Raw genomic sequence first — 57,671 nt, 5'->3', positions numbered from 1 at the left:
CGGTCATATCTTTACGCCGTTCTATGCTCTCAACTACGCCTGAGACAACTTCATCAATAGATATATATTTCCAAATACCCGAGTTACCTTTCCATACAGCTTTACCTGCTGCGTCATTTTGAATACTGTCCATCATTGGGGTCTTAAAGAAGGTCGGATGAAGGCTACCAACATCTATATTTGAATGTTTTAATTCCAGACGAAGACTATCGCATAAAGCCCAAACGCCTGCTTTACTCGAAGTGTAGTGCGTGTTTAACGGGGAGTGGACGAAAGCCGCCATTGAAGATACAGCCAGTAAGTATCCCTGAGTTTGTTTTACATACGGTATAGCTGCGCGGAAAGTACGAAATACCCCTGTAAGATTAATATCGATGGTTCGCTCAAAGGTTTCAGGGGCCATATGTTTTAGTGCTTCTGTTGTAGCTATGCCAGCATTTGCAATTACCACATCAATTTTACCGAAGTGTTGAGCTGCTTTTACCATAGCCGTTTCTAGGCTTTCCAAAGAGCGTACATCAGCTACCCAACCTGCGGCAATGCTTTGCCCACCTAGCTTTTTTGCCTGACTTTCGAGTTTGTTAAGGTCTAAATCTAGGAGTGCTAGTTTTGCGCCTTTGGCTTGTAATGCTTGAGCAATCGCAAGTCCTAGTCCACCTGTTGAACCTGTGATGACCACAACTTTATCTTTTAATTTGTACTTAGACATATCAGATTTCCAGACATTTTTATAAATGAGCTTTAAGGCAATGGATTATTTCTGAATAGGTTTTGATTCACTTTCAAGTTGTTGAAGTAAACCCTGTAATTTCTTATGGCGTACTACCATTGCATCACTACCTGCACTAAACATTCCGCGTAATATCGAGAACGGAACCCAACGCACTGGAGCAAAAATGCGTGGCTGGCGATGCTGCACACCTTTTACAATTGCTTGCGCCATGTATTCCGGAGTAATAGGTTTGCGTAACCATGCCGGAAATGCTGCTTCAATCATCTCCGTTACAGTTGCATTACCCCCAAAGGCAACCTTGGCGATTGGTGTTGCTGTCCAGCCTGGATAGACAACACTAGCTGTTGCGCCGGTATATGCAATCTCTGTACGGAGACAGCGTCCGAGCATTTCTACTGCCGCCTTTGAAGCGGCATATGGAGCGTTTGCCATTCCATTGACGAAGCAATAAACAGAAGAGGTTATGAGGATTTGTCCTTTATTACGGGTTACCTCAGGTAATGCAGCACGGACTGTGCGCCAGACACCCAGTAAATCAACTTCAACAATTTTATCGAACTCAGCTTCATCACAGCTAGCAATTGTCGAAGCACCATCACGCCATGAGATACCTGCATTGGCAAAAGCTATATCTAGGTGTCCAAAGTGTTTTATTGTTTTCTGGACGACATCTTTTGTAGCTACTGCATCAGTAACGTCTAGCGCTAATGGTAAAACACGAGATGCCTCAAATTCAGATGCAAGTTTATCTACAGCTTCCTGTTGCATATCGGTGAGTACCAAGTTTGCACCTAATGCATAAAATTCACGGGCTGTTGCTGCACCAATTCCTCCAGCGGCTCCTGTAATTAAAACAACTTTTTTGTTAAGGTCATATTTCATGGTCTTTCTCCAAATATTTTAAATTTACTGTTACTTGACTGGAACGATGCGTTTAAGAAAGTCGATCTGATCACGGACAACACGCTCAAAAGCTTCTCCAACGTAAATTTCAAAATGACCATCGGTGTAGTGCTTAATTTCATGATTGGGTGTATGGCTCGCATGACGCAATGTTGTTTTTGAGGGTGCAACAGAGTCGGTATCACAGATACAAAACAACACGGGCGCTTGAATACGTGATGTCTTACGGCCCGGGTAATAGCGTATGATGTCGAGTACAAAACGTGCAGCGACATAGTTTGGAATATTTGATCCAGAAGGCATAAGTGCGAGATAGCCTGAATAAGCGTCAGGTGCATTCATTAATGCTGTATGTCCTGTTGGAGCTGCAAGAGGCACCATGACTGGCTTTGTGCCGAGCATTGATCCGATCTTGTCTTTTAAAGCGAGTCCCGTGAGCTTAAGGGTTGTTATTGGGTTCATTGCCATGCTGGATGAGAAACCATCAGTGAAGGGGCATTGTGATATAACAGCAGCAAGCCGATTATCGTTAGCCGCTGTTGCCAATACATGGCCTCCACCGAAAGAAGTCCCCCATATAATCACGCGGTTTGGGTCAATTTTTTCTAGGCTACGTGCATAGGCAATAGCGGCTTTCCAGTCTTCAAGCTGACTTTTTATGTCTAGTAATTGTCGAGGTTGTCCTTCGCTATCACCAAAATAGCGATAATCAAACACTAAACAAGCATAACCCTCTGCCACAAAACGTTCGGCAAAAGCGGTTAAACGCATTCTACGAGTACCACCCAGACCGTGCGCCATCACAATAATTGGTGTAGTGGCCTCGGTCGCTGGACGATATAAATAGGCACTGCATTTCATGCCATTTGAATTAAACTGAACATCAAGTGGAGCTTGGGTCACATTATTTAAACTTTTAACCATCGTATTTTTCTCAATATTGGCAATAACGCTATCTTCTGAAAAATAATGAGATTAGGCTTGATGAAAGCTGCCATATTGCTTGACACTTTGCGCCAAAATTTGGATTGAGTAGGTGTGTTTAGTCATTTGCTTTTGTTTAAAAGCTTTAAGTACACTAATTGATAATTGGCGCCAAATTAGAACTATACGGAATGAATGGATTGAATAAGCCGTTGTATAGAAGAAGGATTTCTGAAATCTATGTTCAGTTATTATTTGAATATCTCGAAAAACTAGGTCATGACCCAGAAAAGGTGCTAGGTGAACCGTGGCCTAAAGCAGATTCAAATCATTTAGAAGGCGTAGATATCGACCATTGGGAAAATCTTCTTATTATTGCTAAAGATTATTTAAATGACCCTTTTATTGGTTTGCATGTGGGGCAAACCATTACAGCTCAGCATCTAGGTGTTTTAGGATCTGTATTCCTTGCCTGTGAAAATCTGGGGGCAGTTTTAGATAGGTTTGAACGATATCAGCGGCTTGTCTATGATGTTTATCCTGCCACTGTTCACATTCATACTGAATATGTAGAACTTTCATGGGATACAAAAGGTGAGCAAGTCGGCCCTTTATCGGATGAAACTGGCCGTACCGTTATAGTTCAGTTTTGCCGTAGTCTTATTAGAGGAAAAGTAAAACTAAAAGAAATACATTTTATTCATGAACAGCCTGAAAATGTTAAGCCTTATGAAGAATATTTCGGCTGTCCTGTACTTTTTGACCAACCCGTGGCACTTATGCGTTTTGATAAGGAAGTCTTAAGTCTACCGCTTAAAAACTCCGACACCGTCTTAGTTGCCATACTAGAAAAACATGCCGACAAGTTACTGGCAAGCCTGCCACATATTGATGAAATTACAGATCAAGTCCGTAAACAGATTGCTTACTTGCTTCATCAAGGCGAACCAACTATTGAACAACTTGCAGAGCGATTAAATTATTCACGCAGAACCTTGCAACGCCGTTTAACCGAGGCAGGAACAAATTTTCGAAAAGAATTAAATACTGTCCGTTACGAATTGGCAAAATCGTATTTAAAAGATCCAAGACTACAAATTGTAGAAATAGCCTTACTGTTAGGTTATGCCGAGCACAGCCCATTTACACGGGCTTATAAAGAGTGGTCGGGTAAAACGCCACAACAAGCTAGAGAAGAAATGAATGAGTTAAGGTAGAACTTTTATACTATAGGTTCTACCTTTTAGCTCTATACAAATGCTTTAAAAAGATAAGCAGATGTTTTGAGTGTTCATTCATCGTTTAATGCACATTCAAAATTACTTGGGTTTTCTTTACATCTTACTTTTTTCAAAAAATTCATCATTTTAGGGTCGTAAATACCTGCTTTTGTTAGCTGTATACGTGCCTCGCGCATCATTTTCATATAATTTACTTGTTCATTTTTAGGAATTTCCATCCAATATTTTGAAGGAATATCACTTTCATATTTAGCAATAATGCTAAACGTTCTATTGAGTTGGCTGGCTACCCAAGTTCGAGACTTTTGCCCAAAACCTGCTGGAAACTGATCTTTACGAATAATAAAATTTGCCGAAATTTGAGTTAAAGGAAAACGAACAATTGCTCCTTTCTCACCTAAACCTTTGTGTAGTTCAAAAGGTTTAAATGCCACAATAGGAGCGGGCACAATATCAATTTCATGGTTATTAAATTTTGCACCGGCATTGGTAACGTCTACCGATACAGCCTGACCACCGACATGTTGCACAAGCTTTGGTTGGGCTTCATCATATTTGAATACCCCAATTTTTTTACCGGCAGCCTTCGCGAGAGTATTTATACTTCTATCATTTACAAATAAATAGGCAGGACCAATTGTGCCTAAACCTGCAATTTCGTAAGGACCGACCACCATGTTTTTTGCGGCCATGGGTGAGGACAATAGCTTATAGGCATTAATCGCCGTTTTGATATTTGTTAATGCGCCAACTGCATCTAAAGATCCTGTGTATTTATTAAACTGGCGGCCACGTAAACCGCTAATAATAGCGCCATCACATTTTCCAACTTTTAAATCTTCAGCTGCAACGCGTTCATCAACATATGCTTTTAAAGATAGATCAGCTCCCCAATTCTTGGCTTCAAGTGCATAATCTTTGGCTAAAGCGAAAGCATCTCCCGATTTACCAATTGGGTCATACACACAGACAACTTGTTGTTTTGCATAAAGAGTTGTTGTTAAACATGTGCTTGTAATCAATAAAATAGTTTTAAAACGATCCATATTTAATTATCCATTATTTAAATTATAAAAATTATTTTATGAATCTTGCTTAGATTAGATATGACATTTCAATAAGAATTTAAAGAGAAAAGGTCAAAAGATGGCTTTATTACTACTTAATGAAGTAGAAAATTGTGCAAGAGAAAATGAAAAATATGACGGAATAGCTATTTATTATAAATACTAATACTTGGTTTCTTGAACAAGTTCTAACTTAATGGGAATGGAGATACATTTCTTGTTGAGTAATCTTAGAAAAATTAATCCGTTCGTCAAATAGTGCTTCATATACAGACAAATCTGTATAAAAAATGCTTCCACTTTGTTAAGGTTTTGTTAAAATAAAATTAAGTTGATATTTATCACGGATTGCCTAGTTTATGGTGAACTATAACAAATTTAATAAAAGTGTCTTATTTATCTGTTTATCGATTATGGGAGGATTAAGTTACGCTGCAGATCCTGATGACCCGATTCGACAGCGAATTCAGGCTGATCAGTCTACTCGTCAACAACAACGTGATACAGCGCTAGAAAAACAAATCCAGCCCAATGTGAATGTCAATCTGGGGCAAGAACAAAATAAAAATTTAGCTCAACAATTACAATATTTACGCTCTAATAGTGAAACTCCTTGTTTTGAAATTAAAAAAATACTTTTAGAAGGTGATTTAGCTTATCAATTCATATCAGATTTTAATGTGATTACGACTGGCAAGAATAATATTATTGGACGTTGCTTGGGTGTAAATGGTCTCAATCAGGCACTTGATCTTGTTCAAAACAAAATTATTGCAGATGGTTATGTCACAACACGAGTTTTGCTTCCTCAGCAAAATATCGCATCTGGCACTGTTCGAGTTCGTGTTATTCCTGGCCGAGTTGATCAGATTAAGTTTGCTGAAGGTACTTCTAAACGTGCTCATTTATGGAACTCTTTACCGATGAAATCGGGTGAGCTTTTAAATATTCGTGATATGGAGCAAGGCTTAGAAAACTTTAAAAGAGTACCTACGGTTGAGGCTGATTTTAAAATTCAGCCAGCAGAACAAAAAAATGAACCGGGCTATAGTGATGTGATTCTTGCATGGCAACAGGCTAAACCTTATCGCTTACATGTGGGAATTGATGATTCAGGTTCTGATGCTACTGGAAAATACCAAGGTACAGCGACCTTGTCACTTGACCATGTGTTGACTTTAAATGATTTGTTTTATGTTAGTTATAATCATGACTTAGGGGGTAGTGGTTCTGGTAAGCATGGTACAGATGGTTTTTATGCAAGTTATACCATTCCATTTGATTATTGGTTATTTTCAACCAGTTATAGCCGTTCTAACTATTTACAAACAGTCGCCGGAAGCAGTGAGACCTATCAATATAGCGGTAAAAGCGAACTTATTAATGCAGATTTGTCCCGAATTATTTATCGCGATGCACACCGTAAAACTGTCGTAGGTTTTGGTGGCTGGTATCGTGAATCACAAAACTATATCAATGATGTTGAAGTAGAAGTACAACGCCGAAAAACGGCGGGATGGAAAGCAAGTCTCGATCATACCGAATATTTTTCTAATGCCACTTTAAGCGGTAATGTGACTTATAAGCGTGGTACAGGCTGGCTTAATGCAATGAGAGCACCAGAAGAAGATTTTGGTGAGGCTTATACACATGTAGGGATTTTACAGGCCAATGCCAGTTTACAAGTTCCTTTTAAAGTAGGGCAACAGAACCTGCAATATCTTGCAGAATGGCGTACCCAGCACAGTAATAAACCTTTAACACCGCAAGACCGCTTCTCGATTGGAAACCGTTATACCGTAAGAGGTTTTGACGGTGAGCAAACGTTGTTGGCAGATAATGGCTTTTTAGTTCGCAATGAACTGAGTGGCTCAATCATGAATAAACCACATTCATGGTATGCCGGTATTGATTATGGAGAGGTGGGTGGAAAAACCGCGCATTATCCAAACCCTTTACCGGGTACCAGTTTATTAGGTGCAGTTGTTGGATTGCGTGGACAAATTGTCCCTCTGCATTTGAATTATGACGCTTTTGTCGGAGCACCGTTGAAAAAGCCAGATCACTTTGAAACGGATGATTACACGACTGGATTTAGCGTGAACTGGACCTATTAATTTAAGTTCAAAGGTCTAGAACGCAATTAATTGTATTAAAAAAAGATTTAGTGAGATTTTAAAATGAATAAGAACCGTTATCGTATTATCTTTAGCCATGCTCGCGGTATGTTTATTGCTGTTGCCGAGATTGTAAAAAGTAAAACTAAGCAAGCAGGACAAAGTCAGGGAACAATGGAAACAGGTTCAATAACGTCTTCTGTTTCACCTATTCATTATAAAAAACTAAATCCGCTTAACTTTGCCGTTATTGGTTGTTTAGGGGCATTGGTGATCAGCTTACCAATGAGTAGTGTTGCTGGAACGCAGATCATTGCAGACAAAGGTGCTCCGACATCACAGCAGCCAACTATTTTAAATAGTGCTAATGGAACAACTCAAGTCAATATTCAGACTCCAAGTGCAGGTGGTGTTTCGCGTAATACCTATACGCAGTTTGATGTTGGTCAAGAAGGTGCGATTTTAAATAACTCGCGTAATAACACTCAAACCCAGATTGGTGGATGGGTACAAGGCAACCCATGGCTTGCAACAGGTGAAGCCAAAGTTATTTTGAATGAGGTAAATAGCAGTAACCCAAGTCAACTTAAAGGTTATATCGAAGTTGCCGGAAAACAGGCTCAAGTCGTGATCGCAAACCCTTCAGGTCTAATTTGTGATGGCTGTGGTGTGATTAATGCAGACCGTTTTACTTTAACCACCGGCCAAGCGGTAATGAATCAAGGTTATCTTGAATCATTCCGTGTCCGTGAAGGGCAAGTTACGATTGAAGGTAAAGGCTTAAATGGAAGCTTAACACCTTATACAGATATTTATGCGCGTGCCTTAAAAGTCAATGCTGGCTTGTATGCCAATGAACTGGGCACGGTACTTGGACAAAATGATATTCAAGTCAAAGACCAAGTTACTCCTCAAATTAAAGCAACTACAGGGTCAACATCTACACCTCAGCCGAACTTTGCCTTAGATGTGGGTCAACTTGGTGGAATGTATGGTGGTAAAATCTTTCTAGTAGGAACAGAGCAAGGATTAGGTGTTCGTAATGCTGGCTCGATTAACAGTACCCAAAGCAGCCTTACCCTGAATACAAATGGTGATCTGGTCAATAGTGGTAATTTGATTGCAAATAAAGATCAGGTGCAACTTAAAGCTCAAAACATTCAGAATACAGGTAATATCAGTAGTGCAACTTCACAAATTTCAGTTGAGAGCCAAAATTTAAATAACTCTGGTCTAATCAGTAGTGCAGATGAGTTACATCTCCAAAACCAGAGTATTGTTACCAATAGTGGTACGTTAAATGCTGCTCGAATAGCGATTAATTCTAAAAATCTAAAAAATAGTGGTTCTATCGAACAAACAGGCATACAAGGGCTTGATTTAAAATCAGGCTCAATGACAAATCTTGGCGGTAAAATTGGAATTGCTAAGAGCAATACTGGTGGCGGTACGGGGGGATCTACAGGTGGAAGTGTTCCGACGGTCCCAACAGATCCATCTAAAGATGGTGGAAGTTTAGGTGTTGTAACTCCAGTAGATACAACTCCAAAAACTTACGATACTGGTTTTATCCATGTGTCAGATGTGCTGAATAATGATCAAGGTGCAATTGTTGCTAATGGTGGTGTAGATTTAGACAGCCAAAATGGTTTAGATAACCAAGGCGGCCAACTTAATTTAGGTGCTATCAATATTAAAGGAAATAGCTTTAATAATAACCAAGGTCAGCTTACTGTTAAAAGTGCCAGTATTCAAACCTCAAGTTTTACTAACCAGCAAGGCCAGCTTGCTTCTAATAGTACTCTTAATATTCAAACTCAGTCTGCCAACAATAAAAGCGGAAAAATCCAGTCAATTGGACAGCTTGATTTAGCTGTAAGTGGTGAGTTGAATAATGTTGATGGACAAATTGCTAGTGGAGCAACTGTCAACGTTAATGCAAGTGATTTGAAGAACCAGTCAGGTGTTGTGTATTCAGAAAACCAAGCTGTAGATATTAAAGCGAATAAAGCGATTGATAATACTGAGGGGCTCATTCAGGCTAAAACCAATTTAAATTTAGATAGCCAATCACTTAATAATACATCAGGGCAAATTGTTGCAGATCAAATTAATCAGAAACATGTGACGGTTAATAACAATCAGGGATCTATCGCAGCTCAGCAAAATTTAAACAGTATTGCTCAGCAGTTTGATAATACTCAAGGTCAGATTCAAGCTAAATCAATAAAGTTACAGCATGATCAACTTAAAAACACTGGTAGTGTTTATGCAGATCAAGATTTAACGATTACAGGACAAAATACTCAGAATGCTGGTACTTTGGCGGCTGGAAAAAATGTCCAGATTACCAGTTCAACTTTAGAACATAGTGTAGGTGGATTGATTGCAGCGGGCCTAGATCGTGAAGGCAAATTAGCTAATGCTGGTGATGTTTCAATTAGTTCAGATCAAGTCGGTTTACATGGACAAACCTTAGCTGGCGGTAATTTAAAAGTACAAGCACAAAGCAATATTGATGCGGCAAAAGGGCAATTGCAGGCACAAAATATTGAACTAGGGAGTGTAACTGGCAACATTTCCACACAAGCTGGAAGCGTAGTTGCCAAAGATCAACTCAACCTAGTTAGCCAGAACCTGATTAATAATCAACAAGGGCAATTAAGTGCTCAAAATATAGTGCTGAACGCCAAACAACTTGATAACAGTCAAGGTAAAATTCAGCATATTGGGAACAATGAATTTACCCTAGATTTTGTAAACGGTTTAAATAATAAATCAGGTGAAATTAGTAGTAATGCATCTTCAATTAACCTGAACACGTCTGCTCTGAATAATGAAGCTGGAAAGATTATCCATGCAGGGAGTCAGCAACTGAATATCACTGCCGATCAATTGCAAGGAGCACAAGGCCAGATTCTCAGTAATGGACAGCTATTATTGAAGGGTGGACAAGTTGTATTAGATGGTGCAACTACTTCTGTGAATCAGATCAATATCTCTGCGGATAGTTTGAGTCATCAAAAAGGTCAAATGGTTCAGCGCGGTACATTAAAACCGCTTACCTTAGCGATTAAAGATCAATTGAATAACCAATTAGGTTTTATTCAGAGCCAATCGGGTTTACAGCTAAAAACAACTACGCTTAATAATCAGGGTGGTCAGTTAAGTTCTGCTCTTAATTATGATGTACAACTTGATGTGGCAGCCTTACTCGATAATAGTCAATCAGGCAAAATTTACGCAGGTCAGAATGGCGTTATTCAAGCTGGTTCTATTGATAATAGTTTAAGTGGACTCATTTCTGCACAAAATGCATTAACTCTGACCAGCTTGGGAATCATTAATAACCAGTCTGGTAAAATTGTGGCGAATCAAGATGTCACTCTTACTTCTAATGGCCTAGACAATAGCAGTGGCCAAATTGGTAGTAGCCAAGGCATTGTAGCGATTAATGCAGGATCTGGTGTAGTTAATAATACTTCTGGAACTCTACAAGCTGAAAAAGATTTAACTGTAACTGCTGACCAGATTAATAACCAATCTGGTCTTATGAACAGCCAAAGTTCACTTAGTTTAAGTAGTCGTAAAGATGTTAATAATGCATCTGGACAAATCATTGCTAAACAAGATGTGACTACACACAGTCAAGGTTTGACCAATAATTCAGGACAGATTGGTAGCGTTCAAGGCAATGTCTCATTAGATGTTGGTTTAGGCGATTTGAATAATCAAGCAGGTAAAATACTTGCTGCTCAAGATCTGACTTTAAGCGCTCAAAATTTAGATAATCAGTCTGGTCTTATCTCAGCTCAAAAAAAATTGGCATTAAAAGTTCAGAAATTAAACAACCTTAAAGGTCAAATTCAAAGTGGCGATGCCATAGAAATTACGGGACAAAGTCTGAATAACCAAGGTGGTTCAATTGAGACAAATGCTGATCTTACTTTAAATATCAAAGGTGCATTAGATAACAGTCAGTCAGGCAAATTGACGGGCAACACTACAGAAATTACAGCAGGCTCAATAAATAACAGTAATAAAGGCCAAATTAATGCTACAGATACCTTAACTGTTTTATCGCAACAAGGAATTAATAACCAAACTGGGGTGATGGCCGCGAATCAGAACGTTTCTATTCAAAGTCAGGGCTTGGATAATACGTCGGGGCAAATTGGTAGTGTTCAGGGTTCATTAACCATTGATGCTCAAAAAGAAAAATTATTAAATACTTCGGGTTCACTTCAAGCAGGAACGAGTCTGAAAATCACGAGTGGTGGCTTGAATAATGATTCGGGCACTATTCTTGCGCTTACCGATAATACAATTACAAGCACGGGTGACATCAGCAATAAAGCAGGGAAAATTGCATCGAATGCTCATACCACAATTACAAGTCAGAATTTAACTAATCAGGCTGGAACGATTCAGTCAGGTAGTGGTTCAGCTTTAGATCTGGTAATTAATGGAGCATTAGATAATAGTCAAGCAGGCCAATTACTGAGTGGTGCTGGTTTGAATCTGAAAGTGAATACTTTAGATAATAGCCAGCAAGGGCAAATCAGTGCGCAAGATGCACTAAATATCATCAGTACAGGACTCATCAATAACCAAGCAGGTACTTTGGTTGCAAACCAAAATGTAACTTTGAGCAGTAAAGGTTTAAATAATAATCAGGGACAGATTGGCAGTATCCAAGGCGGATTAGTTATTGATGTTGGAGATCAAGCTCTCACCAATCAGTCTGGCGTATTACAGGCAAAAACTGATTTAACAGCAAAAGCCTTATCTGTAGATAATACAGCTGGACACTTCAGCGCTCAGGGTAAAATTGATTTAACTAGCCAAAAAAATATTAATAATACCCAAGGTTCAATTGTTGCTGATCAAAACCTCAATATCCATAGTCAAGGTTTGATTAACAATCAAGGGAAGCTGGCAACCCAAGGTAATTTAACTGTTCAAGCGGGTACGCAAGCGTTACAAAACCAAGCCGGTATTATTCAATCTGGACAAGATATGTCCGTGATAGCTGCCTCAATTGATAACTCATTATCAGGACAGATTAATGCACAAGGTAGTGCAACCTTACAAAGCACAGGTCTTTTGAATAATGAAACAGGTGTTTTAGCAGCGGGACAGGATCTTACGCTTAACGGTAATGGTTTAAATAACGCCAACGGTAAAATTGGAAGTGTGAATGGTGCATTAAATATTAATGTAGGTTCTTCACTTTTAAATAATCAATCTGGATCATTGCAGTCGTCTGGCGTAATTGATCTTAAAGCGGGTGGTGTAAATAACAAATTAGGCAAAATTACATCATTAACGGCAATAAATATAGATAGCCAGAAACAGGCATTCACGAACCAACAAGGTACGATCAGCTCAGATCAGATTTCAATTTTATCTGGTCCATTTAATAATGATCAGGGCCTTGTGCAGGCGAAAACGTCACTTGTGCTTGATACCAACGGGCAGAATCTGGTGAATACCAATAGTGGTACACAAGGTGGATTACTTAGCCAAGGTAATCTCACTTTAAAAAATCTTAGTGCTCTCGACAATACGCAAGGTTACATTGCAAGTGGGCAAAATTTAGATTTAAGCGCGAATCAGGTTATTAACAACAAAGGAACCTTGCTTGCAACCCAAAACCTGAAATTACAAGGGACAGGTCAAAAACAACTGCTAAATAACCAGTCTGGACAGATTTTGTCGATGGGGGATATGCAGCTGACCATTGAGCAGATCAATAACCAAGGTAAATTAGTTGCAACAGACCCAGATAGCCATATCATGGCCACAGGGCAGCTAGATCTTGTCACTCAGCAGTTAGATAACCAAAATACCTTTACTGATAGTACGTCTGTTCAAGGTATTGATGCTGGTAATCTAAACTTGAGCGCCCAAACCTTGAATAACAAGTCTGGTGCAATCCGTAGTAACCAAAATGCTGTACTTAATATTAGCGGGCAGTTGAGTAACCAATCTGGTGAAATCAGCGCCGTTAAACAGCTTAATTTACAAGGCAATCAGCTTGTTATTAATAACCAAAAAGGCAAGTTGCTATCAGGCGAAAATTTAAATATTACAGCTCAATCGCTTACAGGTGATGGTCAGATTGCAAGTTTGGGCGATGCGAATATTACTCTAAAAGAAAGCTTTAAGCAGACTCAAGAAGGTCAATTACAGGCAAATAACAATCTTAGTTTAAGTACTGCTGCGGATATTACCAATGATGGCAAAATCAATGCAGGCAATATTTTAAAACTAAATGCAGCCAATATAACCAACAATAGCAATGCTCAGATTGAAAGTCACGATACCCAGATTGAAGCTCAAGACCAGATTAATAACACTGGGCTGATCAATGGTGATTACACCACACTAAAAGCAAATACTGTAAATAACCAAGGTACAGGTCGTATCTATGGTACAGATCTTGCGATTAGCGCTAACACTTTAAATAACTTGCCAGATGTTCAAGGTAAGGCTCCTGTTATCGCTTCACGAGGTGATATGAACCTTGGTGTGGGAGTGTTAAATAATCTGGCAAATACACAAGATTATGCGAGCCAGGCACTTATATTCAGTGCTGCAAATTTATATTTAGGTGGTGCTTTAGATGAGAACAGTAAAGCGACTGGTCAAGCCAGTGTGGTTAACAATGAGAGCGCGACCATTGAATCTTTAGGTAACATGCGCTTATCTGCTGCACAGATTAACAATATGAATAAGCATCTTGTGACTGGGTTAGTCGAAACTAGTCGTCAAGATGGATTAGAAAAATTCTGTAATGCTTGGTGTAACTTCGATGGAACTTACTATGACGGTAACTGGTATGAAGACTGGACCAAATATCACTATAGTGAAATTACTTATGAAACCAAAGCCATTGAATCCGCTCCAAGCCAAATTAAAGCTGGAGGTGATCTGGATTTAACCAATGCTAAAGTGGTGAATGATAGTAGCCAGATTCTGGCTGGGGGGGAACTTAAAAATGATGGTGGATCAATTACATCAAAGAGTTTTGAAGGTATAAAAAGAGTTGTCGACACGGGCACCAAAGAAATTTTCTGGAAATATGAAGGGCAATGGACTGAACCATTTGAAGTTTCAAGTGAAACAACAACTAATGTGTCGATAGGTCAAGTCGCCGATCATTATGAGTTGAACCAAACTAATCAAGATATTGCAGCTGTTTCTAAGAGTAATAGCGACCCAATCACGAATGCACAGACCAAAACAACTCATGTTAATGATTTAACAGCTACATCTAATACAACTTTTGTTGAGCAAGCAGGTGTTGCACAAAATAAAAATTTACAAGCAGCAGGTCAGACTTCTGTAAAAACAGATGTGCAAACTTCAGGGTTAAATGGAAACTCGTCTAACCTTCAACAAAAAGACAATACCACTCAAATCTCTGTTTTGGACCAATTACAAGGTCAAAAAGCTTCTCAAGTTTCAGGTGCCTCGACTTCGGGTCAGGCCACTGCACCAGATCAAGCTGGTACTGGGGAGCAACTCGAAATTCGAACCATTAATAATAACAATATTAAAGTTGCCAACAATGCCTTGTATAGAACAGGAGCAGATAGTAAAGCAGGTTATCTCATTGAGACCGACCCGAACTTTACCAATTACAACCAATGGTTGTCTTCAAACTACATGCTCAGTGCTTTAGGCCTTGACCCTGCACTACAACAAAAACGTTTAGGAGATGGTTTTTATGAGCAGCGCATGGTCCAAGACCAGATAGCTAACTTAACTGGTTATCGTTTCTTGGAAGGTTATGCATCTGATGAGGAACAATATAAAGCCTTAATGAATAACGGGGTGACTTTTGCCAAACAATATGGCTTACGTCCGGGTATTGCTTTAAGTGCTGCACAAATTGCGCAATTGACCAGTGATATTGTCTGGTTAGTTGAAAAAGACGTGACTCTACAAGATGGAACGAAAACCAAAGCGCTTGTTCCGCAAGTGTATGTAAAAGCTCGTGTAGGAGACTTAAAAGGAGACGGTTCTTTACTTACGGGTAATAGTGTTAACTTTAAGTTAAACGGCGACTTACTGAATGGTTCAACCATTGCTGGACGAGAAGCTGTTCAGATTACTGCAAATAATATTAATAACCTGATGGGCCGTATTCAGGGCAATACCGTTGATATCACTACGAAAAAAGACCTTAATAATATTGGTGGTCAAATCAGTGCCCAAGATGCAATGGCTGTTAAAGTCGGTGGTAATCTTAAAATTGAGACGACGACAAAAACCTCGGAAAGTCAGATTGGCGGTTTAGGTTCAAGCACAACAGGAGTGGATCGTGTTGCTGGGCTTTATGTAGGTAGTGGTAATAAGATTCAGCCGAATAAGGCAACGCTGGTTGTTGATGTTGCTGGAAATACGGTTCTTAAAGCTGCGGAACTCAATAACAACAATGGCGCAGCGGTGATCAATACGGTAGGTAATGTTGACATTGGTACCGTACAAACAGGTTATAAACTTAGCACTTACCGTGATGCGCAGAATCATTCTACCAGTCAGAAAACTCAAGATGTCGGTAGTCAGGTTAATAGCAATGGCTCATTACTGTTAAATGGACAAAATATAAAAGTACAAGGTTCGGGTTTAAATAGCGAACAAGGTACAACTCAACTTTCTGCAGTTAATCAGTTGGATATAGTAGAAGGTCGTAAGACAAGCGAACTGGATAGTCAGTGGTACAACAAACATAAAGGTACATTAAGTAGTAAAACAACAAGTGGCTTTATCCATGATCAGCGTGATGAGTCAATTGCGAGTACGGTCGAAGGTAATAAAGTCATTCTAGATGCCAAGAATGTTAATATTCGTGGTAGCCAAGTCGTGTCGAATGAATTGACTCAAATTCAGGCCAAAGAAAATGTGAACATTACTGCTGCACAAAATCAATATTCCAACCAACAAGAGCAGACTGTCAAAAAATCAGGATTTAAAGCGAGCCTTTCTGATGGCGTGGCAAGTGTAGGTTATGGAAAATCGAGCTTAAATACAAAAGAGGATGGAAAATCTACAACCTTAACTCAAAGTGTAGTTCGTAGCCAAAAAGGTGATACGACCATTATTGCTGGTAAAGATTTGACCACTGAAGCAGCTATTTTAGATGCAGGAAAAGACCTCAATCTAAAAGGTGCAAATGTTAATTTAAATTCAGCATATGCAACCGATGAGCAACATTCAGAAGTTCATAGTAAACAGTCTGGTATTTCGGTTGGTGTGACCTACTCTCCAGCGATGGCCGCTGCCTCTGCTTACAAAAACAGTATGAACAATGGTCAATTCTCTGATAGCGCCGTTGGTCAGGTAATGGCCCAAGGTGAAGCAGTTCGTAAGGCTTCTATGGCTGCAATGACACCAGTTACTATCCAAGCTGGTAGCAATAAAACAAATCAGGTCAGTAATACATCCAGCACTCAAGCTGTAGTCACTCAAGCTACCGCTAAAGGCAATTTAAATATTATTGCAACAGAAGGAAGTATTAATAGCCAAGGTGCCGAGCTTTCTGCCGAAGGCAATGCATTATTGCATGCCAAGGAAAATATTAATCTGGGTATTGCCGAGAGTCATTCAGAGCAAACTGCTGACCGTAAACAAAGTGGTTTTAGTATTGATAACCGTGATTGGGCTGCACCTGCTGGAACATTCAAAAACAAAAACCAAGGTGATGGTCGTAGTACTCAAACGACAGGAACCCAGCTTTCGGTGGGTGGAAAAACAACCCTACAAACTGGGCAAGGCGATATTAATATTATCGGTAGTTCAGTTGCCTCAAAAGGTTATGTGAACCTTAATGCTGCTCGTGATATCAATATCAAATCGAGCCAGAACAGCCAAAGCCAAAGTGAGCAGAGTTCAAACAAAGGTATTGGTAGTGCGCAGATTTCGGATACGGAGCAGTTCTATGGCTATATGAATGGTCAGAGCCAAAGCAATAGTAAAGGTGTTGAACAGCAACGCAGTCAAGTGGGCAGTTTAGAAGGCAATGTCAATATTCAGGCAGGCCGTCAATATACCCAACAAGTTGCTGACGTTGTTGCTGCGAAAGATTTAAATATTAATGCGCAAGACATTCAGGTTTTAGAAGGCCATGACACAGGTAGCTCATCTGAAAATAGCAAAGACCTAAAAATTGGACAATTCAGTCGTGTGAGTTCACCACTCATTGATTTGTTGAATGCAGCAGATAAAGCGAAAAACAGTAAAGCAGATGACCGTACCCAAGCATTACAAGCTGTTGCAGCAGGTGCTCAGGGTTACCAAACCTATAGTGATATAAAAGGTGGCGCACTATTTAAAGCTGAATCTGGTATTGGCTTTAGTACCAATAAAAATCAGCAAAATAGCAGCTATGCCACTTCGCAACAAAACAACTTAAAAGCTGGTGGCAATGTCAACTTAACCAGTACTCATGGCGATATTCACCTTCAAAATACGCAGGTGAAGGCAGAAGACAAAATCAATCTAGATTCTTCAAAAAATATTATTCTGGAGTCAGGTCAAAGCCAAAATAAAGCTGATGGTAAAAACAGTAATGCGGGCTTAAGTGTTGGTGTTGGTGTTTCTGTTGGTGCGCAAACAGGTGCTTACATTTATGGTGAGGCTGGTTTTGGTAAAGGTAGTAATCATTTAGACAGTAATACACATAGCCAAACAACTTTAGATGCAAAAAATATCAGCTTAACGAGTAAAGGTGACACCACACTACGTGGAGCACAGGCAAAAGCAGATCGGATTGATGCAAATGTAGGTGGTCAGCTTAAAGTTGAAAGTTTACAAGACACTGTTGAGCAAAATACCAAACAAACTGGAGCGGGTGGTCGCTTGCAAGCTTCGTTTGGTACAGCTTGGCAGGCATCTGGTAATTTTAATAGTAGCAAGGCTTCGGGTGATTCGAATAGTGTTAACCAACAGTCTGGTTTATTTGCTGGAGACGGTGGTTATCATGTAAAAGCAGATAGTGTTGATTTAAAAGGTGGTGCAATTGTTTCAACTGCAACTAAAGATAAGAATGATCTGACCACGAACCGTTTAACTTTTAGCAATATCGAAAACCAAAGCCAGTACGATGCGACTACAGTCAGCTTATCTGGAGGTACAAGTTTAGGTAAAGGTAAATCAACTGGAGATAGCAAAGCATCAACACCAACCAATAATGACAACTGGCGTAATGCAACCAGCTTTAGCCCAAGCCTGCCACAGCATGATTCTGACAAAGACAGCAGTACCACTTATGCGACTTTAAGTGCAGGTAATATTACGGTAGGTGGAAAGTCGACTACGGTTGAGCAATTGGGTATTCATAGCGATGCAGCAACAGCCAACAGAGCGGTTGAGACTTTGCCGAACTTACAAACTATTTTAGATAAGCAAAAGACAGTAGCAGATGCGACGTCAACAATTGCAGCGGCATCACGTACCTATGCCCAAGACCAGATCAAGAATGCAGCAGCAGAAAAAGAAACGATTGGAAAGCAGATTGCCAGTCAATTAAGTCCAGAAGAACAAATTAAACTCAAAGAGATGTCTGCGTCCGATAAGGATGCATATTTAGCGCAATACGGTGTTTATGATGCTGCGCTCGCAAATGAAAAAGCAGTAACCCAACAATGGGGTATGGGAGGTAATAAAGGACGTGCCTTGAATGCTGTTACAACAGTGATTACAGGCGCACTTGGTGGGCAAACTGATATTCAGGTTGCAGCCAATGCACTTGCACCGTATGCAGCACAGCAGATTGGCGAGAAGTTTGGTCATGGTGAGGACAAGAATAAAGCTGCACAATTAGCAAGTCATGCAATATTGGGTGCAACACTAGCTTACTTAAATGGAGGCAATCCAGCTGCTGGCGGTAGTGTCGCAGTTGCGAGTGAGGCAGCGGCAGATTACTTTGCGAATCAATACAACGATGGCAAAACCGCTATTAACCCTGAAACAGGGAAGTTTGATGCAAACTTATTACCGGAAAATGTTAAATCAGGTATTCGAGATTTAACGGCAGCGATTGGCGCAGTTGTTGGTGGTACAGTTGGAGATTCAGCATCGAATGCACAGTTGGCGGGTGTGATTGGGCAGAATGCGGTTGAGAATAATGAATTTTCGATCATTACTAAGGGAGTCGAAAAGAAATTAGCTGATAATAAAAAGGAAAAAGAAGCGCAAGCTCACTTAAGTTGTCCAAAGGGGCAAAGCTGTATGATTCCAATACCTGAAAAGAGCTTGGGTGATAAGGCTTTAAATGTCATCAATAATATGACACTTCGTCAACTTGCCGCAGTGGCAGGTGCAAAATATGATCCTTTGACAGGTGAGGAAATTACACCAAATGAAAGGCAGTTAGCTAAAGCCTCAATGTTAGGATTAGGATTGACCAGAACTGTTTCGGGAGTTACACGATTAACTGATGATGCATTGATTGGGATTGAAAAGCAATATGGTAAAAGTATTGCTGAAAAAATTAGTAATAATTTTTACAGAGATGACGATCTTATTTCGAGGACTAAGGTGCGGGATGAAGGTCTTAAAAATGCTGAGAAAATTTCGACTGCAACAAATCCTAAAAATATTGCTAAAGGACAAGTGAATCAACCTAGAAATGTACAGGAACAAATTGTGTGGAATGATGTTGTAGAAAATCCAAAATCTGGGGTTGAATTAAGAAGTCTTAATAAAGATCAAAGGTTTCCACAAGATGCTGGATTTGTAAAAATGAGTAGAACAGTTAAAACCAAAGAAGGGAAAACTGTTGAAGTACATTATCAGTATAATGATGTAACTAAAAAAGTTTATGATATGAAGATAGTTACTAAACCATTCCATGAACAATAGGGAGTATCTGAAATGATTGGTGTAAATGATGATTGGGATGATGATATATATATATATGGTATATATCATAGTAATGGTGATGTATATTTTTATGGAATCTCTGGGGAAAAAGATAATGCTTTGATAGCATTTAGGCAAAGAGATATAAAAATAAAAGATCCTAAACTAACTTATGATATGGTTTATTTCGGTAATGATGGTCGTAGTCATTTTATGATGCTTCATTGGGCTTTAGCTGAAGATGGTTTGTTAGATAAATTGTTAGAACGTGACCCAGATTCTTTAGCATTATTTTCTAAATTGAGGTGGCTTGATCGTAAGCAAGAATTTGCATGATTTAATGATATTTATTGTTTTAAGATTTTTATAAAGGCTTATTCATTTAGATGTATAAGCCTACAAGGTAAAAAAATTTCAAAAGTAGCATCAAATTTTAATTAGATGGAATGTGCGGGTTCTCTAATCTTTACTGAATAGTAAGTTAGAGAACCGCGAAGAATAAGTTACACATCGAAAGCATCGAAATGATAGTTAAATATAGTGATGATTTTTTTATACAGTGGGATGTTGTTTATCCATTAAAAAATGATTTAAATCTTGGAGTGTTTAATTTTTGGATTAATGATACATGTTATCCAGCAAAAGGGATAAATATTACATTAAATTCTCTTTTTAATATTTTAAGTAGTAATATTGAAGAGATTAAAGCACTTAATAGTGATATAGGTGATATACCAATTGAGAGAATAGATTTTTGTTCTTTTGATAGTTAGGATTTAATATGGTTAGATACTGGCGAATTATTCCAATTTGGCTTTGGTATGGTTTTAGGTTTTAACAAGGAAAGCGAAAGATTGTTTTATACTTTTGATTATGAAAAAAGCTATTCTGAAATTATTTTGCCAAAAGGAACAGTAGTATCTACTTTACAAGCTTTGACTAAGTTGTAAACTTTATTGGTTTGAATGTTTTACTAGTGTCTCCTAGATAAATATTATTGACTCACAATTCGGCCGTTTACTTATGCAAACTCTTAGACTTGAGAGTTTGCATTTTTTGTCGTAAAAGAACCTTTATCACAAGCTTTTTCACCTAATTATATTGAAGATATTATTAAGAATGCATCGCCAATCAAGCAGAAAAATGGAAACTGGTCATATAAATCTGGTGATTTAAATGTGATTTTAAGTCCAGATAGGAAGCTTGTAATTACTATTATGACAGAAAAAGAGTAGTTAAAATGTGTAACAGTATATTGAATGAATTAGAAGAATTAGTCTCAAAATATATTCATGATAAAATCAACTTTTATGATTTTAAAGGTTTTATAATTGGTAAAAGTAATACTTTAAATAATTATATAAACTTTAAATATGATTTAGTCATGATAATAGAAAATTGGTTTGAATATGTAGAGTTCTGCTATTTTGAGAAAAATTGGAAGGAGTATTTATTAGAGTTAGGATTTTTTTTAATTAAGGGAGTTAAAAGTTATCCTGAAGAGGTTTCTTTACCATCAGATTCTATAATAGTAAAGGAGCAATTTTCTCGTTATTTATCCTGATTTGAAAGTTGAGAGATGAGGTTATCTATGAAAGTTAAGATATCTTAGAAAGATGCTATAAATCAACCCAAGTGCATGATTTTTATAGGTTTGATTATTTTTTAAAAGTGCTTACACATTTGAGTATAAGCATAATTTCCATTCTATTGAAAAACAATAGATTCTATATGCTACATGTTTAACTAACCACAATCCATTTTCAGCTTGGAAAAACTCAAATCCACTCTTATATAGTTTTAAAGAATGAATCTTTAAATACCAATAAAAAAGCGGTGACCAAGCAAGGAGATCAGAGCCGCGCTTTAAATGCAGTAACTACGGCAATTACTAGCGCACTTGGTGGACAAACTGATATTCAGGTTGCAGCCAATGTAATTGGCGAGAAGTTTGGACATGGAGAAGACAAGAACAAGGCAGCACAATTAGCAAGTCATGCAATTCTGGGTGCAACGCTAGCTTAACAACGATAGTAAGACAGCAATTAATCCTGATACTAGTGAGTTTGATGCAAATTTATTAGCAGAGAACATCAAATCAGATATTCAAGATTTAACAGCACAAGCCATAGAGAATTGCTTAAACTTCTTATGAAGCAAAAAATAAAGATCTGATGCACACTTAAGACTGAACATAAGTCTAATCAAACTGTGGTGAATTACAGTAAAGGTCAAAGCTTGCTATAGCAACACCACAGAGAGGCAGAGCTTTATATATGGCAGGTTTCCAAATCTTTTACTCCATTTAACATAATATACATTATACGAACAGTTGTATAATTCAATATTGCCCCATAGCTTGGTAGCTATCTTTCATTTGTTTGTAGTGCTTATTTCTTTCTAGCTATTGCGGTACTTTTAGCTATGTGGAATGAATTTTTATTCTAATTAAATTCAGCACTAGCATCTTCTGACGTTGCTATTGATAGATAATAAATAGGATTTATAAAATCTAATTAAATAGAAATTATGATTAGGTTTGGCTAATAATCGCTTGTTTGATTTTTATTGAGCTTTCTCTCTACCTAGCGCTCCTAGAAATTAAAACTATATTTCGATAGACCATTTTCCTAAAATCTTTAAAGTCTATGCTAAATTCTAATTTATTAACTCTGATATGCTCCAATCCGCAATATAAAGCAAATTTAATTACAGATTGGTTGAATAATGTATATTTAGTCACATTTTTATTGAAATCTATATTTTATTTCTCAGTAATAATTTTGAAATATAAATTATAAATTAAAAAATGAATTATATTTTTATTAAATATTTTAATGTATATCATGCTGTTTTAATTTGGAGTCTGTTTTTTTATTAATCATTATTTTATAAATTTTTATAAATAACAATAACTTAATATTGTTTTGGTGGTTTTATTATTAATAAATTTTTAGAAATTATAACTATTACATTATTTAAAGTATTTAATGTGATTTATATCACGTATAAATTAATGATTTTTTATTATTTAAAGTTTAATGATTGTTTTTAAATTAAAAATAAGGTATCACATATATATAAACTATTTTATAAATAGGTATATAAAATGAAAAATAATATATTTAAACTTCTTGTTTTGATGGTGCTTTCCTCTTCCCCACTATTTTGTTATGCAAGTAACACAATAATGATAAGAGGAAATATTGTTGAAGATACGTGTTCAAGAGAACATAGCGAGATAGAATGTGTTGAGGTAAATAATTTAAATATTAAACTTGATAGTGAATATTTAAATAAAGATAGTCTTTTTAAATTAGCTCAACATACTGAGAAAATGGACACAAGCATTGAGAGCATAAGTTCTAACCACAAAGTCGTGCTTATTAATTACCATTAATATCCAAACTTATTTTTGCAGTAAGTTTGATGAAAGAGTGATTTGTCGAATCCATCTCATGTTTTGATGAATTGATTGATGAGTCACTCTTTTTTTATAAAAAATGACTATTTGTATATTTTTTCTGTATACATATGCATAATTTATTCTATATAATTGTATTCTATGAATTTAAGCTTATTTTTCACATAATTTGTTTAATTCTTTTTTATTTACATCGTGTTCTTATGTAATTTTCTTCTCTTTATAGCTTTTCTTTTTTATAAAATAAAAAAACTTTCATAAACAATGATATAGACCATTGATGGTCGGCCTGAACTTCAAATACAAAGCGTGATTTAATTAAAATTATGAAAAAATAATGTGATATAGTTTGCATTTTGTTTAAGAAGTGTTAAGATCGCCGCATTACTTTTCAAGATGTCAAACACTGGAAAAGTAAGGAAATAAACTTTTATCCAGACTTTTGAGAAAACACTATGAAAAAACTTGCTTTGATCGCTGCTCTTTCGGTTGTAGGGATTGCTAATGCTCAAGCTGCTGATGGTACAATTACAATTAATGGTTTAGTTACAGACAAAACTTGTGACATCGTTACCCCTGCTGGTAAAGACTTCACAGTTACTCTTCCAACTGTTTCTAAACAAACTTTAGCTGTTGCTGGGGATGTTGCTGGTCGTACTCCTTTCCAAATCAACTTAGCTAACTGTTCACAAGGTAAAGTAGCTACTTACTTCGAACCAGGTGCAACTGTTGACTTTAATACTGGTCGTTTACTTAACCAAGACGCTACTGGTGCTAAAAACGTTAACGTTCAACTTTTAGGTAGCAACAACAACTTCATCCCAGTACTTGCTGCGGGTGCAAACGGTGCTCAAGCTAACTCTCAATGGGTTGACGTAGCTGATGGCGCAGGTGCTGACCTTAACTACTACGCTGAATACTATGCAACTGGCGCTTCTACTGCTGGTAAAGTAACTACTTCTGTTCAATACACAATTATCTATCAATAATTAATTGATAGCGGGGTTTCTATGTCCGCATGGAAACCCTGTTTTGTGTAACGCTTTCCTGAATCTTTCTTGGTTGAGAACTCGAAAATGAAATTGAACAGTTATAATTTTTTGTTAGGTTTAGCATTTGCTTCAGCAGTTAGTGCACCTGCTACTCAAGCAGAAATTGTAATTCATGGCACTCGTGTAATTTACCCGTCAGATGCTAGAGAAGTTACGCTACAAGTTAGCAATAACGGTTCAAAACCAGCACTTGTCCAAGCTTGGATTGACGAAGGTGACCCAAAAAGTACACCGGACCAATCAAAAGTTCCTTTTATGATTGCTCCTCCTATTTCTCGTGTTGAAGCAACGAAAAGTCAGACTCTTCGTATTACAGCTTTACCAAATGCTTCTCAGTTAAATCAGAAGCAAGAAACAGTTCTGTGGTTGAATATTTTAGATATTCCACCAAGACCTACTTCAAAAAGTGAAGATACGACACCTGATAATTTCTTACAACTTGCAATTCGTTCACGCATTAAATTCTTCTATCGTCCTTCATCGATTAAAGAAGATGCGAATTTAGCATCAGATAAGCTTCAATGGATTAAATCTGGTCAAAATTTAACGGTAAAAAATCCTACCCCTTTTCATATCACAATGACTTCTGTTTACCAAAAGGCAGGTGATAAAAAGGTTGATTTATTACCTCAGGGGCTAATGATTAAGCCTTTCTCTGAAGCGTCAGTTCAGCTTAAGAATGGCAACCTTCAAGATATGAGTTTTATTAACGTCAATGACTACGGTGGTCGCGTTGAGCACCCGATAAAACTTCAGTAATCAGATTTATCTTTTTAATAAATTTAAGCACCTATATGTGTAGGCGGACTTAGCTATGCCAAAAAAAAGGCAAGAATCTTATAAATTATTAAAACGCCATATTTGTTACTACTTGGCTTCTGGTGTTGTCACAATGACAATGCCTGTATTCGTGCATGCTGAAGAAACAACTACGAGTGCTCCAGTAGAGGCTGAATTTGATTCTGCTTTTTTAATTGGGGATGCTCAGAAAGTTGATATTTCTCGTTTTAAATATGGAAACCCTGTTTTACCAGGCGAATATAACGTTGACGTATATGTAAATGGTCAATGGTTTGGTAAACGTCGTATGGTCTTTAAAGCATTAGACCCTAATAAAAATGCAGTAACCTGTTTCACAGGAACAAACCTGATTGAATACGGCGTTAAACAAGACGTTTTGACTAAACACACTACCCTTCAAAAAGAAAATAATAGTTGTTATAAAATTGAAGAGTGGGTTGAAAATGCATTCTATGAGTTTGATACCTCTCGTTTACGTGTAGACATTTCTATTCCGCAAGTTGCTTTGCAGAAAAATGCGCAAGGTTATGTCGACCCAAGCGTATGGGATCGTGGTATCAATGCTGGTTTTCTGTCTTATAGTGGTAGTGCTTATAAAACATTTAATCAGTCGAATGATCAAAGTGAAACAACAAACGCATTTATGGGCGTTACGGCTGGTTTAAATATTGCTGGTTGGCAATTACGTCATAATGGCCAGTGGCAGTGGCAAGATACACCTGCTGAAAATCAATCTAAATCAGATTATCAAGAAACAAGTACATACTTACAAAGAGCCTTCCCTAAATACCGTGGTGTTTTAACGCTTGGTGATAGTTTTACCAACGGCGAAGTATTTGACTCTATTGGTTATCGTGGTATCGATTTCTCAAGTGATGACCGAATGCTACCAAATAGTATGTTAGGTTACGCCCCGCGTATTCGTGGTAACGCAAAAACCAATGCAAAAGTTGAAGTTCGTCAACAAGGCCAACTTATCTATCAAACAACTGTTGCACCAGGTAATTTTGAGATTAATGACCTTTACCCTACTGGTTTTGGTGGGGAAATTGAAGTTTCTATTATTGAAGCAAATGGTCAAGTACAAAAATTTTCGGTTCCATATGCTTCAGTTGTACAAATGTTGCGTCCAGGTGTAAACCGTTATTCTTTAACTGTAGGTCAGTTCCGAGATCAAGATATTGACCTTAACCCTTGGGTAGTTCAGGGTAAATACCAACAAGGTATTAACAACTACCTAACAGGTTATACAGGCATACAAGCTACAGAAAATTATGCTGCTGTATTGTTAGGTGCTGCTTTTGCTACACCAATTGGTGCTGTTGCGTTAGATGTGACCCACTCTGAAGCTGATTTTGAAAAACAGTCATCACAATCTGGGCAAAGTTTCCGTTTAAGTTATAGTAAGTTAATTTCTCCGACTAACACAAACTTAACCCTTGCTGCCTATCGTTACTCGACAGAAAACTTCTATAAATTACGTGATGCTCTACTTATTCGCGATTTAGAAGAAAAAGGTGTAAACACTTATGCGGCTGCGGGCCACCAGCGTAGTGAATTCCAAATTACTTTAAACCAAGGCCTTCCTGAAGGTTGGGGTAACTTCTATGTAGTGGGTTCGTGGGTTGACTATTGGAACCGTAGCGAAAGTACTAAACAGTACCAAATTGGTTATAGCAATAATTACCATGGTTTAACTTATGGTTTATCTGCCATTAACCGTAAGGTTGAGTACGGTTCAAATGATGCGACGCATGATACTGAATATCTAATGACGCTTTCATTCCCAATTAACTTTAAGAAGAATTCAGTCAACGTCAACGTTACTGCTTCTGAAGACAGCCGTACTGTTGGCGCAAGCGGAATGGTTGGCGATCGCTTTAGTTATGGTGCCTCTGTTTCGCATCAAGACTATGCAAACCCAACGTTTAATGCTAATGGTCGTTATCGTACGAACTATGCAACTGTTGGTGGTTCTTATAGTATTGCTGACTCTTACCAACAAGCAATGGTTAGCTTAAGTGGTAGTGTGGTTGCACATTCAGCTGGTATTTTATTTGGACCTGAGCAAGGCCAAACGATGGTACTTGTACATGCACCTGATGCAGCTGGAGCAAAAGTGAATAATACCGTTGGTTTAAGCGTAAATAAGGCTGGTTATGCGGTTATCCCGTATGTTACACCTTATCGCCTAAACGATATTACGCTTGACCCACAAGAAATGTCGAGCCAAGTAGAGCTTGAAGAAACAAGTCAACGTATCGCACCTTTTGCTGGCGCAATTGCAAAAGTGGATTTTGCGACTAAGACAGGTTATGCAGTCTACATTAATAGTAAAACTGCTGATGGCAACAGTTTACCGTTTGGCGCTCAAGTCTTTAATCAAAAAGATGAAGCTGTAGGTATTGTTGCGCAAGGTAGTATGATTTACTTACGTACCCCACTTGCTCAAGATAGTCTCTATGTGAAATGGGGCGACGAAAGCAATGAGCGTTGTTCGGTTGAGTACAACATCAGTAATCAGTTGCAAAATAAGCAACAAAGCATGGTAATGACTGAGGCTGTCTGCAAATGAAAAGAATATTATTAACAGGTTTTTTATTTACGGCCGGCCTTGGTGTATATGGTGAAGCTAATGCTGCATGCCGTATATATAATTATCAACCAAATGACGTTCGTATGGCAGTAGGCCGTGTTGTTGTGCGCCCTAGTGATCCAGTAGGTGCAGTTTTAAGGAAAGCAACTTTTCCTATCTCTAGTAGCGGTACACAAGCGATGTATTGTGATAGTAGAGACACTGTAGTTGCTCAATTAACTCAAGCTTATCCTTTAAGTTCTTTAGGGAATAGTATTTATACAACCAATATTCCTGGTATTGGTATTCGTCTATATCGTGAAGCTGAGAATAGTACCAATTTTTCTGGTTATTATCCTTATGAACGTGGTGGCATTTCTGGTACTCGTTATTTAGCATCTGGCTATTTTGTTGTAGAAATTATTAAAATTGCTCCACAAACTGGTTCTGGCACATTAGTACCGGGCAGATATAGTAGTTATTACGTCCGTGGTTTCCCAAATCAGCCGTTTTTAACAAGTACTGTTGATGCTAATGCAATTACCATTGCCTCTTCTTCATGTGAAATTCAAGGTAACATCAATAAAGTTGTACAGCTCCCGACCGTTACAAAGGCTGGTTTCAAAGGCGTTGGCTCAACTCAAGGCGAACAAACCTTTGATATGAATATTCTCTGTAATGGGGGGATCAACCCTACTGGCTACGAAGAGAAAAATCTCATTAGTTTAACTTATGATTTTACTCAAGACGGAACAAATACTCAGGTACTCGCCAATACTGCTCCGACATCTGAAAAAGCAAACGGCGTAGGTGTACAGTTACTCTGGAATTATCAAAATAAAAATCAGGTCATCAAAAAAGGTGACAAATTAGCATTAGGTACATTGTCTTCTAACCAGACAATTCAATATAACGTACCGATGACTGCCCGCTACTATCAAACTGCAACAAATGTGACTGCTGGTAAGGTTCGTGCAATGGCTACTGTAACTATTGAATATGATTAATCATATTCAATAGTTTTTAAACCTAATAATTTCAAATATTTAAATATTAATAATAAATTTTACTTTAACACTACTTTCTAAGAATTTTATACTTAACTTAATAGGAATGTTTATGAAAAAAATAGGTATAGTTGCTGTTAGTGCAGTGACATTATGTTGGGCAATGTATCAAGTATCTTCTGATAATACAAATACAGTACCGCGTAGCGAATCTAACCAAAAAGTCGCATCTAAAAGCATTTCATCAGCTACAAAGAATGAAAAATTAGCGTCTCAAACCCTCTTGGTTCAAACTACCTCCCTTAATTCTTCTGCGCCAGTCTGTAAATATAATTTTGATGCGACTCAAGAAGATTATGATCTTTGGAATAATGAACACCCTGAATATTTTCCTAGGGATGTATTTCCATTCATAAATGAGCAAAAATTTGGTTTTAAAGTGGAGCCTAGGTCAGAAAGTGAATATAGCGATTTGAATTATGTAGCTCTAAGTAAAGTTGGTCTTAATTTGGCTAATGACACTGGAGATTTCACATTACCTCATACAGGTATTGTTGCATTTGAAATGGAGCTTAAGCTTCCAACATCAGCCCTTGGGAATTCATCACTTGGTAATTCTACTTATTACTCCTCTGGCATTGGATTTAGGGGGGTAACAAATAATGGTTATACCGTTAGATCCAGCTTTTGGTTTGATATGGGGGGGTATGATCCAGATTTTGGTGAAAATCCTGCTAGATTAAGCTATTCTGTAGCTTACCGAATTAGTGATAATAGCGGCCCTGACAATCCATATTATAAAGGTCAAAACATGACAAATAGTTCAAATGGATACCAGAGATTAGGGATGTATATTAATCAGAACACTAAGCGAGTTGGCTTTATTTTAAATGGTGTTGATCAGGGGTATCAATCTACTTTACCTGCTCCACTTGAAAATATACGTTTTTCTGTCTCAAGTGGTATATCAATATATTCTAATCAGTTATTTGGACAAGAATTGTCAAATGAACTGATTACTGACCGTAATGCACTACAGTTTAACTACCCTCAAGGCACAACAGACATGTGTGGTAATGCCATCTAAGATATAAAATTATAAGTGGAAAAAAAGGGCTGAATCACAGCCCTTTTTTCTTTCATTTAGAAATGAATGACAGTACGAATTGATTTACCTTCATGCATTAAATCAAAAGCAGTATTAATATCTTGTAAAGGCATGGTATGTGTTACAAAAGGCTCAAGTTGAATCTCACCTTTCATAGCATCTTCGACCATTTTAGGAAGTTGTGTACGACCTTTTACTCCACCAAACGCAGTACCTAACCATTTACGGCCCGTCACTAGCTGGAATGGGCGTGTCGAAATTTCTTGGCCTGCACCAGCAACACCAATAATAACGGATTGTCCCCAACCACGATGTGCACACTCTAGAGCCGAGCGCATAACATTGACGTTACCAATACATTCAAATGAATGATCTACGCCCCAACCTGTCATTTCTACAATCACTTGCTGAATAGGTTGGTCATAATCTTTTGGATTTAAGAAATCTGTAGCGCCAAACTGTTTAGCAAGTTCAAATTTATCTGGGTTTGTATCTACGACAATAATACGCCCTGCTTTCGCTTGACGTGCACCTTGTACAACAGCTAAACCAATACCGCCTAGACCAAATACAGCAACAGAATCACCTTCTTGTACTTTTGCTGTGTTATGCACGGCGCCAATACCAGTTGTCACACCACATCCAAGTAAACAAACTTGTTCGTGATTCGCTTCAGGATTGATTTTTGCTAATGATACCTCTGCAACTACCGTATATTCACTAAAGGTTGAACAACCCATATAGTGATAAATTGGTTCGCCGTTATATGAAAAACGTGTGGTTCCATCTGGCATTACACCTTTACCTTGAGTAGCACGTACCGCAACACACAAGTTAGTTTTTCCAGATTTACAGAATAAGCATTCTTTACATTCAGCTGTATAAAGTGGAATCACGTGATCACCTGGTTGAACGCTTGTTACGCCCTCACCCACTTCAACCACAACACCTGCGCCTTCATGACCTAAGATGGCAGGAAAAACACCTTCTGGGTCATCTCCAGATAATGTAAAAGCATCGGTATGACAAACGCCCGTATGGGTAATTTTTATTAAAACTTCACCCGCTTGAGGTGGTGCAACATCAACTTCAACAATTTCTAAAGGTTTTCCTGGGGCAAAGGCGACAGCTGCACGAGATTTCATCTTTGGGTTTCCTTTAAATCATTCGGTATTTATAGTCGAGCAAAATAGATTATATATTGATAATACAAGAGCTTAATTTTGCTTAAATTAAAATTGGCTTTCATGACAATCCATCACAGCATAGCCAGTCAGATACATCTAAGCAAGCCTACATTTAAAAAAGAAGAAAACCTCTTACTTGAAGAGGTTTCCTATCAAATCATTATCTTATAAGCAGCTTATTTTTACTTAGAGGTAAATATCTGGTGGATATGGTGTGTTATCACTAATTGGTGAGTAAAGCGTATTTTCAACAAAGAAGCCATTTGGGGCTTGAGTGGTATCAATCGTAATTGAATCAAACATAACCTGTGGATAGGCCCAGATAAATTGCTTCATTAACCCTAAAGAAAAATTGTTTTTCATGTCACCAAAAATTCGTTGCCAAATGGGTGTTCGATATGGTTTGGTTTTATCAAAACCATAGATATAAGCAATAGAGGCATCGGGAACAAAACCAGATAAATAAATGACTTTATTTGCAGGATAGCCTAACCCTTGTATAGGTATTTGGGAAACTGCCTGATGTGCCAAGTCTAAGCGAGCTTCTAATAGCCAGTCATAAGCTTCTGTCATCATGTAATCAAAATTAGGATATGAGTAGTGTTGGCTTGGATAGTTAATATAAGTGGCTAAAGTCTGAATTGGAGATTGAATGGAAGGAAAGAAAATGAGCGGGCTAACTTTGGCACTGGAATATTTTGCTTTGATCACGGTACGAATATTTTGACAGGTTTGACCTAATTTATTTCGGAGCCATGTTTTAAACTCATCATATGGCGTTCCTGTTTTATTCATTGCCTCATAAATTGTACCCAAATCTGGTGCATATAATCCTGTATCTGCATTAAAAGCCAATTTTGTTGGGTAGTCATACACACAAGGTAGATTGGTGTCAGTGTTATACCACCACCAAGGTTCACCAATCTGCATATTTACATCGCATCCACCCACTACCATTGCATCAGCAAACTCAATAAAGACTTTATGTAGATATGCCAAAGCATTCTGATGACTTAAACTAAAAAAATAGCTCGGTGGTTGGTAGCCTGTTTTACCTAAATTACTGTTCCAGTCACGCTGTGCCCAATATTCATTGGCCCCCAAGGAATACATTTCAAAACTGACCCCAAAAATGGGTTGTAAACTGGCGTTATGTAAAGCCTGGGCATATTTCTCATGCCATTTACGAGTGCATGAGTTAACGACCGCCTCGCCTGTCACCAACGTATCAGGTATTTGCCATTTATTAATATCGCTTTTCCATGTCATTTCTGGATAATGCGACATTCCACAATAGTGGTTAACGAAACCCTGGTATCCCAAAGCAACCATATTGTTGACTAGGCGCTGCGGGTTTAAGTCATAGTGGTCATCATAGCTGGTGCAGATGCCATAATTGTGCTGTGGCACAACTACACGGCTCAAATTTAACTTTGCATTTGTTCCAGTTACAACGGAGTTGGTGAGACGAATGTAGCCATCTTTTGGTTGACTTAAAGGTGTAGCAGTTTGGCCATTATAGTCACTGGTAAAGCCAGAAAATGAGATTCGCTGAATATTGGTTACCGGAAAGCTATCTGTAGCAGAGAAGCCTGCTTTTACTGTATCCCAATTAATACGAATATGTGCCGTTCGCGAGGAAGGATTATTTGCGTAATTAAATAGAACAATATATGCAATTTTATTTACGCCATTTTCATTGTAGTACACCGTTAAAGTGGGCGTTAAACTTGGATTGTTAAGTACTGGCATCGTGGCAGATAACTCAATATCGAAGTCCCAAACCACCCCTGCATAGCTATATTTGGTTTGATACGCTAAAAATTTATGATCTTTAGTGTCATAAGAATCCCAAGTAATTCCTACCAAATCATTTGTCATACGTGATCTAAAAGATGCTTCAAAACCATTTCCATAGTTCGTAATGGCGAAAGACATCGTTTGCGGGCCGTCTATTCTCCAATAAATAGGGCTAAACCGATCAATAAGTGTATTCTGAGTGATTGGGCGAGGTGATGTATTAGTATTATTTTGTACATTTTGTGAGTTGGTTATCATGTCTACATTCTCTTAATGTATTAAGAAATTTTATATTAAATAATAATTCCTATTTTATTGTTCAGATAAGTAACAATGACGTTTAAATTATTTACAGTTTATATTTTTCATAAAGTTCAAAATAAAATTAAACATGAAATCTTAATATTATCCTAAAATATTTTTACACTGAGGAGTTAATAAATGGAAACTTTTATACAGCCTATAAATTTTAAGGGTTTGTTTTTATTTACTCCACTTGTATTTGCATTATCAGGTTGTACAGAAACTTTATATTCCAACACAACGTCGACCACAAAGATCTCTTCGGAAAGTAACTCTTATTCAGAGATCGACCCAGTGTTAGGAGAAAAGTTACAGCCTAACGAAGAGTTGCTCGCTCAAAACATAGCTCAAGTCATTGAAAAGTCAATTCGGGAACAGTATACGGCTGGAAATGCTTTACGTGATGCACATCCTAAGGCGCATGGTTGTGTTCGTGCCGATTTTCATGTCTCAAAAAATATACCTGCCCAGTTTGCTAAAGGAATGTTTATTCCAGATCGAAGTTATCAAGCATGGATTCGATTTTCTAATGCTTCAAATGATGCCTCTAATGCCGACATTAAAAAAGATGCACGTGGCATAGCAATAAAAATTTTAGGTGTGTCTGGACAGAAAATTTTAGAAAGTGATAAGCAAGCAACTACTCAAGATTTTATTATGATTAATCATCCAGTCTTTTTTGCGAATGATGCTAAACGGTATCTTTCTTTTATGAATGACGTGAATAGCCATAATATGGTCAGAAAACTTCACATTCCATTTGCGTTAGGTTTTAAAGGAACAATGAATGCTCTGGGAGCACGTAATTCACAAATTGCAAATCCATTATACGCACGTTATTGGTCTATGGTTCCCTATCAGTTAGGACTTGGCAATGATCGACAAGCAGTTAAATATTCAGTACGTGCTTGTTCAATGCAGCCAAACAATCTACCCAAGAATCCTAGTCATGATTTTTTAAGAGAAGCTTTAAAGAAAACTTTGCAAAGTACAGATGCTTGTATGGAATTTCTTATTCAACCACGAACTTCAAATCAAATGTTGGTAGAGGACTCAATGACAGAATGGGATGAAAAAGCAGCTCCTTTCTATCAAGTAGCAACTATTCATATTCCCAAGCAGGACTTTGACACACCCGAGCAAAATAAGTTTTGTGAGAATCTGTCTTTTACACCGTGGCATGCCCTACCTGAGCATAAACCATTAGGCGCAGTAAACCGAATGCGTAAAGTCATTTATGAAAACATCAGCAGAGTTCGACATGATATGAATTCAGCTCTTAGACAAGAACCTTAAATACTTTAGCCATTGTAGTTTGGTGTAAAAATTTTTCTAAAGATGAGAGTTTGCAATTGTTTCTTTTTAAGCAAGATTTTTGCTTGTATCGATAGTGATTCGATCAATAAAATCTGCCAACCATAAAATGAAGTCATCTTCGCTTTTATGCTTTGGAATCAAACTCATATCTAGCTTAATAGGGATTTCATTTTTTACACTAATAACAACACCTTCGAAGTTCACAAAGTTATATAAAAACTTTAGTTCAGTGCCTGCAATAGCTTTTTTTATTTCTACAATAAGATTATTTAAATTTCTAAAATGATTGTTTGAATAAGAACTTTTAATATTTTTATTAATTTTTTCTGCTAATAGTAAGTATTTTGGCATTTCTATCTCCTTATTAATTATTTGTAAAATATAAGTATAAGTTGAAAGCTATAAAAATAAGTTTTTAATTTTTATTAAATTGTTTCTGTATTTTTAATTTTTATTGATAAGTTATGTGTAATATAACTATTTTATTGTTTTAAAATGTGATTTATTTGGGATTTTATTCTGATTAAATTGGTAGGTATTCTTTAATCTTATTTAAGGGTAATTAATTAAATTTTATATTAAATAGGCTCAATATTTAAAATTTTGAGCCTATTTAATTTTTAATATTCACTTAAGACTAAAAGTAAAAATTTACATCTTAAGTCAATTTGGGAAAACTCTTGATTTTATGAATTTTCCCACATTTTCTGCATTCTTTAATTTCGTCATGAGTAATATCAAAGTCATATTCCCAGACATGAATACAGAAAACCTGTCTAAGGTTGTGGAGCATAGACACCTCCTTATAAAAAACCAACTCATTAGTAAGTTCTTTATGAATGCAGTTCGCTTATTTTGATGAGTTTTCCTCTTTAGCTTTATCCTCCTTGTGTTTACAGCAGTATCCGAAAACGGCACCAGCACTAAAGAAAAACATAGCCTTGAACATACTTATCTCCAAACGATAATTAAGTAAATTTAAAATTAACATTGAAGGTTGTATCTGTTTTTAGGCCAATGAGACAGATTCTGTGCGTTATGCAAACTTTTGTGAAAAGTTATAACAATATATTTTTTATAAATAAGGTGGATAAAATTAAAAAACCGCCCCAGTAGGCGGTTGCTGAATTTACAGCGAGATATAGAAGTGTAGTGGACGATCACTTCTATATTTTTTATGTACTTATTTTTCTTGGCTTATAATTTTATTAAAAGCATCTGATTTGAAATAATTAATGATCATCTCTCCACCATCTTGTGTAGAAGATGATACTTTGGGTGGTTCCTCATAATTAAACTTATAGTCTGGAGGAATAAATTTTGAGATCGGCGGAAGCTTCGCCTCACCTCCTGTCGTAATTCTTTCAATAAAACCTGCAAGCCAGAGTATATATTCATCTTTATTTTTATAGTTAGGCATAAGGCTCATGTCTAACTTAATGGCACACTCCTCTAAGGGCTTAGTTAGGCATTCCTCAAAATCTATAAAATTGTATTTAAGTTTAAATTTGGTGCCTTTAATTTCATTACGAATTACACCAACTAATTGATTTAAGTTTTCTGCCGAGCTTTCTGAAAATAAATTTTTGTCCTCAATCTTTTTATATACATTCTCAGCGATGATTAAATATTGTGGCATCTCTATTTTCTCCCTTTTATTATTAAGCTACTCACTCAGCCCTTTAAGGAAGTATGATAGATATCATGTTTTCTAATGTAATTGTTGTACTGCCAATTGTAATTAGTGTGTTTTTGTGAAACCTGCAAGCATAACCATCCGAAAAAATTAAATTTAATGCAAACTAAGTCTCATTTTTTAAAATTCTTTACTCAAACAATATGTTTAGTTCATTTAAAGTTGGAAGTTCATCGTAAGATTCATCTGCATCTACTGTGTTTACCCAATTTGACTTTGAAACGATACAAAAATTAAGCTTTTTTAGCACAACAATATCTTGGTCTAACAGGCCTAATGGAATCCACATAAAATTAGTAGTGCCTACCAAGTTAGGTACTGGTGAGCCACATTGACTGCAAAATGAAGATGTAAAGCCTGTTTCTTTTTTATAGGTACGGACAAGTTCTAAACCTGATAACCACTCAAATTTATCCTTATTTACTAATGTTGCTGCGTTTGCCCCGGTTCCGGTTTGTTTACGGCAGAGACTACAGTGGCAGTGATAGACCGTGTTTATTTTCTTAGTAACTGAAAATTTGACTTCATGGCACAGACAAGAACCCACGTGACTCATCTCAAGCATCCTTAAAAAATAATGGTGAATATAGCATTAGGCATAAAAGGGTTAAATTTAACTTTATATTTTTAAATAGATATATCTCTATAAAAATAAAGAATTGCTAGCGTTGAGGCTTGGCAGAATGTATTTATAACGTTTAATATGAATTTTGACATATAAATTGAATATAAAAATGCTGAGATGTGTTTATCTTGGATGCGACGTTAAAAGCTTACATGATTAATCAAATTTATCAGCAGTATAGTAGTATGGCATTAAATGCTTGGGGCTTTACACATACACCTTCGTATAACGGTACATACGACCCTGATGAGAATGATATAGTGACGAATAGCTTTAATTGGTTGAATGATGAGCAAGCTACAAAAAAAACAGAACAAGGACTGACTGCTTTTGTGGCATTAGATGATGCCTTTATCAGTATCGCTTCTCGTATGTATCTGATTAGAAATGCAAAAGAAAAAATCGATTTACAATATTATATTTGGACCAATGATTTTGTTGGAAACTTAATGCTGCACGAGTTACTAACGGCGGCAGATCGTGGTGTAAAAGTTCGGTTACTCATTGATGATCAAAATGGAGTAAAGCTGGATGGAGTTCTTAGAAGCCTTCTCCACCACCCCAATTTTGAAATTCGATTATTTAATCCATACAAGTTTAGATATTTAAGAATTTTAGACTATATTTTTCGGTTCAAAAAAGTAAACCATCGCATGCATAATAAGTTAATTATTGCGGATGGCGTGATTGCGGTAACAGGCGGTCGAAATATTAGTAGTGAATATTTTGACGCAAGTAGTAAATTTCAGTTTACAGATCTAGATATTTTATTTTATGGACATACCGTACAACATGCACAGTCTGTCTTTAATGATTTTTGGCAAAGTGATTTAAGTCAAAATGCTACTGAGCTGGTGGGAACATGTGCTGTTCACCATTTGCAAACACTAAGGCAGCACTACCATGATTTAATTCATGAAAGTGAAAATCATACTCAAACTGAAGATAAGCTTTACGATGCTCAAAGCTATTTAAAAGAACTTTTAGAGCACTATCCAATCCAGTGGTCAAAAGCATATTTTGTTGCCGATTCACCTAAAAAAATCTTAGGACTAGCCTCTAAAGAAGAAATGCTTTATGGGCAAGTCCTAAAGATTATGGGTGAACCAAAGCAGCATATTGAATTAGCTTCTGCTTATTTTGTTCCTACCCAACAAGGCACTTACTATTTAAAGCAACTCAAGGTGCAAGGTGTTAAAGTCAGGGTTTTAACCAACTCTTTTGCTGCAAATGACGTGGCAATTGTGCATGCCTTTTATAGTCAATATCGAGTCGAGATGCTTAAAAGTGGTGTAGAACTATTTGAGTTTAAGCCCTTTTTAGAACGCAGACGCAGAACTTGGTATGAAGTGGTGACTGGAAGTGTGATCCCTGCTAAAGGTAAAAATAAATCGAGCTTACATGCCAAGTTTTTTGATGTAGACGGTAAAGTATTTATTGGTTCGTTTAACTTTGATCCTCGTTCGACTTACTTAAATACTGAGGTCGGTCTGGTTATTGAGTCGAGTCAATTACAAGCGCAAATTTCGGTCATGCTCGATCAGCACTTACCTCAAGTTGCTTACCAGCTTAAGTTAAATAGTGAAGGCAAAATTGTTTGGTTAGATTATCAGTCGGATGGAAAGATTGTTGAATATGAAAAAGACCCAGATACGAGCCTTTTCCAACGTACCATGATTAAAGCTGTTTCATATTTACCAGTTGAATGGATGATGTAACAGCATTTCAAGTTTACTTATAAAATGCCTATCTCTTTAAAGAATTTTTGATAAGCCTCTGCTTTCTTCTCTAGCGCTAATGGATATGCTCTAGAAGAAGATGGTAGACGATATAAATTAATATTTCGTCCAGCAAAGTAAGTCGAGGTAGACATTCCTATAAGCGGTTTTTCGGTGTGCTCTGGTAAAACTGAAATTAAAGTATCAGTCGCTTTATCGCCTGTGGTCATAATGGTTTGACATAGAGGAATCTGCTGAAGCAAAACCGCAAGATCTGTTGGTGTTACTATTTCAAGAAATTTATCTGCAGCATTCCCTTTCAACCGCTTAATTTGATAAGCGGTATCAAAGATTGCAATACCAGTTTCAATCAAGAAGTTTCGAATACGTTCTTCATTAAAATTTTTTTGGCTTCCACTTAAAAAGTAAGTTTTGTCTTGGAAAAAAATTAAACCGAAAATACGCCACATATCATTTTGGAAATTAGGATAGTAAAAATCCATCTTCCATTTATTACGTGGCGGTGGAAAACTGCCCAACATTAATAAACGGGCATTCTCAGGTAAAAATGGCTCAAGTGGATGAGTTTCTATCTCAATTATCATAAAAAATCAGTATTTACTTAAAAATTTTATAAACAAATTAACCTATTTTTTAGTTAATCACGAGTCATGAAATGCAATTTCTCTTGATTAAAGCGTTAAAGGTTGTACAAAAGCGATCATTATTGAGGAATGCTTATTTTAAAAATACTATGTGAATGTTGATTTAAATAATCGACTTGACCTTTATGGGCAATGACAAGAGCTTGTACGACCGAAAGACCTAACCCAGTGCCGCCTAACTCTTTATTTCTTGATTGTTCTAACCTGAAAAAAGGGTTAAATAAATCTTTGCGATGCTCAGCTGAAATGCCAGGTCCTTCATCTTCTATTTCAAGAATCCAGCTAGTTTGTTCTTGTCTCGTTGAAACAATTAACTTTCCCGGATTTGCATAACGTGTAGCGTTATCCAGTAAAGCAATTAAAATCTGTTCAATTCGCCGTTGGTCACACTCAACTTTTGGCGCTTCAATATCGAAAATGACTTTAAGCTGAGCTTTTTCTAATTTTTCTTCAAACATGTGCACGACTTTGTGAGCAGTTTCATTAAAACAAATCGTTTCGAGGTTAAGTCTAAGCTGTTGGTTTTCAAAAAGACTCAATGTACGTAAATCTTCGACTAGGTTTGAAAGACCTTCTACTTGATTCAGTAAGTTTTTAAATAAAATAGGGTCAGCTTCAAAAACACCATCAATAATTCCCTGCAACCTACCTTGCAAAATGGTGACTGGCGTTCTCAACTCATGTGCAATTGCGGCATTCCAGACATGAGCATTTTCAACTGAGGTCTCTAGTTTTTGAGCCATATCATTAAAATTATCCATAAGCTCACCAATTTCAGAAGAATGATGCATTGGTTTTTCAACTCGAGCGCTTAAATCCCCATGACTAATTTTCTTTGCTGCATCTGCTAATAGATTAATAGGCACAATAAAACGTTGAGCAAGCTTGATGCCTAAAATAATTGATAATGCTGTGCCAAACAAAAGCACGGCGAATAACCATATACCATCTAGATAGTGGAAAAACTCATCACTTTCTTTCAGCTTTTCGAGAGATATAAGCCCTACTTCAATTGCAACATAGTAGGTGCCATAACCTAAAATTAGCGAACTCAGCGTAACACTTAGGCTGGTAAAGCTCAGTGCAATAATCAGTTGTTTACTAATGCCTGTTTTATTTTTCATGTGGATGATCCAACCTGTAGCCTACACCGCGAACATTGATGAGCATATTTCGTAAACCAAGATCTTCTATTTTCTTTCGTAGCTTACTGACGTGACTATCGACCGTACGTTCTAATGCATCTCGATCTGGTAGACACTGATTCATGAGTTCTGAACGGGTAAAGACTTTATGAGGATGAGGCAACATCAGTAATAAAATTTTGTACTCAGTTAGAGTTAAATTGAGTGCTTGTTTTTGATCCCCCGAATGGATGTAAGCAGTATGAATTTCGGTATTCACCTCAATATTTTTATAAATCAGATTTCGGTTAGGAGTTTGTTGGTTTTGTTGAGTACGTCTTAGTACTGCTTGTACACGTGCGACCACTTCATTTGGGTTAAAGGGTTTTACGACAAAGTCGTCTGCTCCAATTCTTAAAGCCATGACTTTATCAATTTCTTGATCTAAAGCCGTAAGCATAATGACTGGTGTTGCTGCTTTTTGCCGAATTTTATTCAGTACTTCCCACCCGCTCAGTTCCGGCATTTTTATATCGAGAATCACCAGATCAATAGGCTGCGCTGCGTGTATTTCAATTGCCTGCTTACCATTCATGGCCCGTACAACACGCATACCTTCACGCTTAAGATAATGTTCAATAATATCGCCAATATCATATTCATCTTCTACAACAAGAATAAGCTTATCCTGACAATTAAACGTAAAGGTTGACTCGAACATAGCAATAAGACGCGGGAAAAATTTGATTTATCATACGCGTATTTTTTGATAGATCTCCACACTTTTTCCACATATTCGTGATTTTGGTTACACACACATCAAAAATAATGCCAGCATCTAGAAGTCCATTAGGTGTTATAAAAGTGCAAAAGCATTTTTTAGTTCCATTCGTTTTATCTTTCGTTTTTGTGTTAAACGGCTGTGGCAATGAACAAGTAAGTGATCAAACACAAGTATCTACGGCTAAGGTTACCATTATTTCAATTCAACCGCAGTCTATTAACTTAAGTGAAAATCTACCAGCGCGCGTTCAAGCTTTCAGAACTGCCGAAATTCGTCCTCAAGTTGGCGGTATTATCGAAAAAGTTTTATTCGCTCAAGGTAGTGAAGTTAAAGCTGGACAACCTCTATACAAAATAAACTCAGAAACATTTGAGGCTGATGTAAATAGTAATCGAGCGGGTTTAAATAAAGCTGAAGCAGAAGTAAACCGCCTAAAAATACAACTTGAGCGTTATCAGCAACTTTTACCAAGTAATGCGATTAGTAAACAAGAAGTAAGTAATGCCGAAGCACAATATCGACAAGCGATTGCAGATGTTGCTCAAATGAAAGCATTATTAGCTCGACAAAATCTTAATTTACAGTATGCGACAGTGCGAGCACCGATTTCCGGACGTATTGGTAAATCGTTCGTAACAGAAGGCGCTTTGGTTAGTCAGGCTGATAGCAATACTATGGCGACCATTCAACAAATTGACCGCGTTTATGTCGATGTAAAGCAGTCTATTGGGGAATATGAGCGTTTACAGGCAGCTCTACAAAGTGGTGAGTTATCTGCCAACAATCAAAAAGCTGTACAGATTTTGAATAGTTTGGGACAACCCTATAACGTTACAGCAAAAATGCTGTTTGAAGATATAAATGTGGACCCTGAAACAGGGGATGTCACTATTCGTATTGAAGTCAATAATCCTGAAAGAAAATTACTGCCAGGTATGTATGTCCGCGTTAATATTGAGCGTGCTTCAGTTCCTCAGGCTTTACTCGTGCCAGAACAAGCTATTCAGCGCAATATGAATGGCGATCCTCAAGTTTATGTAGTGAATGCCAAAGGTGGCGCAGATGTTCGCTCAGTAGAGTTAGGGCAACAATATGAGCAGTTTTATCTCATCAATAAAGGGCTGAAAGCAGGCGAAAAAGTTGTCGTTGAAGGTATAGAGCGTATTCAGCCCAACCAAAAACTAGCAATTTCAGCATGGAAAGCAGCCTCAACAGAAAATACGGCGAAGCAAGGAGATGCTAAATGATGTCTCAATTCTTTATTCGCCGCCCTGTTTTTGCATGGGTAATTGCAATTTTTATCATTCTATTTGGTGTACTAAGTATTCCAAAGTTACCCATTGCACGCTTTCCGAGTGTCGCTCCACCCGAAGTGAACATTACAGCAAGTTATCCTGGTGCTACTCCCAAAACGATTAATGATAGTGTGATTACCCTCATTGAACGCGAAATGTCAGGAGTAAAAAACTTACTCTACTATAGTGCTACAACGGATTCTTCAGGAACCGCTGAAATTACCGCGACATTTAAACCCGGTACCGATGTGGATATGGCGCAAGTCGACGTACAAAACAAAATTAAAGCTGTTGAAGCACGCTTACCCCAAGTCGTCCGCCAACAAGGCTTAGCTGTAGAGGCGTCTTCCTCAGGCTTTTTAATGCTTGTCGGTTTAAACTCACCTAACCATCGTTATTCAGAAGTCGATTTGAGTGATTATCTGGTTCGTAATGTGGTCGAAGAGCTTAAACGTGTTGAAGGTGTCGGGAAAATTCAGTCTTTTGGTGCCGAAAAAGCGATGCGAATTTGGGTAGACCCCAATAAATTAGTTTCTTATGGTCTATCGATTAGCGATGTAAATAATGCAATTCGTAACAATAATATCGATATTGCACCAGGTAGACTTGGTGACCGTCCTCTAGTTAATGGTCAATTAATTACTATACCTTTATCCGCTCAAGGACAGCTTGAAAATGTAGAGCAGTTCAAAAATATTAGTCTAAAGAGCAATATTAGTGGTGCCACTATTAAGTTGTCGGATGTAGCCGATGTAGAAATGGGGGCTCAATCATATAATTTTGCGATTTTAGAAAATGGTAAACCTGCAACAGCCGCTGCCATTCAGTTGAGCCCTGGTGCAAATGCAGTAAAAACAGCAGATGCGGTAAAACAGAAACTCGAAGAACTAAAAGTAAATTTACCTGAAGGCATGCAATTTAGCGTTCCTTACGATACTGCTCCTTTTGTTAAAATTTCGATAGAAAAGGTAGTTCATACATTAATTGAAGCCATGGTTTTGGTCTTCATTGTGATGTATTTATTTCTTCATAATGTTCGCTATACCTTAATTCCTGCGATTGTCGCTCCAATTGCCCTGCTTGGCACCTTTACCATCATGCTTTTAACCGGTTACTCAATTAATGTGTTAACTATGTTCGGTATGGTGCTTGCGATCGGGATTATTGTCGATGACGCAATTGTAGTCGTTGAGAATGTAGAACGAATTATGGCAACCGAAGGTCTATCTCCTAAAGAAGCGACTTCTAAAGCCATGACAGAGATTACCAGTCCGATTATTGGTATTACCTTGGTGTTGGCAGCCGTATTTTTACCAATGGCTTTAGCAAGTGGTTCGGTCGGTATTATTTACCGCCAATTTACCATTACGATGTCAGTCTCAATTTTATTCTCGGCATTTTTAGCTTTAACACTCACCCCTGCACTTTGTGCAACCTTATTAAAACCTGTTGATGCAAATCATCAAAAGAAAGGTTTTTATGCATGGTTTGATCGTAGCTTTGATAAAGTCACAAAAAAATATGAAGCGATTTTACTTAAAATCGTTAAACATACTATTCCGACTCTAATTATTTTTGTGGTGATTACAGGTTTAACTTTTGCAGGCATGAAATATTGGCCAACTGCTTTTATGCCAGAGGAAGATCAAGGCTGGTTTTTAACTTCGTTCCAACTACCTTCAGATGCGACTGCTGAACGTACAACAAAAATTGTGAAAGATTTTGAAGGCCATTTAAATGAGCAGTCGGATGTTAAAAGCAATATTTCAATTATGGGTTGGGGATTTAGTGGCGCTGGCCAAAACGTTGCACTCGCTTTTACAACCTTAAAAGATTTTGGTGAGCGTAATAAATCTACTACTGACTATACCAACTTCATAAATGCAGAAATGTCAAATAGTAAAGAAGGTACAACTATGTCTGTACTTCCTCCGGCCATTGATGAATTGGGTACATCTTCAGGCTTTAGTTTGCGTTTACAAGACAAAGCTAATTTAGGAATGCCTACTTTGATTTCGGCCCAAGAAAAGCTCATGGAAATGGCTGCCCAAAACAAAAAGTTTTATATGGTTTACCCAGAAGGTTTACCTCAAGGTGACAATATTAGCTTAAAAATCGACCGCGAGAAATTAAACACTCTAGGAGTAAGTTTTGCTTCTGTTTCAGATATTATTTCGACCTCAATGGGATCGATGTATATCAATGATTTTCCAAATCAAGGCAGAATGCAACAAGTTATTGTTCAAGCCAATGCAAAATCACGAATGCATTTAAAAGATATCTTGAGTTTGAAGGTTGCAGGCGCAAACGGACAATTGGTGTCTTTATCTGAGGTCGTGATTCCTCAGTGGAATAAGTTGCCACAGCAATATAATCGCTACAATGGCCGACCATCATTAAGTATCGCTGGCGTGCCTAACATAGGGGTATCTTCAGGTGATGCGATGCGAGAAATGGAAAAGCTGATTGCTAAACTTCCTCAAGGTGTTGGTTATGAGTGGACAGGCATTTCACTACAAGAAAAGCAATCTGAATCTCAAATGGTATTCCTTATTGCTTTATCAATGTTAGTCGTGTTTTTAGTTTTAGCTGCACTTTATGAAAGTTGGTCAATTCCGTTATCTGTCATGCTTGTTGTTCCTTTAGGAATCTTTGGTGCGGTAATGGCTATTATGTTAAGAGGAATGCCAAATGATATTTTCTTCAAAATTGGTCTCATCACTATTATTGGTTTATCTGCCAAAAATGCGATCTTAATTGTTGAGTTCGCAAAGATGCTCAAAGAAGAAGGCATGACTTTAATTGAAGCAGCCGTTGCAGCAGCAAAGTTACGCCTACGCCCAATTTTGATGACTTCCCTTGCCTTTACCTGTGGTGTTATCCCATTGGTCATTGCAACTGGAGCAAGTTCGGAAACTCAGCATGCATTAGGTACAGGGGTATTTGGAGGTATGATATCTGCCACCATCTTGGCCATCTTTTTTGTTCCCGTGTTCTTTATTTTTGTGTTGGGAGCTGCAGAGAAACTATTTTCCAAAAAGAAAATTAATTCTTAGTTAAATGGATTGAGGCGAAACGTATCTATGTTTCGCCTCAATGACTTAGAAATATGAAAAGTCTACTGACAGAAAAACGATTAAGAATTAAGGACTTTAAAGACTTTACCTGTTCTTGGATGAGCAAAGCTATTATCTGGATCTAAATTGATGACTTTATCCGAAATCACAATTTTAGAAAGTGGTAACCAACTCTGTTCCAGTTCAACGTCTACAAAGTTTTTTTCATTGATATTTTCATAAATTTGTTCGACAACGATTTCCATACCACACATACTTTTAGCATTCACTTCTTTTAAGATATGGCGTTTTGACATACTAGTCTCCATTTTTTTATTATCCGCATCGACAATAATAAAGATTGCACTGATACAATATGTAAATTTTAATAATGAAAGTGTTTTCTTTGTTCTAATCATATTTTTGTAATAATTAAATGAATAGTTGAGTGATTATTTAATTTAAATATTATTTTTAAGTTAATCTATTCAATGTAAATATTACTTATTAAAAAATTTACTTTTAATCAAAATTAAAGGGTTCATTAACTGAACCCTTTTTATTTAATTCTAAACTTGTACTGCGTTATCCAGCGAACCATCATCTTTATTTTTAGCAGTGTCTTTACTAATCAATGAGTCTGTATCGCTATCTGTGGTAAAGCTTTTGCTATTTTTCTGCTTTTTCTTGTACATGCACATCCCAATCGCGATACCTGTTCCCAATACTATAATTGACTTTAACATTTTGCACCTCTTCGATTAACGGAGTAACTTTTGAGAAATTAGCTTAAATTAATAGCATAAAATTTGTTATTTAACGGCTTTGATTTGCTCCGCTTTTGTAAGGTGTTTATTTTTTATGTTAATTGAAGAGTAAAATAATCCCGAAAAATAAATTTTGATACAAAGCAAAAAGCCTATTCTAAAAAAGAATAGGCTTTTCACTGTATTTCAGGATTAAGCAGTATTATGAATCGCTTTAGGCAATCTTATTATCTTTAAAAATACATTACAAATGTATTTAATGCTGAACTTTTAGTCAAGATGGGATTGAGGGTTTTTACCAATAATTAGCGATTATTGTGATGACTGTCACGTTTATATAATTAGGATAAGAAAAAACCCATTTCTACTTCTCATAAAGAAATGGGTGATGTGAAAACCACAAAAGACCTGAAATACCAAATGTTCTTACATTCAGTAAGGTTGAGTGTAGTGAATATACCGAATGGTTGACAATTAAACTGTTTGTATTTTTTTTAGTCATTTCGGCCAATAAAAAAATAGTTATGATTCTGTAGATTAACTCTGTTTAGACATTCATTATTGACCAAAAATTCTATTAAGCACCCTCACCCAATTATTAAGGCATATATTTTCAATCAGTGTTTTAGAATAACCATGCTGTTGCATACGTTCAATTAAGCGATGTAGGCCTGTCACATCTTCAAGTTCAGTACCTATAAGTGCACCATCGAAGTCTGAACCAAAGCCCACATGTTCTTCGCCCAAATGATCCATTAAATATTCTAAATGTTCCAAAATTACATCAATCGATGTATCTGCATTGCGTTGTCCATCCGACCGTAAAAAAGCGACATCGAAATTTACGCCTACCATCCCTTTACTTTCCCTTATTGCTTTAAGTTGTGGGTCAGTTAAGTTGCGAGCTTGAGGACATAAAGCATGTGAATTAGAGTGTGTTGCTACAATTGGCTGCTGCAATATATCTACAGTATTCCAAAAAGCTTTCTCATTCATATGTGAAACATCAATCACCATCTTTTTATTGGCACAGCGTTTTATAAAGTCTTTGCCATCACTCGTGAGACCTGCCCCAGTGTCAGGTGAGTGCGGAAACTTAGCATTTAAACCATGTCCAAAGCGGCTAGGTCTATTCCACAGGGGGCCAATACTACGTAAGCCTCTTTCATAAAATACATCGAGTAAATCAGGATTTTGTTGTAAAGCTTCTGCACCTTCCATATGCAATACAATTGCTAGCTTTTGCTCTGCTAAACAATCCTGAATATTTTGAGCCGAGGTGCAGATTTTAATAATTTTAGAATACTGAGCAAGTTGGTGAGCTAAATCGAGTTGTTCCAAGCAAATTTGTTCAATTTGCTGTTGCGTAAAATCAGAAGCATTCTGATCAAATAATTTATTGGAATGATGCTGTTGCACATAGCTATATGGCGGTAAAAAAATCGCAAACATTCCACCAATAAAACCAGCTTCTTGACAGCGTTTTAAATCAAGATGGCCTACTAAACGTTCATGAATAAAAGCATGTACAGGATCTGGATGGTCACTTAGCCATAAACGTGTTAATGCGTCATTATGTCCATCAAAAACTGGAATATGGCAAGGCTTCATAAGTATTCCTGTTAATTGCTATATGTCTGTAATTGTGTGGACTGGAATATTTTGTGTGGCGCTTAAAGATTTAGAGTTTCTACTATTACGGAAGACTAAATTTTGTAGAGGTGCAACCAACTGACTTTCTGCCCGTGCTTGTTCAATCATTTGATGATACGGCGATTTCCCACATACAGGATCGGCATTAGCCGCATCTCCAGTCAACATATAGGCCTGACAACGACATCCGCCAAAGTCACGATCTTTATCGGGACAGCTACGGCACCCTTCTGGCATCCATGCATCGCCACGGAAATGATTAAATCCAGTTGACTTGTACCAAATATCTGACAATTTATGTTCGAGGACGTTTGGAAACGAAATGGGCAGTTGTCGTGCTGCATGGCAAGGTAGCGCCATACCATCTGGAGCAACCGTAAAGAAGATTTTACCCCAGCCATTCATGCAGGCTTTTGGTCGTTCTTCATAATAATCAGGCACTACAAAAATGAGTTTGCAAGGGTGATTTTGCGCTTTTAATTTTTCTCGATATTCATTGGTAATCCGTTCAGCTCGTGTCAGTTGCTCTTGTGTGGGTAATAAACCTTGGCGGTTTAAAAAAGCCCAGCCATAAAACTGACAAATTGCCAACTCGACTGTGTCTGCGTTGAGCTCAAGGCAAAGTTCAATAATTTGTTCAATCTGGTCAATGTTATGTCGATGAATAACAAAGTTAAGCACCATTGGATAATCATATTTCTTAACCAATCGGCACATTTCATATTTTTGTTCAAAAGCATGTTTTGAACCTGCCAAGGCATCATTCACCACAGGGTCGCTAGCTTGAAAGCTCACTTGAATGTGGTCTAGACCCGCTTGTTTTAGATCGGCAATACGTTGTTCGGTAAGGCCCATACCAGAGGTAATGAGGTTGGTATAAAACCCTTGTTGATGAGCATTTGCAACGAGTTGTTCTAAATCTTGACGTACCAGTGGTTCACCGCCAGAGAAACCAAGTTGAACAGCACCCATTTGACGCGCCTGATCAAAAACGTCAAACCACTCTTGGGTGGTTAGTTCATTTTTATGCTGAGCATAGTCCAAGGGGTTTGAGCAATATGGGCATTGTAGCGGACAACGATAAGTTAACTCCGCTAATAACCATAAAGGCAGGCCAACACCTTCTGTCATACTAAATCAATCCAGTGTTGCTGCTTTGCGACCAGCATGTAATCCACTACATCTTGATCTATCTCAGCAATATCACCAAATTTTTGCTTTAACTGAGCAATAATTGCAGAAACATTTTGCTGCCCATCAATATATTGTCCAATTGCCCCTGCACTTTCATTTAACTTAATCATGCCTTCAGGATATAAAATCACAAAACCATTTTGAGCTGGCTCGAACTGAAAACGGTAACCTTGTCGCCATGTTGGCACAAGGTTTAAATCAAACTGCTCTTTATTCATTTAAATAGTCCTTTGTGCCAAACTCGTTTGCTTGTCACGCTGTGATATGGTGCTTCATTGTGAACATATGCCAAAGTTAAAGCATCTAAAATGCTCCATAAAATATCCAGCTTAAACTGTAATATTTCAAGCATTCGTTCTTGTTGCTCAAAAGTTGTAAATGAATCAAGCGTAATCGTTAAACCATGTTCAACATCACGACGTGCCTGACTCAAACGAGAACGAAAATACTCATAGCCTTTATCATCAATCCATGGATAATGCTGCGGCCATGAATCAAGTCGTGACTGATGAATCTGTGGGGCAAAAAGTTCAGTTAAAGAGCTGCTTGCTGCTTCACGCCATGAAGCACGGCGTGCAAAGTTTACATAGGCATCTACCGCGAAGCGAACGCCCGGTAAAACTAACTCTTCAGAAATAACTTGTTCGCGACTCAAGCCCACAGCTTCAGCTAACCGTAGCCATGCTTCTCGACCACCGCCATCTGGATATTCACCATCTTGATCGATCATGCGTTGAATCCATTCTTGACGGACTCGCTGATCAGGGCAATTTGCCATAATCGCCGCATCTTTAAGCGGAATATTAATTTGATAGTAATATCGGTTTGCAACCCAAGCCTGAATTTGTTGCTGGGTCGCTTTACCTTCATACATCATCACATGAAATGGATGATAGATATGATAATACTGGCCTTTATCGATAATGGCTTGTTTAAATTGTTCGGTTGTTAAAGCTTCAGGTGTTTGAGTCATGTTTCACCTTAGAGTTCAATCTGCATGCCGTCATAGGCAACTTCTACACCATTTGCTTTAAGTTCAGCAAACTGGCTAGAGTTTTCATTTAAAATTGGATTGGTATTGTTAATATGAATCAGCACTTTTTTAGGTGTACTCAGCTGATTTAAATAAGACAGTGAACCACCCTCGCCACTAATATATAAATGCCCCATTTCACGGCCAGTTTTAGTTCCAACCCCTGTTTGTTGCATTTCATCGTCTGTCCAAAGCGTACCATCAATCATGACGCAGTCTGAACTCTGCATAATCTGCATGATTTGATCGTCAATTTTTCCAAGACCCGGTGCATAGAATAACTGCTTTTGTGTTTTATGATCTTTGATAATTAAAGCAATATTGTCGCCGTCATGTGGGTCATTTCGATGCGGTGAATATGGTGGAGCTGCACTTTTAATAATTAAGGGTAAAAATTCTAAGTTTTCGAAACCATCAATTTTAAAAGCTTGTTTAGGATTAATTTCATTGTATTGAAGACCGCCATTCCAGTGTTTGAGCATATTAAATACTGGAAAGCCTCTCGTTAAATCTTGGTGGACCATTGCTGTACACCATACATTCATTGGGCAACCTTCACGTAAGGTTAAAAGCCCAGTGGTATGGTCTAACTGACTGTCCATTAAAATAACGCTTGTTATTCCTGTATCACGCAATTTACGCGCTGGTTGCGCTGCTTTAAATTCGAAGAGTTGCTGACGGATGTCAGGTGACGCGTTTAATAAAACCCATTCTGTTCCATTTTCAGAAACAGCAATCGATGATTGAGTACGGGCTTTGGCTTGGATTGTACCTGTGCGCACACCATGACAATTCGGGCAATTACAATTCCACTGCGGAAACCCGCCTCCGGCAGCTGAACCTAAAACATAAATATACATAAAATTAATATCTTATTAGAAAGAGATAAGCCCTAGAACAAGACTAGGGCTTATGACATATTTGATGAAACTGATTAACGTGCTTCAAAGTACATTGTAACTTCAAAACCAATGCGTAAATCAGTAAAAGCTGGTTTAGTCCATTGCATAAATTATCTCCGGTTCATATTAATCTTATGAAATGAATCACTTGATTAAGATTTATAAGGCAATTAAAAATTTATTCTAAATAAAAAAATTGGGTTTGTAGACCACCCCTAGCTAAGATATTGTTCGATAATTGTGTTTTTTGTCCAAATTTTAATATTTCGAACATATTTACTTATTGGGTCTTTCATCAAACATTCATACTAAAAGCGTATTTTTTATCCGTCTTAATTGATCAAATGATAAAAAAATGAAAAATTTAACAATACTTTTTAAAGTAACAACACTTTCTCTGGCTGTAGCATTATTGGCGGGATGTAATGACGATGATGATAATGACACAGCACCACCTGCTCAAAGAAGCAATCAAACCGTAAATATTTTAGCTTTTAATGACTTTCACGGAAATCTTGAGCCACCTAAGCGTTATGTCGAGGCACCAAATCCAAATGACGCTGCTCAATCTGTTCGTATTCCTGTAGGAGGAGTGAGTTACTTCGCCGATGCGATTAAAAAACTTAAAGCAGAAAATCCAAATAATGCTGTGGTTTCGGCAGGCGACTTAATTAGCGCCTCTCCTCTTACCTCTTCTTTATTTTTAGATGAACCAACCATTGAAGTCATGAATGATATTCAAATTGACTTTAATGCTGTCGGTAACCATGAATTTGACCGTGGTACAGACGAATTACGCCGTTTAAAAAATGGTGGATGTCAGCAATATACCAACACTGCACCTTGTCAAATTAATAAAAATTTTAGCGGTGCAAAATTTGATTTCCTTGCTGCTAACGTCGCAATGAAAAATGACACCAGTAAAACGATCTTCCCAGCCTATAAAGTCAAAACTTATGGCGGAATTCCAGTCGCATTTATTGGTTTAACTCTTAAAGCGACGCCAAGTATTGTTTCTGCGGCAGGTATTAAAGATGTTGAATTCCGTGATGAAGCAGATACAGTAAATGCCCTGATTCCTGAATTAAAAAAACAAGGAATTGAAGCTATTGTAGTCGTTGTCCATGAAGGTGCGGCACCAAGTACGAAGCTCAATCAAAAAACATGTGATGGTTTAAGTGGTCCGATTTTAGGAATTTTGGATAAGCTTAATCCAGCAGTTGATATTGTTGTTTCAGGTCACACACATCAATCTTATATTTGTGACTATGCAACAAAAAATCCGGCTAAACCATTCTTACTTACTTCAGCTGGACAATATGGCACGCTCATTACTGACATCAAGATTGAATTAGATGGTAAAACTGGTGATGTCATTAAAAAAGATGCGAAACAGGTTCCTGTACAAAGTGAAGCATATACATCCGGTACAACCACGGTAAGCCTTACCGATCTCTATCAAAAATTTAGTAAAACCCCAAGCATTGAAGCAATCTTAGATAAATACCGCCAAGCTGTGACCACCATTTCAAGTCGTGTGGTTGGTACATCTACTGCCGTTGTGAGCCGTACTCAAGTCGAAAGTGGTGAAAGTCCGCTAGGTATTATGATTGCCGATGCTCAACAAGCGGCTGCCTTAAAAGCAAGTAATCAAGGCTCAGACTTTACGTTAATGAATCCAGGTGGTGTGCGTGCTGATCTATTTATTAATAGTAATAACCAGATTACCTTTGGCGATGTTTTTGCGGTTCAACCATTCGGTAACTCTATTGTGACGTTGAGCTTAACCGGTAAACAGATTAGAGATGTGCTTGAACAGCAATGGTCTGGTGCAAATGCAAATTCGCCTAGAATTTTACAACCGTCTAAGGAGTTAAGTTACCAATATGCGGCAAATACATCTGTTTCACCACGAGCAAGTAATATTATGATTGCAGGTTCGCCGTTGGTTGACACTAAAGTGTATCGCGTGACGGTAAATAGCTTCTTGGCAGATGGTGGTGACAACTTTACGGTATTAAAAGAAGGCCAAAACCGTGTCGGTGGTGGTCAAGATATTGATGCGCTTGAAAACTATGTTGCTGAAAACTCTAAAGATTCACCTTTAACTATTCCAGCTACGACTCGAATTAAAGTTATCAAGTAACTGATTTAATGACAATAAAGGACAGTATGATGCTGTCCTTTATTTTTATGGCAGTTTAAAAGATTTTTATTCGGTATATAGATTGAGCTCAACACTACTGATATCGACTCCGGTATTTGCAAAAATAATATCAGTAACCTCATGAAGTAATTCTTTAACTTTGTCATGTTCAAAGTTCAAGGCTTCAGAGGTTTTGAGCGAAATGAGGTTACAACTCATCTTGTCTTTTCTAAGCTTATAAATACTTTTGCTTTTTCCTAAAAACACCCTTTTGATGAGTTTACGGTTTTCAAATTCCGACAAGATTCGATAAATCGTTCCTAGCGTTATTTTATGTTCATTTTTAATTTGCGTATAAATACTCACAGCACTTAAGCCTTGTGGATTTTGATTTAAAATTTCAAAAACCTGTATTCTCGATTTTTTTATGGGTAGTCCATTTAATAATGATTTTGAAGTTGCTGTCATGATTAATTAACCTTAATGTTGAAAAAATATAGAAATTTTTTAAAATTATTTTGTCTATACTTACTTGAAAATTATGGAAATGATTTGATGTATAAATCAGAGCTTATTACCCTATAAATAAGCTTTGAGCTGATTATAAGTTTCTGAATAATTTAATATTATTCCTACCTCACTATCTACATGTACGCGCTTGGTGAATAAAAGCATTCTTGAGCTGAACCATATGGCGACCCTCTTCATTAAGTCATTTTCCGACCTTATTCTATATAATGATTAACATATGATAAATATTATCATTTGTGTTTAGCGGTGTATCATATACATATAAGTTTTAATATTCAATATTAAGTAATTATCAAATACATAATGATAACCATTATATATTACTAAATAAGTATTCATTTCCACCCATATAAAAAGCAGATCGATGATCTGCTTTTTATATTTTAAATAGAATAAGTTAAATGACTATTATGCTAAAGATAGTACATCTTGTTCTTGCATCCATGCATGAATCACTTGTTGTGTTGTCATGACTTGAGCGCATCGTGTACTAGCATATTTTAACGCCATATCGTGCTCTTCTCGGCTAAAGTCAGCTAGTGCATCACCACATAAGAATGGCTGTATGTTTAGCATAAATGCTTCCGCAGCACTCATTAAACAACCAATATGTGCATATACACCACAGATAATGAGTTGATCGCGACCAGACTCCCGCATGAGTTGTTCGAGAGGTGAAAATTTAAAAACACTATATCTCCACTTGGTAAGAACCGTATCATTTTTTTGAGGTGAAATTTTTGGCAAAATCTGCGTAAAGCTCGGCTCGTTCTTTAAACCAGGTCCCCAAAAATCAGTTAATAATTGTCGATGTTCAGGTGATTGATTGCCGGGTTGTGCTGTATAAACAACGGGAATATTAGATTGATGAGCGGCGTCAATTAATGCTTTGGTGTTTTTAATGAGTTCTGGAATAGGTTCTTGAGTCAAGTCATAGAAATCTAAAAAATATTGCTGCATATCATGAACCAATAAAACAGCTCGATTGGTATGCAATGGCCAATTTGTTTTGTTGGGAGTAAATTCATGGGCTTGGGGCATACTATAACTTGCAATCTTTGGAATACTCATTAGTATTTTCCTTTTCTATTTTTCAAAATATTTTTTAATTTCAGATGGTTGTTGTGCTGAAGTAATCTTTAAACCCCAAGTGTCGCTCCCCCATCTACCACTATTTCTTGCATCGTAATTTGGGCAGCTTGGTCCGAAAGTAAAAAGATCACGGTATTGGCAATATCATCTGGTTGCGCGAGTTTTCTTAAGGGAATACCTGTTCGGTACTGACTCAAATCACCATCAATTACTGCAGGTGGAGGTGTATTATCAGTCCAGAGTTGTTGCTGCATTTGAGTGAGAGTAGATCCTGGTGAAACAATATTTAGCCTGACTTGATAAGGTGCAATTTCAAGTGCCAGATTGCGACAAAAATGACTCAGTGCGGCCTTAGTGGTGGCGTACATACCAAGTTGCATACGCGGCATGCGTGCACTATTTGAACTAATAGTGACAATACTGCCCTGCCTTTTTGCACAAAAATGTTTAGCAACTTGTTGGCTAATCGCAATAGGTGCCATGACATTGACCGCAAAAAGTGTTTCCCAATCTTCCGTTTTGGCTTCAAGCATGGAGCGCATAATTAATACTCCTGCTGCATTTACTAACCCCGTAATTTCGTATCTTTCTAAAAGCTCTGAAATTAAAGTTTGTGTTTCTTGTTGGTGGGTAATGTCTTGTGAGATGCCTTGCCATTGTGAAGTTTGATCTGGCGTTATTGTTTTGCTGATATCCCATTGTTTAGGATTTTCTTGTCGGTCAATACCAATAACATGATAGCCCTGATCTAGTAGTTGCTTGGCAATAGCCGCTCCTATCCCTCTTGCAGCACCTGTGACCACGATGGTAGAGCGCATGTGGATACTCCAATTTATATTATAAAGAAATCTATAAATATAATTGCAAATAATTATCATTCTTATCAAGAGCAAATTAAGATAAAAGATTAATTTATGATCTTATACAAATGAGTTAGAGCTTAAAATTATAAATTAAGATATTGTTTTATATGTATTTTATAGAATTTAGGGATCAAAAATATTTTATTATTAATAATCATTTTCAATAAGGTGGCTTTTGATTTATTCGGCTAATATCAGATTTATGGTTTATCAAACCTAGTAACTTTTTAGGGTTCAATCTCCAGCAGGCTCAGAATGAGTCCTCGATAACTCGGACTTTCATAAGTTTGGAAATGCGTATAAAAAATGAAAAATTATAGAATCCACATTGTTTCAGTCAGTTGTTTAATCTCTTGAATATCATGACTCACATAAATCATTGGAATTTTTATTTCCTCTTTTACTTTCTGAAAAAAAGGAATAATTTCAGCTTTATGATTCGCATCTAATGCTGATAAAGGCTCATCAAGCAGTAACAGCTTAGGTGAATATAACAATGCTCGACCTAGTGCCACGCGCTGCTTTTCCCCACCTGAAAGTTTGATAGGCATACGTTGTAATAAATGCCCTAGCTTTAATAATTCAATAATGTAATCTGCTTCAAAGTGACGTTCTTGTTGGGACAGGTGCTTAAGACCAAATAATAAATTCTGCTTTACCGTTTTATGCGGAAAAAGCTGAGCATCTTGAAAAACCAATCCAACATGCCGCTTTTGGGTACTCAAGTTAATGTTTTGATCTGAATCAAACCATGTTTGATCCTGTATTTTAATGAGCCCACTACGCGGTGTGTTCAGCCCTGCAATGGCATGTAAAATCGATGTTTTACCTGAACCCGATGCACCGAATAAGCCAATAACAGCAGCATCTGACTGGAAACTAGGTTCAATATGAAATTGGCCCATTTGTAGCTCAAAACGGCAATCAATCAACATAATTTTACCGCCCTAAGCGCTTCTTTTGATAACGATGAAACCACTGTGCAAACCATAGCGCTAAAAAAGCCACACTCAACGATAAAACAATAAGCCGTTGAATAGCGGCCTCGGTATCGGGTTGTTGCATTAAGCTATACATGGCTAGAGGCAAAGTCCGTGTTTCATTTGCAATATTACCTACAAAGGTAATGGTGGCCCCAAACTCCCCTAAACTACGGCAAAAACATAAAATAGCTCCAATTAAAATGCCACTGCTGGCAAGAGGCAAAGTGACATGAAAAAATGCCCCTAAAGATGAAGCTCCTAATGTCTTTGCTGCCATTTCTAAACGCTGATCGACCAACTCAATTGCTAAACGAATAGACTGCACCAAAAGCGGAAAACCCATCACTGCCGAAGCAAGAACAGCGCCTTTCCAGTTAAATGCAAAATCAATTCCGATCGGTGCCAAATATTGCCCAATAATGCCGCGACTGCCAAAAACTTGTAAAAGCAAATAACCAGGTACAACTGGCGGTAGCACTAAAGGTAAAAACACCAATGTTTCAATAAATGACTTACCCCAAAACTCTTTACGTGCCAAAAACCATCCCACACAAATTGCAGGAATAATACTGACCACAAGACAACTTGCTGCCACCTTACAAGAAAGTAGCAGAACGCTGAGCTCTTCTGGGGTTAAAGAAAACATCATGGCTTGACTGGAGCCAACATACTAAAGCCATATTTTTTAAAGACTACTTTGGCTTGATTGCTTTGTAAAAATTGATAGAACGTTGTTGAGTTTGGGTTCTTTTTAATCAACCCTACAGGATAAATAATTGGCGAATGTGTATTTTCCGGAAATACACCAACTACTTTTACGTCTTTACTAATCGCTGCATCGGTTGCATAGACAATACCGACCTGACATTCACCACGCGCAACAAAGTTTAATGCCGCCCGAACATCTTCTGTTTCGACTAATTTTGGCTCAATACGACTCCACCAACCTAAATTAGTAAAAGCTTGTTTAGCATATTTTCCTACAGGCACACCTTTGGTATCCCCTGTACAAACCTTTCCTATAAACACTTTATTTGGATCGGTAGTTTTATCTAGTTTTATATTTAGTGACTGCCCTTTAGGGGTAATTAGAACCAAACGGTTACCTAATA

At 37.3% G+C, this 57,671-nt stretch carries 43 protein-coding genes and 1 pseudogene (2 of these 44 only partly in view); 18 read left to right on the top strand and 26 right to left on the bottom strand.

The annotated features are described in order from the left end of the window. The 3 genes in view from J580_RS07595 to J580_RS07585 are tightly spaced (at most 45 nt apart) and all read right to left on the bottom strand, a layout consistent with a single transcriptional unit that may run on beyond the window. On the bottom strand, window positions 1-709 hold the 5' portion of the coding sequence (locus tag J580_RS07595) for an SDR family NAD(P)-dependent oxidoreductase (RefSeq protein WP_032003655.1). The gene continues 128 nt to the left of window position 1, outside the view; the window shows 709 of its 837 coding nt (coding positions 1-709); its start codon is at window positions 707-709; the stop codon falls past the left edge of the window. Window positions 710-754: 45 nt separating this feature from the next. Further along, a complete protein-coding gene (locus J580_RS07590) occupies window positions 755-1,615 on the bottom strand; it encodes an SDR family NAD(P)-dependent oxidoreductase (RefSeq protein ID WP_032003654.1) in 861 nt (286 codons plus the stop codon). A gap of 30 nt (window positions 1,616-1,645) precedes the next feature. Further along, on the bottom strand, window positions 1,646-2,560 hold the full coding sequence (locus J580_RS07585) for an alpha/beta hydrolase (RefSeq protein ID WP_032003653.1): 915 nt from the start codon (window positions 2,558-2,560) through the stop codon (window positions 1,646-1,648). 191 nt (window positions 2,561-2,751) lie between these two features. Here J580_RS07585 and J580_RS07580 point away from each other — a divergent pair, with 191 nt between their 5' ends. Next, window positions 2,752-3,777, top strand: coding sequence for an AraC family transcriptional regulator (locus J580_RS07580; protein ID WP_032003652.1), 1,026 nt, complete (start codon window positions 2,752-2,754; stop codon window positions 3,775-3,777). Window positions 3,778-3,851: 74 nt separating this feature from the next. Here the strand turns inward: J580_RS07580 and adeT1 are convergent, their stop codons facing one another. Beyond that, window positions 3,852-4,847: a putative multidrug efflux protein AdeT1 gene (gene adeT1 / locus J580_RS07575; RefSeq protein ID WP_032003651.1), complete on the bottom strand. Its 996-nt coding sequence runs from the start codon at window positions 4,845-4,847 to the stop codon at window positions 3,852-3,854. Window positions 4,848-5,227: 380 nt separating this feature from the next. On the opposite strand from adeT1, the gene J580_RS07570 reads away from it, so the two are divergent. The 12 genes and pseudogenes from J580_RS07570 (at window position 5,228) to J580_RS07530 (ending at window position 29,804) form a co-directional block, all read left to right on the top strand. Next, window positions 5,228-6,985: a ShlB/FhaC/HecB family hemolysin secretion/activation protein gene (locus tag J580_RS07570; protein WP_032003650.1), complete on the top strand. Its 1,758-nt coding sequence runs from the start codon at window positions 5,228-5,230 to the stop codon at window positions 6,983-6,985. 63 nt (window positions 6,986-7,048) lie between these two features. Continuing rightward, complete coding sequence (locus J580_RS07565; protein WP_228131052.1) at window positions 7,049-19,858, top strand: hemagglutinin repeat-containing protein; 12,810 nt, start codon at window positions 7,049-7,051, stop codon at window positions 19,856-19,858. 12 nt (window positions 19,859-19,870) lie between these two features. Then, the gene (locus tag J580_RS07560; protein WP_032003648.1) at window positions 19,871-20,194 is read left to right on the top strand and encodes a hypothetical protein; all 324 of its coding nucleotides are present in this window, start codon (window positions 19,871-19,873) and stop codon (window positions 20,192-20,194) included. A gap of 188 nt (window positions 20,195-20,382) precedes the next feature. Beyond that, window positions 20,383-20,631, top strand: a complete 249-nt coding sequence (locus J580_RS23780; protein ID WP_228131051.1) for an Imm42 family immunity protein — start codon at window positions 20,383-20,385, stop codon at window positions 20,629-20,631. A 482-nt stretch (window positions 20,632-21,113) separates the two neighbouring features. Beyond that, window positions 21,114-21,422, top strand: coding sequence for a hypothetical protein (locus J580_RS23775; RefSeq protein WP_228131050.1), 309 nt, complete (start codon window positions 21,114-21,116; stop codon window positions 21,420-21,422). Window positions 21,423-21,682: 260 nt separating this feature from the next. Next, window positions 21,683-21,980: pseudogene (locus tag J580_RS23975) on the top strand (hypothetical protein); the annotation flags it as partial. A 987-nt stretch (window positions 21,981-22,967) separates the two neighbouring features. After that, complete coding sequence (locus J580_RS0104000; RefSeq protein ID WP_005069200.1) at window positions 22,968-23,258, top strand: hypothetical protein; 291 nt, start codon at window positions 22,968-22,970, stop codon at window positions 23,256-23,258. 479 nt (window positions 23,259-23,737) lie between these two features. After that, on the top strand, window positions 23,738-24,271 hold the full coding sequence (locus tag J580_RS07550; protein WP_002113678.1) for a fimbrial protein: 534 nt from the start codon (window positions 23,738-23,740) through the stop codon (window positions 24,269-24,271). 87 nt (window positions 24,272-24,358) lie between these two features. Further along, window positions 24,359-25,093 carry a molecular chaperone gene (locus J580_RS07545; RefSeq protein WP_032003646.1) on the top strand — a complete coding sequence of 245 codons (735 nt, stop codon included), beginning with the start codon at window positions 24,359-24,361 and terminating at the stop codon, window positions 25,091-25,093. A gap of 55 nt (window positions 25,094-25,148) precedes the next feature. After that, window positions 25,149-27,710, top strand: a complete 2,562-nt coding sequence (locus J580_RS07540) for a fimbria/pilus outer membrane usher protein (RefSeq protein ID WP_032003645.1) — start codon at window positions 25,149-25,151, stop codon at window positions 27,708-27,710. Then, window positions 27,707-28,717, top strand: a complete 1,011-nt coding sequence (locus tag J580_RS07535; RefSeq protein ID WP_032003644.1) for a fimbrial protein — start codon at window positions 27,707-27,709, stop codon at window positions 28,715-28,717. Before J580_RS07540 ends, J580_RS07535 begins: the two co-directional genes overlap by 4 nt. A 112-nt stretch (window positions 28,718-28,829) precedes the next feature. Then, window positions 28,830-29,804 carry a DUF4882 family protein gene (locus J580_RS07530; protein ID WP_032003643.1) on the top strand — a complete coding sequence of 325 codons (975 nt, stop codon included), beginning with the start codon at window positions 28,830-28,832 and terminating at the stop codon, window positions 29,802-29,804. Between the two features lie 56 nt (window positions 29,805-29,860). Here the strand turns inward: J580_RS07530 and J580_RS07525 are convergent, their stop codons facing one another. Both J580_RS07525 and J580_RS07520 read right to left on the bottom strand, forming a co-directional pair. Beyond that, the gene (locus J580_RS07525) at window positions 29,861-30,970 is read right to left on the bottom strand and encodes an S-(hydroxymethyl)glutathione dehydrogenase/class III alcohol dehydrogenase (protein WP_014206736.1); all 1,110 of its coding nucleotides are present in this window, start codon (window positions 30,968-30,970) and stop codon (window positions 29,861-29,863) included. Between the two features lie 228 nt (window positions 30,971-31,198). After that, the gene (locus tag J580_RS07520; RefSeq protein ID WP_032003642.1) at window positions 31,199-33,070 is read right to left on the bottom strand and encodes a hypothetical protein; all 1,872 of its coding nucleotides are present in this window, start codon (window positions 33,068-33,070) and stop codon (window positions 31,199-31,201) included. A 183-nt stretch (window positions 33,071-33,253) separates the two neighbouring features. Here J580_RS07520 and J580_RS07515 point away from each other — a divergent pair, with 183 nt between their 5' ends. Further along, window positions 33,254-34,411, top strand: a complete 1,158-nt coding sequence (locus J580_RS07515; protein WP_032003641.1) for a catalase family protein — start codon at window positions 33,254-33,256, stop codon at window positions 34,409-34,411. 66 nt (window positions 34,412-34,477) lie between these two features. Here J580_RS07515 and J580_RS07510 read toward each other — a convergent pair whose 3' ends face one another. From J580_RS07510 to J580_RS0103985, 3 genes are all read right to left on the bottom strand, one after another. Then, entirely contained in the window at window positions 34,478-34,783 is a 306-nt protein-coding gene (locus tag J580_RS07510; RefSeq protein ID WP_032003640.1) for a hypothetical protein, read from the bottom strand. An 832-nt stretch (window positions 34,784-35,615) separates the two neighbouring features. Further along, the gene (locus J580_RS07505; RefSeq protein WP_005069217.1) at window positions 35,616-36,071 is read right to left on the bottom strand and encodes a hypothetical protein; all 456 of its coding nucleotides are present in this window, start codon (window positions 36,069-36,071) and stop codon (window positions 35,616-35,618) included. A 187-nt stretch (window positions 36,072-36,258) separates the two neighbouring features. After that, window positions 36,259-36,693 carry a GFA family protein gene (locus J580_RS0103985; RefSeq protein ID WP_081403557.1) on the bottom strand — a complete coding sequence of 145 codons (435 nt, stop codon included), beginning with the start codon at window positions 36,691-36,693 and terminating at the stop codon, window positions 36,259-36,261. A 188-nt stretch (window positions 36,694-36,881) separates the two neighbouring features. Between J580_RS0103985 and J580_RS07500 the strand changes: the two genes are divergently transcribed. Then, on the top strand, window positions 36,882-38,471 hold the full coding sequence (locus J580_RS07500; protein WP_081403585.1) for a phospholipase D family protein: 1,590 nt from the start codon (window positions 36,882-36,884) through the stop codon (window positions 38,469-38,471). Between the two features lie 17 nt (window positions 38,472-38,488). Here J580_RS07500 and J580_RS07495 read toward each other — a convergent pair whose 3' ends face one another. The 3 genes from J580_RS07495 to adeR all read right to left on the bottom strand — a co-directional run bounded on the left by J580_RS07495 (window position 38,489) and on the right by adeR (window position 40,981). Then, window positions 38,489-39,076: a uracil-DNA glycosylase family protein gene (locus J580_RS07495; RefSeq protein ID WP_032003637.1), complete on the bottom strand. Its 588-nt coding sequence runs from the start codon at window positions 39,074-39,076 to the stop codon at window positions 38,489-38,491. Between the two features lie 119 nt (window positions 39,077-39,195). Then, the gene (adeS, locus tag J580_RS07490) at window positions 39,196-40,260 is read right to left on the bottom strand and encodes a two-component sensor histidine kinase AdeS (protein WP_032003636.1); all 1,065 of its coding nucleotides are present in this window, start codon (window positions 40,258-40,260) and stop codon (window positions 39,196-39,198) included. After that, entirely contained in the window at window positions 40,250-40,981 is a 732-nt protein-coding gene (gene adeR, locus J580_RS07485) for an efflux system response regulator transcription factor AdeR (RefSeq protein WP_005069228.1), read from the bottom strand. Before adeR ends, adeS begins: the two co-directional genes overlap by 11 nt. Window positions 40,982-41,124: 143 nt before the next feature. Here adeR and J580_RS07480 point away from each other — a divergent pair, with 143 nt between their 5' ends. Next, the gene (locus tag J580_RS07480; RefSeq protein WP_032003635.1) at window positions 41,125-42,291 is read left to right on the top strand and encodes an efflux RND transporter periplasmic adaptor subunit; all 1,167 of its coding nucleotides are present in this window, start codon (window positions 41,125-41,127) and stop codon (window positions 42,289-42,291) included. Beyond that, window positions 42,288-45,395, top strand: a complete 3,108-nt coding sequence (locus J580_RS07475) for an efflux RND transporter permease subunit (protein ID WP_032003634.1) — start codon at window positions 42,288-42,290, stop codon at window positions 45,393-45,395. Before J580_RS07480 ends, J580_RS07475 begins: the two co-directional genes overlap by 4 nt. Window positions 45,396-45,475: 80 nt before the next feature. Here J580_RS07475 and J580_RS07470 read toward each other — a convergent pair whose 3' ends face one another. From J580_RS07470 to pqqA, 8 genes are all read right to left on the bottom strand, one after another. Beyond that, complete coding sequence (locus J580_RS07470; RefSeq protein WP_017481147.1) at window positions 45,476-45,712, bottom strand: hypothetical protein; 237 nt, start codon at window positions 45,710-45,712, stop codon at window positions 45,476-45,478. 252 nt (window positions 45,713-45,964) lie between these two features. Next, complete coding sequence (locus tag J580_RS22950; protein WP_002113575.1) at window positions 45,965-46,141, bottom strand: hypothetical protein; 177 nt, start codon at window positions 46,139-46,141, stop codon at window positions 45,965-45,967. Window positions 46,142-46,720: 579 nt separating this feature from the next. Beyond that, on the bottom strand, window positions 46,721-47,773 hold the full coding sequence (locus J580_RS07460; RefSeq protein WP_032003633.1) for a dipeptidase: 1,053 nt from the start codon (window positions 47,771-47,773) through the stop codon (window positions 46,721-46,723). Window positions 47,774-47,791: 18 nt separating this feature from the next. Further along, a complete protein-coding gene (pqqE, locus tag J580_RS07455) occupies window positions 47,792-48,946 on the bottom strand; it encodes a pyrroloquinoline quinone biosynthesis protein PqqE (RefSeq protein WP_032003632.1) in 1,155 nt (384 codons plus the stop codon). After that, on the bottom strand, window positions 48,943-49,227 hold the full coding sequence (gene pqqD / locus J580_RS07450) for a pyrroloquinoline quinone biosynthesis peptide chaperone PqqD (protein ID WP_004792407.1): 285 nt from the start codon (window positions 49,225-49,227) through the stop codon (window positions 48,943-48,945). The genes pqqE and pqqD overlap by 4 nt, the downstream gene beginning before the upstream one ends. After that, complete coding sequence (gene pqqC, locus J580_RS07445) at window positions 49,224-49,982, bottom strand: pyrroloquinoline-quinone synthase PqqC (protein WP_002113690.1); 759 nt, start codon at window positions 49,980-49,982, stop codon at window positions 49,224-49,226. Before pqqC ends, pqqD begins: the two co-directional genes overlap by 4 nt. Before the next feature lie 8 nt (window positions 49,983-49,990). Beyond that, the gene (gene pqqB, locus J580_RS07440) at window positions 49,991-50,902 is read right to left on the bottom strand and encodes a pyrroloquinoline quinone biosynthesis protein PqqB (RefSeq protein WP_032003631.1); all 912 of its coding nucleotides are present in this window, start codon (window positions 50,900-50,902) and stop codon (window positions 49,991-49,993) included. Between the two features lie 74 nt (window positions 50,903-50,976). Then, complete coding sequence (gene pqqA / locus J580_RS22945; RefSeq protein ID WP_001982218.1) at window positions 50,977-51,051, bottom strand: pyrroloquinoline quinone precursor peptide PqqA; 75 nt, start codon at window positions 51,049-51,051, stop codon at window positions 50,977-50,979. 248 nt (window positions 51,052-51,299) lie between these two features. On the opposite strand from pqqA, the gene J580_RS07435 reads away from it, so the two are divergent. After that, the gene (locus J580_RS07435; protein WP_032003630.1) at window positions 51,300-53,090 is read left to right on the top strand and encodes a bifunctional metallophosphatase/5'-nucleotidase; all 1,791 of its coding nucleotides are present in this window, start codon (window positions 51,300-51,302) and stop codon (window positions 53,088-53,090) included. A gap of 66 nt (window positions 53,091-53,156) precedes the next feature. Here J580_RS07435 and J580_RS07430 read toward each other — a convergent pair whose 3' ends face one another. The 6 genes from J580_RS07430 to modA form a co-directional block, all read right to left on the bottom strand. Continuing rightward, window positions 53,157-53,558 (bottom strand): transcriptional repressor, encoded by a 402-nt coding sequence (locus J580_RS07430; protein WP_005069251.1) that lies wholly within the window; start codon window positions 53,556-53,558, stop codon window positions 53,157-53,159. Between the two features lie 471 nt (window positions 53,559-54,029). Then, a complete protein-coding gene (locus J580_RS07425) occupies window positions 54,030-54,692 on the bottom strand; it encodes an isochorismatase family protein (protein WP_032003629.1) in 663 nt (220 codons plus the stop codon). A 68-nt stretch (window positions 54,693-54,760) separates the two neighbouring features. Next, window positions 54,761-55,531 carry an SDR family oxidoreductase gene (locus J580_RS07420; RefSeq protein ID WP_002113769.1) on the bottom strand — a complete coding sequence of 257 codons (771 nt, stop codon included), beginning with the start codon at window positions 55,529-55,531 and terminating at the stop codon, window positions 54,761-54,763. A 359-nt stretch (window positions 55,532-55,890) separates the two neighbouring features. Further along, window positions 55,891-56,511, bottom strand: coding sequence for an ATP-binding cassette domain-containing protein (locus J580_RS07415; protein ID WP_032003628.1), 621 nt, complete (start codon window positions 56,509-56,511; stop codon window positions 55,891-55,893). Window positions 56,512-56,515: 4 nt separating this feature from the next. Then, on the bottom strand, window positions 56,516-57,208 hold the full coding sequence (modB, locus tag J580_RS07410; RefSeq protein WP_032003627.1) for a molybdate ABC transporter permease subunit: 693 nt from the start codon (window positions 57,206-57,208) through the stop codon (window positions 56,516-56,518). Continuing rightward, a protein-coding gene (gene modA / locus J580_RS07405; RefSeq protein ID WP_032003626.1) for a molybdate ABC transporter substrate-binding protein crosses the window boundary here: on the bottom strand, window positions 57,205-57,671 show its 3' portion. It continues 319 nt past the right edge of the window; only the last 467 of its 786 coding nucleotides appear in the window; the start codon falls outside the window, past its right edge; it ends in the stop codon at window positions 57,205-57,207. Before modA ends, modB begins: the two co-directional genes overlap by 4 nt.

The sequence above is a fragment of the Acinetobacter sp. 1542444 genome (assembly GCF_000581835.1).
In the GTDB taxonomy this organism is placed as follows: domain Bacteria; phylum Pseudomonadota; class Gammaproteobacteria; order Pseudomonadales; family Moraxellaceae; genus Acinetobacter; species Acinetobacter pittii.
The sequence above is the reverse complement of the archived record's forward strand: the minus strand, read 5'-3'. Positions and strand labels throughout refer to the sequence as shown.

Coding starts and splice junctions, on each gene's coding strand:
- modB (WP_032003627.1), bottom strand. CDS start 57,208: ATGATGTTTTCTTTAACCCCAGAAGAGCTCAGCGTTCTGCTACTTTCT.
- adeS (WP_032003636.1), bottom strand. CDS start 40,260: ATGAAAAATAAAACAGGCATTAGTAAACAACTGATTATTGCACTGAGC.
- J580_RS07460 (WP_032003633.1), bottom strand. CDS start 47,773: ATGAAGCCTTGCCATATTCCAGTTTTTGATGGACATAATGACGCATTA.
- J580_RS07570 (WP_032003650.1), top strand. CDS start 5,228: ATGGTGAACTATAACAAATTTAATAAAAGTGTCTTATTTATCTGTTTA.
- J580_RS07565 (WP_228131052.1), top strand. CDS start 7,049: ATGAATAAGAACCGTTATCGTATTATCTTTAGCCATGCTCGCGGTATG.
- J580_RS07425 (WP_032003629.1), bottom strand. CDS start 54,692: ATGAGTATTCCAAAGATTGCAAGTTATAGTATGCCCCAAGCCCATGAA.
- J580_RS23780 (WP_228131051.1), top strand. CDS start 20,383: ATGATAGTTAAATATAGTGATGATTTTTTTATACAGTGGGATGTTGTT.
- pqqD (WP_004792407.1), bottom strand. CDS start 49,227: ATGAATAAAGAGCAGTTTGATTTAAACCTTGTGCCAACATGGCGACAA.
- pqqB (WP_032003631.1), bottom strand. CDS start 50,902: ATGTATATTTATGTTTTAGGTTCAGCTGCCGGAGGCGGGTTTCCGCAG.
- J580_RS0104000 (WP_005069200.1), top strand. CDS start 22,968: ATGAAAAATAATATATTTAAACTTCTTGTTTTGATGGTGCTTTCCTCT.
- pqqC (WP_002113690.1), bottom strand. CDS start 49,982: ATGACTCAAACACCTGAAGCTTTAACAACCGAACAATTTAAACAAGCC.
- J580_RS07525 (WP_014206736.1), bottom strand. CDS start 30,970: ATGAAATCTCGTGCAGCTGTCGCCTTTGCCCCAGGAAAACCTTTAGAA.
- J580_RS07520 (WP_032003642.1), bottom strand. CDS start 33,070: ATGATAACCAACTCACAAAATGTACAAAATAATACTAATACATCACCT.
- pqqE (WP_032003632.1), bottom strand. CDS start 48,946: ATGACAGAAGGTGTTGGCCTGCCTTTATGGTTATTAGCGGAGTTAACT.
- J580_RS07505 (WP_005069217.1), bottom strand. CDS start 36,071: ATGCCACAATATTTAATCATCGCTGAGAATGTATATAAAAAGATTGAG.
- adeT1 (WP_032003651.1), bottom strand. CDS start 4,847: ATGGATCGTTTTAAAACTATTTTATTGATTACAAGCACATGTTTAACA.
- J580_RS07550 (WP_002113678.1), top strand. CDS start 23,738: ATGAAAAAACTTGCTTTGATCGCTGCTCTTTCGGTTGTAGGGATTGCT.
- J580_RS07495 (WP_032003637.1), bottom strand. CDS start 39,076: ATGATAATTGAGATAGAAACTCATCCACTTGAGCCATTTTTACCTGAG.
- J580_RS07540 (WP_032003645.1), top strand. CDS start 25,149: ATGCCAAAAAAAAGGCAAGAATCTTATAAATTATTAAAACGCCATATT.
- J580_RS07545 (WP_032003646.1), top strand. CDS start 24,359: ATGAAATTGAACAGTTATAATTTTTTGTTAGGTTTAGCATTTGCTTCA.
- J580_RS07515 (WP_032003641.1), top strand. CDS start 33,254: ATGGAAACTTTTATACAGCCTATAAATTTTAAGGGTTTGTTTTTATTT.
- J580_RS07510 (WP_032003640.1), bottom strand. CDS start 34,783: ATGCCAAAATACTTACTATTAGCAGAAAAAATTAATAAAAATATTAAA.
- J580_RS07560 (WP_032003648.1), top strand. CDS start 19,871: ATGATTGGTGTAAATGATGATTGGGATGATGATATATATATATATGGT.
- J580_RS22950 (WP_002113575.1), bottom strand. CDS start 46,141: ATGTTAAAGTCAATTATAGTATTGGGAACAGGTATCGCGATTGGGATG.
- J580_RS0103985 (WP_081403557.1), bottom strand. CDS start 36,693: ATGCTTGAGATGAGTCACGTGGGTTCTTGTCTGTGCCATGAAGTCAAA.
- J580_RS07470 (WP_017481147.1), bottom strand. CDS start 45,712: ATGTCAAAACGCCATATCTTAAAAGAAGTGAATGCTAAAAGTATGTGT.
- J580_RS07435 (WP_032003630.1), top strand. CDS start 51,300: ATGAAAAATTTAACAATACTTTTTAAAGTAACAACACTTTCTCTGGCT.
- J580_RS07415 (WP_032003628.1), bottom strand. CDS start 56,511: ATGTTGATTGATTGCCGTTTTGAGCTACAAATGGGCCAATTTCATATT.
- J580_RS07590 (WP_032003654.1), bottom strand. CDS start 1,615: ATGAAATATGACCTTAACAAAAAAGTTGTTTTAATTACAGGAGCCGCT.
- J580_RS07585 (WP_032003653.1), bottom strand. CDS start 2,560: ATGGTTAAAAGTTTAAATAATGTGACCCAAGCTCCACTTGATGTTCAG.
- J580_RS07530 (WP_032003643.1), top strand. CDS start 28,830: ATGAAAAAAATAGGTATAGTTGCTGTTAGTGCAGTGACATTATGTTGG.
- J580_RS07535 (WP_032003644.1), top strand. CDS start 27,707: ATGAAAAGAATATTATTAACAGGTTTTTTATTTACGGCCGGCCTTGGT.
- J580_RS07475 (WP_032003634.1), top strand. CDS start 42,288: ATGATGTCTCAATTCTTTATTCGCCGCCCTGTTTTTGCATGGGTAATT.
- adeR (WP_005069228.1), bottom strand. CDS start 40,981: ATGTTCGAGTCAACCTTTACGTTTAATTGTCAGGATAAGCTTATTCTT.
- J580_RS07580 (WP_032003652.1), top strand. CDS start 2,752: ATGAATGGATTGAATAAGCCGTTGTATAGAAGAAGGATTTCTGAAATC.
- J580_RS07420 (WP_002113769.1), bottom strand. CDS start 55,531: ATGCGCTCTACCATCGTGGTCACAGGTGCTGCAAGAGGGATAGGAGCG.
- J580_RS07430 (WP_005069251.1), bottom strand. CDS start 53,558: ATGACAGCAACTTCAAAATCATTATTAAATGGACTACCCATAAAAAAA.